This is a genomic window from Dictyobacter sp. Z7_2, from assembly GCF_057551105.1.
Genome location: NZ_BAAJPE010000002.1, coordinates 5,247,022 through 5,304,692 on the forward strand (window position 1 = coordinate 5,247,022; position 57,671 = coordinate 5,304,692).

The 57,671-nt window shown below is 50.3% G+C and carries 48 protein-coding genes (2 of these 48 only partly in view); 24 read left to right on the forward strand and 24 right to left on the reverse strand.

Features of this window, described 5'->3' with window-relative positions; translation table 11 throughout:
* Positions 1 to 902, forward strand: the 3' portion of a protein-coding gene (locus AC27N8_RS35470) for an NAD(P)-dependent alcohol dehydrogenase (protein ID WP_487074506.1). 70 nt of this gene lie to the left of the window's left edge; only the last 902 of its 972 coding nucleotides appear in the window; its start codon lies beyond the left edge, outside the window; it ends in the stop codon at positions 900 to 902.
* Positions 903 to 1,297: 395 nt separating this feature from the next.
* Here the strand turns inward: AC27N8_RS35470 and AC27N8_RS35475 are convergent, their stop codons facing one another.
* The 8 genes from AC27N8_RS35475 to AC27N8_RS35510 all read right to left on the reverse strand — a co-directional run bounded on the left by AC27N8_RS35475 (position 1,298) and on the right by AC27N8_RS35510 (position 9,209).
* The gene (locus AC27N8_RS35475; RefSeq protein WP_487074508.1) at positions 1,298 to 2,605 is read right to left on the reverse strand and encodes an amidase; all 1,308 of its coding nucleotides are present in this window, start codon (positions 2,603 to 2,605) and stop codon (positions 1,298 to 1,300) included.
* Between the two features lie 312 nt (positions 2,606 to 2,917).
* Positions 2,918 to 3,253, reverse strand: a complete 336-nt coding sequence (locus AC27N8_RS35480) for a hypothetical protein (RefSeq protein WP_487074510.1) — start codon at positions 3,251 to 3,253, stop codon at positions 2,918 to 2,920.
* Positions 3,254 to 3,570: 317 nt separating this feature from the next.
* Complete coding sequence (locus AC27N8_RS35485; RefSeq protein WP_487074512.1) at positions 3,571 to 5,274, reverse strand: M28 family peptidase; 1,704 nt, start codon at positions 5,272 to 5,274, stop codon at positions 3,571 to 3,573.
* 234 nt (positions 5,275 to 5,508) lie between these two features.
* Positions 5,509 to 6,372, reverse strand: coding sequence for a pentapeptide repeat-containing protein (locus AC27N8_RS35490; protein WP_487074514.1), 864 nt, complete (start codon positions 6,370 to 6,372; stop codon positions 5,509 to 5,511).
* A gap of 82 nt (positions 6,373 to 6,454) precedes the next feature.
* Entirely contained in the window at positions 6,455 to 7,222 is a 768-nt protein-coding gene (locus AC27N8_RS35495; protein WP_487074516.1) for an ABC transporter permease, read from the reverse strand.
* A complete protein-coding gene (locus tag AC27N8_RS35500; RefSeq protein WP_487074518.1) occupies positions 7,223 to 7,984 on the reverse strand; it encodes an ABC transporter ATP-binding protein in 762 nt (253 codons plus the stop codon).
* Positions 7,985 to 7,994: 10 nt separating this feature from the next.
* On the reverse strand, positions 7,995 to 8,864 hold the full coding sequence (locus AC27N8_RS35505; protein WP_487074520.1) for a pentapeptide repeat-containing protein: 870 nt from the start codon (positions 8,862 to 8,864) through the stop codon (positions 7,995 to 7,997).
* Between the two features lie 15 nt (positions 8,865 to 8,879).
* Positions 8,880 to 9,209, reverse strand: coding sequence for a PadR family transcriptional regulator (locus AC27N8_RS35510; RefSeq protein WP_487074522.1), 330 nt, complete (start codon positions 9,207 to 9,209; stop codon positions 8,880 to 8,882).
* 349 nt (positions 9,210 to 9,558) lie between these two features.
* Here AC27N8_RS35510 and AC27N8_RS35515 point away from each other — a divergent pair, with 349 nt between their 5' ends.
* From AC27N8_RS35515 to AC27N8_RS35530, 4 genes are all read left to right on the forward strand, one after another.
* Positions 9,559 to 9,777 carry a hypothetical protein gene (locus AC27N8_RS35515; RefSeq protein ID WP_487074524.1) on the forward strand — a complete coding sequence of 73 codons (219 nt, stop codon included), beginning with the start codon at positions 9,559 to 9,561 and terminating at the stop codon, positions 9,775 to 9,777.
* 180 nt (positions 9,778 to 9,957) lie between these two features.
* Positions 9,958 to 10,350 carry an NUDIX hydrolase gene (locus AC27N8_RS35520; protein WP_487074820.1) on the forward strand — a complete coding sequence of 131 codons (393 nt, stop codon included), beginning with the start codon at positions 9,958 to 9,960 and terminating at the stop codon, positions 10,348 to 10,350.
* 18 nt (positions 10,351 to 10,368) lie between these two features.
* Positions 10,369 to 11,196, forward strand: coding sequence for an MOSC domain-containing protein (locus AC27N8_RS35525; protein WP_487074526.1), 828 nt, complete (start codon positions 10,369 to 10,371; stop codon positions 11,194 to 11,196).
* Positions 11,197 to 11,418: 222 nt separating this feature from the next.
* Positions 11,419 to 11,829, forward strand: a complete 411-nt coding sequence (locus tag AC27N8_RS35530) for a nitroreductase family deazaflavin-dependent oxidoreductase (protein WP_487074528.1) — start codon at positions 11,419 to 11,421, stop codon at positions 11,827 to 11,829.
* Between the two features lie 19 nt (positions 11,830 to 11,848).
* Here AC27N8_RS35530 and AC27N8_RS35535 read toward each other — a convergent pair whose 3' ends face one another.
* Positions 11,849 to 12,505 carry a TetR/AcrR family transcriptional regulator gene (locus tag AC27N8_RS35535; RefSeq protein WP_487074530.1) on the reverse strand — a complete coding sequence of 219 codons (657 nt, stop codon included), beginning with the start codon at positions 12,503 to 12,505 and terminating at the stop codon, positions 11,849 to 11,851.
* A 150-nt stretch (positions 12,506 to 12,655) separates the two neighbouring features.
* On the opposite strand from AC27N8_RS35535, the gene AC27N8_RS35540 reads away from it, so the two are divergent.
* Positions 12,656 to 13,462: an alpha/beta fold hydrolase gene (locus AC27N8_RS35540; RefSeq protein WP_487074532.1), complete on the forward strand. Its 807-nt coding sequence runs from the start codon at positions 12,656 to 12,658 to the stop codon at positions 13,460 to 13,462.
* 213 nt (positions 13,463 to 13,675) lie between these two features.
* Here the strand turns inward: AC27N8_RS35540 and AC27N8_RS35545 are convergent, their stop codons facing one another.
* The 6 genes from AC27N8_RS35545 to AC27N8_RS35570 all read right to left on the reverse strand — a co-directional run bounded on the left by AC27N8_RS35545 (position 13,676) and on the right by AC27N8_RS35570 (position 23,438).
* Positions 13,676 to 14,701 carry a Gfo/Idh/MocA family protein gene (locus AC27N8_RS35545; RefSeq protein ID WP_487074534.1) on the reverse strand — a complete coding sequence of 342 codons (1,026 nt, stop codon included), beginning with the start codon at positions 14,699 to 14,701 and terminating at the stop codon, positions 13,676 to 13,678.
* 133 nt (positions 14,702 to 14,834) lie between these two features.
* Positions 14,835 to 15,026, reverse strand: a complete 192-nt coding sequence (locus AC27N8_RS35550) for a hypothetical protein (protein WP_487074536.1) — start codon at positions 15,024 to 15,026, stop codon at positions 14,835 to 14,837.
* Between the two features lie 49 nt (positions 15,027 to 15,075).
* Positions 15,076 to 16,299 (reverse strand): sensor histidine kinase, encoded by a 1,224-nt coding sequence (locus AC27N8_RS35555; protein ID WP_487074538.1) that lies wholly within the window; start codon positions 16,297 to 16,299, stop codon positions 15,076 to 15,078.
* A 100-nt stretch (positions 16,300 to 16,399) separates the two neighbouring features.
* Positions 16,400 to 19,726 (reverse strand): sbcc family protein, encoded by a 3,327-nt coding sequence (locus AC27N8_RS35560; protein WP_487074540.1) that lies wholly within the window; start codon positions 19,724 to 19,726, stop codon positions 16,400 to 16,402.
* A 278-nt stretch (positions 19,727 to 20,004) separates the two neighbouring features.
* Positions 20,005 to 20,478, reverse strand: a complete 474-nt coding sequence (locus tag AC27N8_RS35565) for a hypothetical protein (RefSeq protein WP_487074542.1) — start codon at positions 20,476 to 20,478, stop codon at positions 20,005 to 20,007.
* A 32-nt stretch (positions 20,479 to 20,510) separates the two neighbouring features.
* Positions 20,511 to 23,438 (reverse strand): hypothetical protein, encoded by a 2,928-nt coding sequence (locus AC27N8_RS35570; protein WP_487074544.1) that lies wholly within the window; start codon positions 23,436 to 23,438, stop codon positions 20,511 to 20,513.
* Between the two features lie 114 nt (positions 23,439 to 23,552).
* On the opposite strand from AC27N8_RS35570, the gene AC27N8_RS35575 reads away from it, so the two are divergent.
* From AC27N8_RS35575 to AC27N8_RS35595, 5 genes are all read left to right on the forward strand, one after another.
* The gene (locus tag AC27N8_RS35575) at positions 23,553 to 23,909 is read left to right on the forward strand and encodes a hypothetical protein (RefSeq protein WP_487074546.1); all 357 of its coding nucleotides are present in this window, start codon (positions 23,553 to 23,555) and stop codon (positions 23,907 to 23,909) included.
* Between the two features lie 539 nt (positions 23,910 to 24,448).
* A complete protein-coding gene (locus AC27N8_RS35580; RefSeq protein WP_487074822.1) occupies positions 24,449 to 26,026 on the forward strand; it encodes an amino acid permease in 1,578 nt (525 codons plus the stop codon).
* A 349-nt stretch (positions 26,027 to 26,375) separates the two neighbouring features.
* Complete coding sequence (locus tag AC27N8_RS35585; protein WP_487074548.1) at positions 26,376 to 27,140, forward strand: SDR family NAD(P)-dependent oxidoreductase; 765 nt, start codon at positions 26,376 to 26,378, stop codon at positions 27,138 to 27,140.
* Between the two features lie 42 nt (positions 27,141 to 27,182).
* A complete protein-coding gene (locus AC27N8_RS35590; RefSeq protein ID WP_487074550.1) occupies positions 27,183 to 28,568 on the forward strand; it encodes a glutamine synthetase family protein in 1,386 nt (461 codons plus the stop codon).
* Positions 28,569 to 28,835: 267 nt separating this feature from the next.
* Positions 28,836 to 30,356: a cellulase family glycosylhydrolase gene (locus AC27N8_RS35595; protein ID WP_487074824.1), complete on the forward strand. Its 1,521-nt coding sequence runs from the start codon at positions 28,836 to 28,838 to the stop codon at positions 30,354 to 30,356.
* Positions 30,357 to 30,421: 65 nt separating this feature from the next.
* Here the strand turns inward: AC27N8_RS35595 and AC27N8_RS35600 are convergent, their stop codons facing one another.
* Together AC27N8_RS35600 and AC27N8_RS35605 are read right to left on the reverse strand one after the other, a co-directional pair.
* Positions 30,422 to 31,444, reverse strand: coding sequence for a phosphotransferase enzyme family protein (locus AC27N8_RS35600; RefSeq protein WP_487074552.1), 1,023 nt, complete (start codon positions 31,442 to 31,444; stop codon positions 30,422 to 30,424).
* Positions 31,445 to 31,554: 110 nt separating this feature from the next.
* Positions 31,555 to 32,547 carry an aldo/keto reductase gene (locus AC27N8_RS35605; RefSeq protein WP_487074554.1) on the reverse strand — a complete coding sequence of 331 codons (993 nt, stop codon included), beginning with the start codon at positions 32,545 to 32,547 and terminating at the stop codon, positions 31,555 to 31,557.
* A 591-nt stretch (positions 32,548 to 33,138) separates the two neighbouring features.
* Here AC27N8_RS35605 and AC27N8_RS35610 point away from each other — a divergent pair.
* Entirely contained in the window at positions 33,139 to 33,636 is a 498-nt protein-coding gene (locus tag AC27N8_RS35610) for a GyrI-like domain-containing protein (RefSeq protein ID WP_487074556.1), read from the forward strand.
* A 59-nt stretch (positions 33,637 to 33,695) separates the two neighbouring features.
* Here the strand turns inward: AC27N8_RS35610 and AC27N8_RS35615 are convergent, their stop codons facing one another.
* Entirely contained in the window at positions 33,696 to 34,199 is a 504-nt protein-coding gene (locus tag AC27N8_RS35615) for a hypothetical protein (protein WP_487074558.1), read from the reverse strand.
* A gap of 516 nt (positions 34,200 to 34,715) precedes the next feature.
* On the opposite strand from AC27N8_RS35615, the gene AC27N8_RS35620 reads away from it, so the two are divergent.
* Both AC27N8_RS35620 and AC27N8_RS35625 read left to right on the forward strand, forming a co-directional pair.
* The gene (locus tag AC27N8_RS35620; protein ID WP_487074560.1) at positions 34,716 to 36,776 is read left to right on the forward strand and encodes a molybdopterin-containing oxidoreductase family protein; all 2,061 of its coding nucleotides are present in this window, start codon (positions 34,716 to 34,718) and stop codon (positions 36,774 to 36,776) included.
* On the forward strand, positions 36,763 to 36,894 hold the full coding sequence (locus AC27N8_RS35625; protein WP_487074562.1) for a hypothetical protein: 132 nt from the start codon (positions 36,763 to 36,765) through the stop codon (positions 36,892 to 36,894). Before AC27N8_RS35620 ends, AC27N8_RS35625 begins: the two co-directional genes overlap by 14 nt.
* A 5-nt stretch (positions 36,895 to 36,899) precedes the next feature.
* On the opposite strand, the gene AC27N8_RS35630 is transcribed toward AC27N8_RS35625, so the two are convergent.
* Both AC27N8_RS35630 and AC27N8_RS35635 read right to left on the reverse strand, forming a co-directional pair.
* Positions 36,900 to 37,886: a trypsin-like serine peptidase gene (locus tag AC27N8_RS35630; protein WP_487074564.1), complete on the reverse strand. Its 987-nt coding sequence runs from the start codon at positions 37,884 to 37,886 to the stop codon at positions 36,900 to 36,902.
* A 40-nt stretch (positions 37,887 to 37,926) separates the two neighbouring features.
* A complete protein-coding gene (locus tag AC27N8_RS35635) occupies positions 37,927 to 38,172 on the reverse strand; it encodes a hypothetical protein (protein ID WP_487074566.1) in 246 nt (81 codons plus the stop codon).
* Between the two features lie 291 nt (positions 38,173 to 38,463).
* Here AC27N8_RS35635 and AC27N8_RS35640 point away from each other — a divergent pair, with 291 nt between their 5' ends.
* Positions 38,464 to 38,880 carry a pyridoxamine 5'-phosphate oxidase family protein gene (locus AC27N8_RS35640; protein WP_487074568.1) on the forward strand — a complete coding sequence of 139 codons (417 nt, stop codon included), beginning with the start codon at positions 38,464 to 38,466 and terminating at the stop codon, positions 38,878 to 38,880.
* A 1,266-nt stretch (positions 38,881 to 40,146) separates the two neighbouring features.
* Here the strand turns inward: AC27N8_RS35640 and AC27N8_RS35645 are convergent.
* Entirely contained in the window at positions 40,147 to 40,395 is a 249-nt protein-coding gene (locus AC27N8_RS35645) for a DUF3375 family protein (protein ID WP_487074570.1), read from the reverse strand.
* A gap of 314 nt (positions 40,396 to 40,709) precedes the next feature.
* On the opposite strand from AC27N8_RS35645, the gene AC27N8_RS35650 reads away from it, so the two are divergent.
* The 3 genes from AC27N8_RS35650 (at position 40,710) to AC27N8_RS35660 (ending at position 46,741) form a co-directional block, all read left to right on the forward strand.
* Positions 40,710 to 41,453, forward strand: a complete 744-nt coding sequence (locus AC27N8_RS35650) for a TetR/AcrR family transcriptional regulator (protein ID WP_487074572.1) — start codon at positions 40,710 to 40,712, stop codon at positions 41,451 to 41,453.
* Positions 41,450 to 44,098 carry a PEP/pyruvate-binding domain-containing protein gene (locus tag AC27N8_RS35655; RefSeq protein ID WP_487074574.1) on the forward strand — a complete coding sequence of 883 codons (2,649 nt, stop codon included), beginning with the start codon at positions 41,450 to 41,452 and terminating at the stop codon, positions 44,096 to 44,098. The genes AC27N8_RS35650 and AC27N8_RS35655 overlap by 4 nt, the downstream gene beginning before the upstream one ends.
* Positions 44,099 to 44,209: 111 nt before the next feature.
* Positions 44,210 to 46,741, forward strand: a complete 2,532-nt coding sequence (locus tag AC27N8_RS35660) for a serine/threonine protein kinase (RefSeq protein WP_487074576.1) — start codon at positions 44,210 to 44,212, stop codon at positions 46,739 to 46,741.
* A gap of 93 nt (positions 46,742 to 46,834) precedes the next feature.
* Here AC27N8_RS35660 and AC27N8_RS35665 read toward each other — a convergent pair whose 3' ends face one another.
* Complete coding sequence (locus tag AC27N8_RS35665) at positions 46,835 to 47,932, reverse strand: collagen-like protein (protein ID WP_487074578.1); 1,098 nt, start codon at positions 47,930 to 47,932, stop codon at positions 46,835 to 46,837.
* A gap of 777 nt (positions 47,933 to 48,709) precedes the next feature.
* Between AC27N8_RS35665 and AC27N8_RS35670 the strand changes: the two genes are divergently transcribed.
* The 4 genes from AC27N8_RS35670 (at position 48,710) to AC27N8_RS35685 (ending at position 53,414) form a co-directional block, all read left to right on the forward strand.
* Entirely contained in the window at positions 48,710 to 49,483 is a 774-nt protein-coding gene (locus tag AC27N8_RS35670; RefSeq protein WP_487074580.1) for an ice-binding family protein, read from the forward strand.
* Between the two features lie 344 nt (positions 49,484 to 49,827).
* Positions 49,828 to 51,279 (forward strand): hypothetical protein, encoded by a 1,452-nt coding sequence (locus tag AC27N8_RS35675; protein ID WP_487074582.1) that lies wholly within the window; start codon positions 49,828 to 49,830, stop codon positions 51,277 to 51,279.
* Between the two features lie 91 nt (positions 51,280 to 51,370).
* Entirely contained in the window at positions 51,371 to 53,008 is a 1,638-nt protein-coding gene (locus AC27N8_RS35680) for a hypothetical protein (protein ID WP_487074584.1), read from the forward strand.
* Between the two features lie 115 nt (positions 53,009 to 53,123).
* On the forward strand, positions 53,124 to 53,414 hold the full coding sequence (locus AC27N8_RS35685) for a hypothetical protein (protein ID WP_487063544.1): 291 nt from the start codon (positions 53,124 to 53,126) through the stop codon (positions 53,412 to 53,414).
* 19 nt (positions 53,415 to 53,433) lie between these two features.
* On the opposite strand, the gene AC27N8_RS35690 is transcribed toward AC27N8_RS35685, so the two are convergent.
* The gene (locus AC27N8_RS35690) at positions 53,434 to 54,081 is read right to left on the reverse strand and encodes an ABC transporter permease (RefSeq protein WP_487074586.1); all 648 of its coding nucleotides are present in this window, start codon (positions 54,079 to 54,081) and stop codon (positions 53,434 to 53,436) included.
* A gap of 105 nt (positions 54,082 to 54,186) precedes the next feature.
* A complete protein-coding gene (locus tag AC27N8_RS35695) occupies positions 54,187 to 55,113 on the reverse strand; it encodes an ABC transporter ATP-binding protein (RefSeq protein ID WP_487074588.1) in 927 nt (308 codons plus the stop codon).
* 259 nt (positions 55,114 to 55,372) lie between these two features.
* On the opposite strand from AC27N8_RS35695, the gene AC27N8_RS35700 reads away from it, so the two are divergent.
* On the forward strand, positions 55,373 to 57,145 hold the full coding sequence (locus AC27N8_RS35700) for a sensor histidine kinase (RefSeq protein ID WP_487074590.1): 1,773 nt from the start codon (positions 55,373 to 55,375) through the stop codon (positions 57,143 to 57,145).
* 1 nt (position 57,146) lies between these two features.
* Positions 57,147 to 57,671 carry the 5' portion of a response regulator gene (locus AC27N8_RS35705; RefSeq protein WP_487074592.1) on the forward strand. The gene runs 144 nt beyond the window's last position, so 525 of the gene's 669 nt are visible here — the first part of the coding sequence; the start codon lies at positions 57,147 to 57,149; its stop codon lies beyond the right edge, outside the window.

Sequence of the window (57,671 nt, forward strand, 5' to 3'; positions counted from 1 at the left end):
TCCCCAGGGACAATGAAATCCTGGTGAAAGTCTCTGCGACCACCATCACCGCAGGGGAAGCCAGAGTGCGAAGTTTCACGGTGCCTCTCTCTTACTGGCTCCCCGCTCGACTCCTGATTGGCCTGAGAAAACCCAAAAAAGCTATCCCGGGGATGGTCGTAGCCGGGGAAGTTGAAGCGGTAGGGAAAGAGGTCAAACGCTTTAAAAGTGGGGATCAGGTGTTTGCCTATGATATTGCCAGATTCAGTACGTATGCCGAGTATACCTGTCTGCCAGAAAACAGCGCGATAGCATTCAAACCATCGACTGTCACCTATGAGGAAGCCGCCGGCATTCCTTTTGGAGGCATCACAGCCTTGCACTTCCTCAAACAAGGGAAGATCCACAGCGGACAACAGGTGTTGATCTATGGCGCTTCTGGCAGCGTCGGAACGTGGGCCGTCCAGCTCGCAAAGCACTTTGGTGCTCTCGTTACCGGAGTGTGCAGTACGACGAATGTCGCATTGGTGAAATCGCTGGGGGCCGATCAGGTCATCGATTACACAAAAGAGGATTTCACCAGCAGTGGTGAGACTTATGATATGCTTTTTGACGCGGTAGGCAAGACTTCATTTCCAGGCTGTCTGAGATTACTCAAGAAAGATGGAGTGTATCTGCAACCTGTTGCTCCGCCAGCACTCAGTCTTCGAATGCTCTGGGCGGGAGTGACAAGCAGCAGGACACTCATAGGCGGGGCGGCAACCCCAAAGACTGAGGATCTCATGTACCTCAAAGAACTCGTTGAAGCGGGCAAGATCAAACCTGTCATTGACAGATGCTATCCCTTGGAGCAGATCGTCGAGGCCCACAGGCACGTTGACCAGGGACACAAAAAGGGAGATGTCGTCATTACTGTGCAATAGAACAATCACACCTGACAACACTCGATGTGCCCAGGCCGTGAGCGCTGGTGTCGCCTTTACCGTCTATGCGGTCTCATAGATACCTCAATGCGGATCGAGAGAGAGCGGAGGGCAAACCAGCTTCGGCGCTGATTACCTTTCTCAAAAAAGAGCGCTTCCTGTGCTGAATTGAGACACCCGGGATATAAATTTGCTCGCTTCATGGGAGGAATTTCGCTCATTACGTGAGAGGTTCGGTCTCTTTGACACAGCGATACCACGTCGCACCGGCCCATGAAGCGAGTAAATTTATCTGTCTATTGGTTGCAGGTAGCTATTCTGGCAAAAATCGCACGGCTAATGCCGCAATGGGAAGGGGGATACGCCTCTTTTATTCTGGCAATCATCTCCTTTACTCAGGTGGATGTTGCTAGCGTATCAGCTATAGGTTTGGCCCATCTCAGGAGTTGTTCATCGACCATTGCAGGAGCTACGATTTGTAAACCCAGAGGTAATCCATTTTTGGCTTGCCCTGCTGGCAGCGTCAGGGCAGGCATGCCTGCATATGACCAGGGAACGTTCATCACTGGATCGCCGGTTGTCTTGATACCTTTCGGAGCAGGTCCGCTGGCGGCTGGACAGATCCAGAGATCAATACCTTCTTGCTTCATTAACGTTTCTAGCGCAATACGAACGATCTCACGGTCAGCATGAGCTTGCATCACCAACTCGGTGGGTATCTGCTGTCCAGCATGGATTCTCTCTGCGGTGCGCGGGCGATAGAGCTCTGCATAGTCGGCAAACCAGTTGGTATGTGCTTGAGCCATCTCTGCCATGCTCAAATGTCGATGTTTTGTGTTGATGTCCTGAATATCGTTGAGGGCTGCTACACGTTTGATTGTATATCCAGCCTTTTCTAATTGTCTTAGATTTTTTTCGAAGCACACTAACGCTTCAGGTGACGCTTGCGTAAGATAGGGGCCAGTGGGGATGGCCAGTACGGGCATCTTTGTCGTAGATATTTCTGTCCAGTTACGGCAGAGCAAGGAGGCGGCTGTGGTTATGCCTGCGATATCCTGAGTGAACAAGCCGATGGTGTCCACTGAGACCGAATGAGGAATCACACCATCTATGGCGATACGTTTGTAGGTTGGCTTAAAACCAATAATGCCACAGAATGCGGCTGGCCGGATGATTGATCCTGCGGTCTGTGTGCCGATCGCTAACGTGCAGATCCCTGCGGCGATGGCTGCGGCCGATCCACTACTTGATCCTCCTGGTGTATGCTCAAGGTTGTGTGGGTTGCGGGTTGGTCCTGGCTCGTCGGATGCAAACTCTGCCGTCACTGTTTTGGCAAATATTAATGCTCCCGCTTCATGTAGCCTGGTGACACAGCTTGCCTCTGGACCTGCAAATAAGGATACTGGTAGTTGTGATCCTGCCTGTGTTGGAAAGCTATCCGTTCGACATATATCTTTGACGCCCAAGAGAGCACCATATAAAAGTGGGCGATGCTCTGGATCTGGGAAACGTTGCTGTAAGCTGGCCGCTTCCGCAAGCAGACGTGAGCGTCGTCCCGGCTCCGGCAAAAACGCCTGGATGTGGGGCTCTATCTCATCGGCACGATCACAGATTGTGTGGATGAAGGCTAGCAGATCACGTCGACCCGAGCGTAACTCGGCTACTGTAGTCTCCAGTGGGAGCGGGGCGGTGAATGATAACATTGTTTATGGCCTACCTTTTGTATCTACATATGGCGAGCAAAGTACAAGGCTGAAGAGCCTGGTGGATGGAGTCGCTTACTGGATATTGTAATAGCATAGCATATGTGGCTGACAACCCCTCGCGCAGAGCTCGTGGCGCACAACGTAGAAGCTACTCCTCGGGGCCGGGTGCTTTGGCTCCCCATCGAGCGAACCTACCCACTTGACGAGATTTCGGAAGCACATTGCGATGACCTTTGACGGACAAAAAGGATGATCTGTTGCAATTCGCTTGATCGCGACGTACCTCCGTGCTGTCTGTGACTCGTACGGTCACGCTCCCCATGAGGTTCCATTGTGATATCTTCCCACTTTGGATTGCCTCGTCGGCGTTGCTTCCATCAGCACGTGGAACCGTGTCGTGCGTCCAGTGACAGCACGGCGGAGCCGCGCCGCTACTACTCTGTCAAAGGTCATCGCGCCGATGTCGCATTGAAAACGCGATCCCAATGAGGTGAGAGGCTCGCCGACGTAGCGCCGTGGTCTTGTAATTCGCTTGATCGCGACGTACCCGGCGGCCAGTTCACGTGCGAAACTGCTGAATATCAGCCCCCACATGCACAATTGCATTTCTTTTCGAGCAAGAATAACAGGCAGAACGATCTTCATCGCATGATTTTTCTCTTCTTTCACTATTGAGTGACAAAATTGAACAGTACGTACGTCACGAGGCCGCCGGGTACGTCGCGATCAAGCGAATTACAAGACCACGGCGCTACGTCGGCAAACGTGGATGCCTCGTTCAAGGGATCATCCCAGTCGCTTCGACGACGTTGCTATGACTTTTGACCGTGTACTACGTCGTTGAGCGTTTCACCCTATCGCCTTTCGGACCTGTTTTGGAGACACGTCTCCCATACGGTGAAGACGCGATGACCTTTGACAGAGCAATATCGAGACAGTGTGATCTGCTGCCTTTCTCATCATCATGGATTGTGACCTGGGAAGTGATCGCTACTGGTCAAGCCGTCACCATTTTGAGTGATTGGAGGAAGCACGAAATCTGATCCAGGGGAGTAATCACCCATAGCCAGTACCGGGTCATAGCGATGGATGGAGAGCAAAATATTTGGATAAATCAATGCAGTGGGTGTTACGACCAGCTTTTTGCTCACCTGGCGGCTCCCATTTGCATCCTGGATCGTCAGGGTAAGGGGATAGGTTCCGCCTTGAGAATAGGTGTGTTGAATGGAGAGACCATCCGCCTGGACATTATCACCAAAATCCCAATGAGCCTTCAATTTGCTCTGTGGGTCGCGAGGGTCAAAGGAGGCCAGGGCGTTTAGCTTGAGAGGGACTCCTGGCTGTAAGATACCCACACTGCTGATGGCGGCAAGAGGGCCAGGAGCAAGATGATCAATGTCGATATGGCCAAGCATGGCTGGCTGATCGATCATCCAGGCAGCGAGCATGGTCTGAAAATCAAGGGACAGCGTCAAGGCCTGGGATTTGCGGGTCTCGCCGTTGGCATAGCCATTCATGAGTTGAATGGTGTCATAGTGAGAATCATAAGGGTATCTTTGATTGGCAGGAACACTGCCACCTTCAAAGCGTCCGGTCTGAGGATTAAAGAGACCGTCATCACCTGCGATGAAGGTCAGGGCGGATACATTGGCCTGATCGAATGCTGCATCGTCGCTACCACCCAGAGGATCCCCTGTAACCAGAATATGTGAAATCTGGTCATCGGTGAAGATGGGCTGCTGAACATCTTTCCCCTGATTATCATGGTACAGAGCAGACGTGTAACCCATCATGCGCATTTCGCTGGCGACCGCCGGCAGAGCGGAGCGAATCAGATCGGCAAAGTAGGTCTGTGAAGTAGTATTCTTATTCCAGATATGCAACGGGATGAATGGATTGCTGGCTTTGCCCTGGAAGCGTACCGGATAGGAGAAGCCCGATTGCTCCTCGTTGATCATCGCAACAATATTGGCGGTATCACCATTGACGGTGCTATTTACATAGTCGTAGGAACCAAGTACACCTTCTTCTTCGGCATCAAAGATCACAAAGCGTAGCGTACGAGCGGGATAGAGATGATGGTCCCGCCAGTAGTCGGCGAGAGCTTTGGCCTGTCCTAACATGATCGCACAGCCGCTGGTATCATCGAAAGCTGAGCCTTGCGAGACATGCATGCCATCGTAGTGGCTGCCTACGACTACAACCTGTTCGGGATGGACCGCTCCGGGGATGGTTACTTCGACATTGTAGCCGGACGAGTCTCCAGGGCGACTGATCCAACCTGCTTTAAAATAATTGTAGGTGACCTGAGGCGCAAATCCCTGGAAATTTTGCTGCATTACTTGCGCCCAGTACTGCGCAAACGCTTTATGTCCATTGTGCTCGGCAGAGAGATCGAAGCCTGACTCGCGCTGCTGAAATGTGGTTGACATGTAATAAAGCTGATCATAAACATAATTTGCATCCAGTGCGGGGAATGCATAGGTAGCCGCTTCAGGAGTTTTTGTGGTCGCTATGGACGGCGTACCGGTCTTGCTATTTTGCTGTGGAGCGGTTGTGCAAGCAGCCAGTACAACAAGGAAGACAAAGAGACAAGTGCGAGGTATTGGTTGGATGTGCGTTAGCCACTTATAAGAATGCACTCTTTGTTTATTTAATCTAAACATAGTGTAATCACCTTCTCCTCTTTCTTTTTGTGCTTTCCGCATACAATGTGCGTTATAAAGCACAAGTTATCTAGTACTTCGTCAGAAAGAAGGCAACTGTCACATTTTATAGGTCTGGGTAGGAGAACTACCCGCACGCACTTACGTACATCCTGTTGGCTTAATGTCATAAGGATGTACGTAAGTGCTAATAGAGCGCAATGATGTTGTGAGCACCTTTGCTCGGATATTGTTCTATGAGAGAACCGTGACTTTCGAGATATCAGCTCCCAGACCTTTGAGTGCGGCATAGGTAAGCTTATCCATCATCGCACCCTCAAAGTTCATGGATTGGATGGCACGCTTCAGAGACCAGATCCCCACCGGACGGAACGACACGTTTTTGAGGGTCGCGCCCTGAAACGATACATCCTTGAGTCCTGGTAGGTCAAATGTGACGCCGATGAAGGTCTGTCCATCCAAGCGCAGCCCGTACAGATCGGAATAGTGGAAGCCCACACCGAGAAAGGTACAGTTTTCAAAGGTGGTTTTGCGCAGGTCAGTGTATTTGAAGTTGACATCGGTGAACCTGACGCCGATGAATTGTGCTCCGGCCAGCGCCGACTTGTTGAAGTTAGTGCGTACCAGGATGGCTTCACGGAAGTTTGCATCCGCCAGGTCCAGGGTGGAGAAGTCGCAATCGGTCAGATTGGCGCTCGTAAAGTTGGCTTCACGGACATCGCTATTTCGAAACGAGCTGCCGGTCAAGTCTGCACCCGTAAAGTCAGAGCCGCGCAATGCACTCGCGTGAAAATTCCCTTGATGTGCGATCACGCCTGCAAAGTCGCTCTGCACTAGATTGCTCGCACTGAGATTGATGGCCACCTGTCGCTCCAGCGAGCGGGAGAGTGCAGCAACCTCCAGGACGGTTTGCTCAATGTCGCCAACACTATCAATGGTCATGTTGAAAGCTGTTTCATCATCCTTGCCCTCGGCTTTCAGTTCACGGAAGCGCTCCTGCAAATCGGAGAGCAGATCGGCCTTTAATTCAGTGATGCTTTTTCCCTCTTCGTAGGGAGCAAACACGCCGTTGATATAGTTGGTTAATTTCTCGTTCATAACATCATCTTTCCTTTACAATAGGCTTATAATAAGTTATCCAGTACGTGCTTCATTCATATCCTTAGATGCTGCCATCTTGTCACGCGTGCTTTTTGTATGCCCTCATGGCGAAGATGTAGGCTACAACCAGAATGCCGACGCACCATGCAAGAGCAACCCATATATCATGAGACACTGGCTGTCCAGACAGTAGCGCACGGATGGTTTCTACGATCGCGGTCACTGGCTGGTTTTCGGCAAAGATCCTGACTACCAGGGGCATCGATCTGGTGGGCACAAATGCCGAGCTGACAAACGGTAGGAAGATAATTGGATAAGAAAATGTGGTTGCGCCGTCTGTCGTTTTTGCGGTCAGTCCGGGAATCACGGCAACCCAGGTTAATGCTAACGTGAACAGTGCGAGTATGCCGGCGACGGCCAGCCATGATAGGATGCCTGCCGATGAACGAAAACCCATAATCAATGCGACGAGAATGATCACAACAACCGAAATTGCGTTGGATACCAGCGAGGTCAGGACGTGTCCCCACAGCATAGTCGAAGGTGCAATCGGCATGGAGCGAAAGCGCTCAAATATGCCCTGTTGCACATCGGTAAACAAACGGAAAGCTGTATAGGATATCCCGCTCGCAATAGCAATCAGTAAGATACCAGGTAACAGGTAATTGACATAATTAGCCGTCCCGGTTTGAATGGCGCCGCCGAATACGTATACGAATATCAACATGAACATGATAGGCATGATGGTGACCGTGATGATGGTGTCCATGCTGCGGAAAATATGGCGCATGGAGCGACCGAGCATCACGCTCATATCGATGAAAAAGTGTTTCTGTAGCGTCTCCATTTACTCTTTCTCCTTTTTACCTATGATGGCAAGGAAGATTTCCTCTAATGTCGGTTGTTTTTCAACATACTCTACCTGAGCAGGCGGGAACAGCTTTTTGAGCTCTGGGAGTGTGCCGCTGGCGATAATCTTTCCCTCATGGAGAATGGCAATGTGATCAGCAAGCTGTTCAGCCTCATCAAGGTACTGCGTGGTCAGGAAGACGGTTATACCGCCATCGGCAAGCTCCTTCACGATTTTCCATACCTCGATGCGCGCCTCGGGGTCAAGTCCAGTGGTCGGCTCGTCGAGGAAAATGATCTGCGGCTTCCCTATCAGACTCATGGCGAGGTCAAGCTTGCGGCGCATACCGCCTGAATAGGTAGATACTCTGCGGTTGGCGGCTTCGGTTAAACCGAAGCGCGTCAGCAGATCGTCGGCAACCTGGCGCGGATTTTTGAGGTGTCGGAGCCGGGCGATCATGATAAGATTTTCTTGTCCGGTCAAAATCTCATCCACGGCGGCGAATTGTCCGGTCAGACTGATTGATTGCCGTACGTAGTCTGGCTTTGATGCTACATCAAAGCCGTTAACGATGGCGGTTCCCCCGTCCTGTTTGAGCAGCGTAGTGAGAATTTTGATGATCGTTGTCTTGCCTGCGCCGTTAGAGCCAAGCAGGGCGAAAATGCTGCCATGTTCCACTGTGAAATGGACGTTTTTTAAGACATTGAGCTTCTTATATGATTTCTGCAGATCTTCTACTTGAATTGATATATTTGGCATGATATTTTCCTCATGATAGAACAATCACCTTCGATAGATCGGTTTCCATGCCTTTGAGCGCGGCATAGGTGAGCTTATCCATCATTGCACCCTCAAAGTTCATGGATTTAATAGCACGGTAGTATTTCTTAGATAAGGCGTATGCCGAGACGAATGATACATTTTTGAGTGTTGCGCCCTGAAACGAAACTCCATTCAGTGCTGCCTTGTCAAATGCGACGCCGATGAAGGTCTGCCCATCAAATCGCAGGCCGCGCAGATCCGCATATTTGAAGTCCACGCCGATGAAGATACAGCTTTCAAAGGTCGTTTTTCTCAGGTCGGTCTGAGCTAAATTGACATCGGTCAGTTTGACACCGATGAACTGTGCTCCGGCGACTCCCGACGTGCTGAAGTTGGTGCGAACAAGGATTGATGCACGGAAGCTCGCGTTTGCGAGATCAAGGGCGGATAAGTTGCAATCGGTCAGATTCGCGCCATCAAAAATGGCTTCACGGACGTCGCTCCCTCGAAACGAACTTCCGGTCAGGTCTGCGCCCGTAAAGTTAGAGCCGCGTAACGCACTTCCTTTGAAATTTCCTTGATGCGCGGTCACACCCGCAAAGTCGCTCTGTGGCAGGTTGCTCGCACTAAAGTTTATTAACACCTGTCGCTCCAGCGCGTGGGAGAGGGCGGCAACCTCCAGGACGGTTTGCTCAATGTCGCCGATACTATCAATGGTCATGGTAAAGGCTGTTTCATCATCTTTGCCCTCGGCTTTCAGTTCACGGAAGCGCTCCTGCAAATCGGAGAGCAGATCGGCCTTTAGTTCGGTCGCGCTTTTTACTCCATCGTAGGGAGCAAACACTCCATTGAGATAGTTTGTCAATTGCTCAGTCATAACACAACATTTCCTTTATAACAGGCTATCTAGCACGCGCTTGGCGTACTCCCAGTTGCTTTTGTTGCGATCGTATGTCGCTTTCCCTTTTTCAGTAATCCTGAAGTATTTACGCCTTCCTCCCTGAGATTCATCGCCCCAATACCATTCGATATCACCGTCTACCTCAAGCCGTCGGACGCTGGAATACATCGTAGCTTCCTTTAATTCATAATCACCGCCGGAACGCTCAGCAATCAGCTTGACAATCTCATAGCCGTAACGGTCAGCTTCCGATAAGAGCCGTAAAATCATCGTATCGGTATGTCCGCGTAGCAGGTCGGAAGTAAGTTTGTTTTCACTCATATCAATCACCTCACATGCATGATTATACATCATACTACTGTGGCTGTCAAGGTAGTATGATGATTTTAATACCTTGTTTGATAAACATGATGTTTTCATAACAGTAGCTGGCGGGTCTGATCGTACGTCGAGTGGGACATCGTGCCCGAGGGCACGACGCTACGATGTCTTCGCTTCGCTCGACATGAGACGTTATCCACAGAGCGATTGAGATCTCCACAAGTTCTCCACGATATTGCCTCGGCAGATGGTGGATAACTCACTTCTCTGTCTGGCAGAAAAGCACTACACTTGAAGCAGAGAAGATCAGTCATGTTTCGTATCCTCCCACAAGAAGGAGCTCAGTCAGATGAATATGCCATGCAGCACCATCAGATATCGTCCCATCTATGCGACCCGACAAGTAGCTCCGGTGATGCTGCGCTCCTCGAAGCAGCAGGACAAGCGCAAAGGCCGCAGCCTGAAAATGTTGGTTCCGACAGATACGGTCACTGTGTCCTGGCACATTTCATTCTGCGCAGGAATGGCACTGGCACTCATCTTTCTCCTCTGCGGCCGCATGCTCTAATTGATGGGCTCTCCTTCTGGCTGTAGCAGAGCATAGTTGATGGGCAGTTCTTCCAAAAAAAGTTTGCGTGCCCCGGTCCAATTTGATACACTGGCTCTGTATAAAGCGCAATGGATGTCTCTTTTGGGGGAGGGCGTACCGTACAACCTCCCGAAAGATTTTTGGTAGAAGGAAAGCTGCATAATCGATAAACTGGCCTGGATTTATCTGGAGAATAAGCGTGTGCTTGGTACGCGCTCACAAGGGAAGGATACGTACTATCTGCCCGGGGGCAAGCGTGAGCCGGGTGAGACGGATCAGGAGGCGTTAATAAGGGAAATTAAAGAAGAGCTGACGGTTGACCTGCTTCCGGAGACAATCACGTTTTTTGGGCAGTTTGAGGCTCAGGCCCATGGGAAGCCGGAAGGTGTGCTGGTCAGGATGCTTTGTTATACCGCAGCGTTTTCGGGAGAGATCCAGGCGGCCTCTGAGATTGAAGAGGTGGCCTGGCTGCACTACTCAGATGGAGAGCGTTGCTCACTGGTGGATCGTCTCATCTTTGAAGATTTGAAGCAGAAAGACCTGCTTGTATAGGATAAGGGAGCGGGATGTATGTCTGATATCTTGCTGAGCCGCATTCGTCTCTATCCTATCAAGGGATGCTCGGGTACGGATGTCCAGATGGCTCGGATGGATGCTCGTGGCTTGCGCTATGATCGGCGCTGGATGCTTGTCAATGAGTTTGGTCTGGGACTGCAACAGCTCGATTATCCAGTGCTCGCTCGTATCATCGCTGGTGTCGAGGACGATCATTTATGTGTCGAGGCACCGGGCATGCCACCGTTGCGCATCCCGGTGCAATCTCAGCTTGAGCAGGCCAACGTTGTGCGCTGGTACAATGGACGCTGTGAGGCGCTGTCTGTCAGTGAGCAGGCCGATGCCTGGTTTCAACGCTTTCTCCACGTCTGGTGTCGTCTGGTCTTTATGCCTGAGAGTACACCACGCTTTATGGATGCGGACTATGCGATCAATCATGAACTGGCAGCTTTTACCAGCTTTCAATATCATCTGCTGGGAGAGCGCTCGTTGGAGGATCTGAATCGACGCCTGGATACGCCCGTTCCCATGGAGCGCTTTCGACCGAATCTCGTGATCTCCGGCGCTCCTGCCTTTGCCGAAGATGGCTGGCGGACCATTCAGATCCAACAGTCCGTCTTTCATGTAGTCAAACCATGTAATCGTTGCGCTATTATCATGGTCGACGCGTCTACGGGGAAGCCAGCTGGCAAGGAGCCTCTGGCAACCCTGGCCCGTTATCGTACAGTGCAGCAGAAAGTGCTCTTCGGCCAATATCTTCTCTCAAGCGGGGAGGAGATGCTGCGTGTGGGTGATCCTATCCAGGTTTTAGAGCAGCAAGAACCTGTGAGCTTTGAGTCTTGAGGCTCTACTTTGTAGAGTGTTCTCAGCGCGTAGAGCTCCTATTTGAATGTGTATATAGCCTGGTCGGATCAGTTTGTGGGTGTGGTCTGTTAGACTGAATATGGCTGGAATATTTTTCTGGCATCCAGGTGTTGTTTAAGTAGGTGATAATTGTAAGTTCCCCCCGTGCTGTTTCTCGTCGAAATGGGGGAAGTTGTAGCTTTTACGAAAGAGGTTTTCTCTATGAATCCTTGGGAAGAGCGTAATAAAGGTGTGATTGAGGAGTTTCGCGCAAATGGAGGCCAGGTGGGAGGTTGGGGGCCATTGATGCTCCTAACAACTACCGGTGCCAAATCTGGAAAGCCCCGTATCGCTCCTTTGATGCTGGTTGAAGAGGGAGAGCGCGTGATTGCGGTCGCATCGAAGGGCGGAGCTCCGAAGCATCCTGAGTGGTATCTCAACCTGGTCGCCAATCCTCATGTGACCGTTGAGGTGCGAGATGAGAAGTTTGAAACAACTGCGAAGGTTCTTTCAGGTGCAGAACGGGAAAAAGCATTTAAGAAAGCTATTGAGGTTTTTCCTAATTATGCTGAGTACCAAAAAAAGACGGAACGTGAAATTCCTGTGATTGCTCTCGAACGGCCTGCGAAGTAGCTGATAGCTATTCCGGTTGTTATGCCTCTGGTGCCGGGGGGCTTGCTCCTTGCGTGATCACAAGGAAGATTGCATGAGCTATCTGCTCCCGCGCAATGGTTATTTCCTCCTGGCTCCACTGTATCGCGGTTCCAAAGATGGTCCAGCTGGCAACGTGAGCGGTTGTTTCTAATAATGCAATCTTTTTCCTCTTCCCATCCTCTGTCTGCTTAAGCAAAGTGAAGAGTATGTTTGTCAATTCGTCGCGCATGGCCTTTTCAAGCAGCGGCGCGAGAATGTGCGCGGTTGGCTGCTGATGATGATATTTTTCCTCCAGGTTTAGCAGGACGACCTGAATCAGGCACAGCAAGGTTGTTTGATCCCAGCGTGGCGTGGGTGGAAGCTTGCTGCAGAGTGCCAGGCGAACCTGCTCACGGATCACTGTATCGATGAGCATGTATTTATCGGTGAAGTGAAGATAAAATGTGCCGCGATTGACGTTAGCCCGCTCTGTGATGTCCTGAATGCTTGTCGTGAGAAAGCTTTTTTCAATCTCACGGATACTTACTGTGGCTGTTGTATGTTTCTCCTGCACTACATCCTTGAATGCTTGCTGCAATACCTGACGCGTGCGTTGAATGCGTCGATCGACGCTGCGCGTTGAGGTCATCATCGGTCCTTGTTTCTCGGTACTCAACAAAATCCTCCATCTGTTCAATTCTCAACAGATGCTCACGCTTGCTGATTGTTTATCGGAGCATTGAGCTTTAGTATGGTCTTTGACGCTTGCGATGTCAAGTGTCCTGTGAGTATATGTTCTGCCAGTTGAAAGAAAGAAGAAATTTGTATGAGTAACCTACCACCTCTGAGCACTCGAAGAGTGTCTTTTGCTGACGGCTTAACGATACGCGTTGATGAGCGAGGTAGTGGCCGCCCTGTCCTTATCTTGCATGGAGGCGGTGGTCCACAGCCTGTGGCTGGCATCGCTGCGGGACTGTCCAATGCTCACGTGCTGGTACCGACGCATCCAGGTTTTGATGGAGAACCTCGTCCGGAGTGGTTTAACAGTATTGATGATCTTGCCTATGCCTACCTTGATCTGCTTGAACAGCTTGAGCTACGCGACGTCCTGGTGATTGGCTATTCGATGGGTGGCTGGATCGCCTCGACCATGGTCTTACGCGATACTTCGCAGCTGGTGAGTAGTCTCGTGCTGATCAACGCTGCGGGAATTCAGGTTGAGGGACATCCCGTGGCTGATATCTCTAATCTAACGCCTGATGAGATCTCGGCGCTCATCTTCCATAATCCGGCAGCCTTCCGCGTCGATCCGGCGATCGTAACTCCGAAGCAGGTCGATGTTAGCCAGGCCAACGCTCGGGTGGGGGCGATCTATGATCAGGGGCTGATGAGCGCAGATTCGAAGCTGAAACGACGGCTCAGTCACGTGCATATCCCGGTCCTGGTAGCGTGGGGAGAGAGCGATCGCATATTAGATCTGGAGTATGGCCGTGCCTATGCCCAGGCGTTCCCGAATGCTCGTTTTGAGCTCATTCCGGAAGCCAGCCACATGTCGCCAGTTGAGCAGCCTGAGCGCTTGCTTCTCCTTATACAGAGGTTCGCGGTCAGCACTCATGTGGCGTCGGATGTTTGATCGTCTGAGTTGGATTTAATGATTCCTGGATAGGATGCTACTAACAACTACCGGTGCCAAATCTGGCAAGCCCCGTATCGCTCCTTTTGTTATGCCTCTGGTGCCAGGGGGCTTGTTGTGGTTTGACACCCGGATCTACACAATTATGTGTCAAACCACGCTTCGCTCCTTGCGTGATCACAAATAAGGTTGCATGAGCCATCTACTCTCGTGCTATTGTTGTTTTGCCTCTGATGAGGGCTGGGGACTATCTTCTGCACTCGTGCGCGGCTGCAATCCAGCCTTATGATATATCGCGTCGATTACCCGCATATTGGCAATCGCGTCGTTGGCGTTGGTCAGCACTGGTGTACCTTCGTTGATGGCGCTGGCAAAGGCGCGCAGTTGATACGTATAGCTCGCGTCTCCTCGCACATGTTCTGTTCGCTGCTCTCTGGTGGTCTTCACGGTCAGGCGGTGATAGGCTTGTGGTGCAAGGTAGTTCAGTACGCTCATGTGGCCCTGATCACCGATGATGCGTGTACTGATGCGCAAGAGATCGCTGGAAAAAAGAGAGGCTCTGATACGGCCTGTGATCCCGCTGGGGAAACGTAGATCGGCATCCATGCGGCGATCAACGCCCGGCGAATCCAGTATGGCCGTTGCCTGCATAACTTCTGGCTCCTCCCCGCTTAAGAAGCGTAAGAGGTTAATAGTATAGGAACCTGTGTCCATAGTGGCTCCGCCTCCTAGAGCAAGCTTATAGCGAATATCGTTGCGAAAAAACAGGGGGACGCAAAGCGATGCGTCAATGTGACGAAGAGTGCCTAGCTCACCACTGCTGACGATCTCTTTCATACGAGCTGCGAGTGGGTGATAACGGTAATGGAAAGCTTCCATCAAGACCAGACCGCTCTGCTGTCCAGCTTGCGCCATACGTTCAGCTTCTACGGCGTTTGAGGCAAAGGGTTTTTCACAGAGTACATGTTTACCAGCCTCCAGTGCACGTAGCGTCCAGCGTCCATGCAGGCTATTAGGAAGTGGAATATAGACAGCATCGATGGCGGGATCGTGCAACAGCTCATCATAGTTGGCAAAGACGTGCGGGATCTGATGCTTTTTGGCGAATGCCTGCGCACGTGTGATGTCACGTGCAGCGATCGCTGTCACTGTGACTCCAGTGATCTGCTGAGCTGGCTTAATCAGCGCCATTGAAACAATTTTCGCCGCGCCGAGAATACCGATGCGCACAGTCTCCATAGGTGTCTCTCCTGTTCTGGCTTGTACCTGACAGATGTTTTTTTGTTTTCTGATAGGTAAAAAGCAAATAAGTGGTGTGAGTTATTATTGACATCATTAGTATATAATATGATGTAATTAGTGTCAATAACTGTTATGAGAGGATTTTGAGTATGAGATGAATTGAATGCTGTAGCAGCAACCATTCTCCAGGAGTGCCGTGAACTCCTGGAGCAACGGCAGGCGGTAATTGTCGCGAACGCAGAACTGCAATAACGCGAGTCACTGAAGTTGTTGTTTCTACCATGAGCAACACAGGCAACTCGAAAGAGAGCTTTATTGCCATTTACAACTTCCTCCGCATGAGTTGGATGCACTGGTCCCTGGATAGGATGCTACTGGGAAGGTGGGAGGTCTATGATAAAGCGACTGCCTTCGCCGGGGCGTCCTGTGCTCTCGACCCAGATGTGTCCGTTCATGGCTTCGATCAGGTATTTGCAGATGTAGAGGCCCAGGCCGGTGCCGCGTATCGTGCCGGCCAGGTCGCGTTTGAGGCGGGTCAGTTTCTCAAAAAGGGATGGGAGTTCCTCCGGGGGGATGCCTGGGCCGGCGTCCTGTACGCAGAGATAAACGGGGGCGTTGGGGGCCAGATGGATGGCTTCGATCAGGACGGTTGTCTGCTTCGGTACGTATTTGACGACGTTGCTGAGCAGGTTTTGCAGGATGCGGTAGAGGTAGTTTGGATCTGCCCAGACGCTGACATGTTCGGCTATCTGGATGTTGATGGTGTAGGCTTGCATGTCTTGAGGATTCAGGTTTGCGAGCGCTTTCTGGACTATTTGTCTGACGTTGACGTCTTCACGCTGTGGAAGAGGAAAGGCTCCGGTGGTTGCAATGGCATCTAGTGTGCCATCGACGAGGCTGACGAGTTCTTCATAACTGTTGATGGCGTGCGTTAATAATTGATGACGCTCCTCGGGCTCTAAATTTTCGAAGAAGTCTTTAAATATCTCCAGGAAACTTCCCACTACCGTCAGCGGCGTACGCAGTTCGTGGCTGATGTGGATGAGAAATTGATTTTTGAGCTCATTGATATTTCTCTGCTGCTCGTAGGCGAGCTTGACACGTTGCTCGGCTTGTAAGGCGAGTTGGCGCTCTTGCTCCGCTTGTAGTGTACGCTGACGCGCAGCCTGAACCATATCAACCGCGGTACGCAGCCAGCAGATGACGATGCCCAGGCCAAACGAGGTCCCAAAGCCAATCACGCCACCCTCCAGGAATTCTTGATCGGGCAGCATCCCGTGAAGCAGCAGGGCATAGACAACCTGGAAGGCGATCCCGCTGAGGATCAGGCTGACAAGCAGGCCACGATAGCGAAAGAGCCAGCAGGCCGCAATAATCGGTAGGTACATCGTGGCACCGTTGTGCGTGAGAGGAAAAAGGATCCAGAGTCCGGCGACTCCCAGGACGTAGGAGATCGTTACAATGAGCAGGCGTTTGTTGCGCGAGAGGAGTAGCCAGGAGATTGGGAGTGTATGGATGTGTTGCAGGAAGATGAGGGCGCTTCCTAGTTGCTTGACCCATAATTTCTCCTTAAAAAAACGAGATGCACCTGCCAAAAGTGAATCCTCCTTTGCTTGTTATAAAGGAGTATAACAGATGAATACACTAATGTATATGATACGTAGCAGGTAGTCGATAGCCTATCTAAGATACCTGTCACATCCTGGATAAGATAGGATAGGCAATGTTTGGGGTGTCAGGATATTGTGTGAGGACTTCATCAATGTGATCTAAGCGGACGGCAAAAGCTTTAGGTAAAAGAGGATCCCGCAGAATTGCATACTGCTGATTATTGATTTGGACAAAGTTATCACAGACAATCGCATGCCCGGTATAGTTTGGCTTTTCTCTTTTCCGTATAGAGAGGATTGAAGATGCAGCTTGTCCATATTCATTCACCCCTATCTTATCGACTATATCATGCATTGAAGCTATTTTCTCTGCCTGGTAAGACACAGGAAATTTTAGTTTTCTAAAAGCTTCAGGTGCATCACGAAGGTGGGCTGCTCCATCTGCACTTGGGTTAAAGGCTTCAGTGATTTCTTGAGCTTTAAAAGCGAATTCAGGATTTTGATCACTACAGATCATTCTTGCAACTGTTGGAAGACACATTGAATCAGGCGCTGTCGTAAAAATATGCGAACCAGAGGGGGGCGCGATGTCAAACTTGCTTAATAGCTCGATGGGAATCATATGTTCATTCAGGAAATAAGGATGTTTGTTCTCGCCCTTTCTTTCTTCAATGTCTTTTAAACGTTCATGTGTCGCCCGAATTTCCTGGTTGAGAGCATTGATTTTATGTCGTACCTGTTCCTTTACCTCCGTAAGAGGTTGCTCTGGTTTGATCAGGTTCGGCTGTCTGATTGACTCTGGTTGACGTTTGTTTGAGGTTTGGGCGGCCTGTTTGTGTGTGGATGTATCACTGGCTAAGGGAGGCGTAGATCTCTGGGCGTACAGGCGTAATGATTTTTCAATTTTTGCAGAGAGCTCTCGCAGGTGATTGCGTTGTTCATCTAATTTGTTGGCATATAAACGCTCCTGTGTTTGTTGTGTTGTTAGTCTGTTTAGCTTATCATCGTTGTTTACCAACTGCATATCATTTTCAAGCTGCTCGATGGTCAGTAATCTGCGTTCAAGTCGCTGAAGACTTGCTGCTCCTCCTGCTTTAGAGGCATCTTCTTTTGCTTTTTGTACATCCTCTTTGGATTGTTTTTTGTACGCTTCCCATATATAAAATGACGGTGATTCCTTTGATTGCATTGAATTAGAGATAGAATGATTCAATAATTCATCATTACATGTATATAGGAGCGATATCTTAAAACGTAAAGCATCTCGTTCGGTCTCTCTAGAGGCTATCTTTTGAGGCAGCAGAGTATTTTGTTCATGTAAATGCTGGAGATTGAGATCAACCAGTTCTCGTTGTTTGTCCAGTGCAACATGGGGTTGCATATGCTCGCTCGGAATACTTTTGATCTTGTGACGAATGGCATCCATCTCTTGGTGCATTTTTGGCAAGGTTTCTTGAATTGCATGACGATCTTCCTGGAGTCGAGCAATAAGCGTATCAAGGGATTTTAGTTTGTTGGAACGATAACTTGCGACTGTTGTCTGTGCTTCATATGCAGAGGGGCCTCCACGCCTGAGGCTCTGCAAGTGTGCCTGTTCAATCTTTATCTGGGCGTTGATTGCATTGATCGCTTTTTGCTCCTCTTCAAGGCGCGTAGATTGTGCATGGAGATCGTTTGTGACAAGTGTATCCAGGGCCGCTTTTTTCTCGTGAGATGCTGTTTGTAATTGTCTGATATGACTGATCTGCGCACTGATTTTGTTTGTGGCAATTGTCCCTGCCTGTTGTGCTTCGAGCTTTTGCTGGTACCTTTCTAAGATTGCAGACTGAGTTGGATCATGCTCGTAAAAACGTTGGAGATTCTGAACTCTTGCAATTTGCTCATTAATCGGGCGGCTGACAGCCATCTTAGCAATATCACCTTTTCTATGTTGATCTAAAAAGGCTTGATGCTTGTTGGCTATGGATAATTCGTCCTGCAGCCGTCCCAGTTGGACTGTCAGGTGGGTTTCCTGTGCCTGGAGGCTCCTTGTTTTCTCGCTGGTATCAATCGTGCTATTGCTGCTCCGCTCAACTTTTAATTGAGCCTGAATGTCTGTTAAAGCTGTTTCTGTGTGATCAATTATTTCTACTGTTTGTGCTATATGGTGTCTGTTCGTCTTTTCCAGAGAATCTATTGGCCTCTTCATACTAGTCTTTTGTGCCAGTTGATCTAGCTCTTGCTGTGTATAAATTCCTCTCTGTAGGTTCTCTGCATGCGCATCAGGAGAGCCTGGGATATATTGAAGACTCTTAAAATCCGCTTCTATCGATTGGATATAATGTGTCTTCCTCTGTATGGAATTATGATGAGTTGTGATCTGCTCTTCGATTTTTTGTACACCATCTGTATCGCCATGGCTTTGTAGCTTTTTCTGTTCTTGTTGTAAAGATATAATTTTCTCTTCGTAGAATGCTATATCAACCAGTGCTACTCGTACCTCTTCGCGCATGTCGTGCTCTACAAGGAGTTCTTGTTTCGAGCGTTTCTCTCTCTCTGCATCCAGGCCCTGCAGGTGTTTTTGCTCGGAGGTAAGCTGTTTTTTGAGGTCTGCAAGATGTCTATCCAGACTTGCTATTTCACTGGTCACATGGCTATGATCTTCTTGCACGCCTTGCAGTGTACCCTCATGCGCTTGAATTTGCTGTCTGCTTTGTTGCTGGTGTTGAATTTCTGCTTCCAGATACTTGAGATTGTCTTTGACCATCGTGACATGTTCGGTGAAAGGTTGCGTGACATGGGGAGGCATGGCATCATTTCTCCGCAAGGTATCACGGTCGTTTTCGGCTTTAGCTATTTTTTTGTTCACCGCTTCAAGGTCTGTACCTGCTTTTGTGATCATTGCTTCTACGAAGGTAAGCTGTCTGTTAAGGTTGAAGAGGGAATCTCCTTGTTGTTCGCCCTCGAGTGCTTGTTTGTATATTTCGAGCTCGGTGGTTCTTTTTTGTTGTGCTGATAGTCGCTCGTGCAGTTGTTTGAGCTCGGCCCTGACCTCTTGAAAACGTTTCTCTTGGATGGCTGCTTCGCTCTTGTTCTCTTGAGTAAGGAAATGACTATTCACCCTCACGCGTTGCATTGCCTCAGCAACTTCGCCACCTGGCTGTTGTGGCCTCGTTGCGATGAGGTCCTCGATTTTCGCTGATATTTCGGTCAGTTCCTGGCGATATGCCTGTGTCTCCTGAGCAATTTTTTCTTGCTGTCTGGTAGTATCGCGTAGAGTGGGCACATCCTGGCGGGGACGTTCGAGGAATCTGGCGCTTGGAGAAGCACGTTGATATTCGTAGGAGTGAAGACGATGTTGCTCTTTGAGTATGTCGAGCATTCCTGGGGATTGAGTGCTGGAGCTGTCAAATCTTTCAAGGTGGTGTGACATACTCTACCTTCACTAATCTTCTCGTCGGATTGCAGAGTGGTATCAATCGGTCGAAAAGAGCCATCGCTAAATTGTCAACGCCGTGCTCATCTGGCTCGTTGTGCCGCTACAACTCATCGATGAGAAACCGATCAGTAGATGAGAAACGTCTGAGCTACCGAGCGGCTTTTTGTGCAGATGATTGAAGGGCAAATAACATGGATAGTATTGGTATAGCAAGTATTATACCATGTTTGCATGCGTTTGAGATGGGGAAAGGTGGGAAGAGAGGAAACCTGTCAGGCGAATTCATCAGCTTGCCAGATGTGTCCATCGAGCTTATCGATGTCAACGAAGATGCCACCGGGAATGTGTCCTTCGGCTATGAGTTGATCGGAGGCAGCAAAAAAGGTCCATGTCATAGCCTTCTCGCTATGAAATGCCATCGGATGAAAGGCGTAGGAGGAGAAATGGGCGTCGCGTAGATCGTAGATAGCGTCGAGTGCCAGTTCGGCAGCCTCTAACTGCGAAACCAGCGGCTGGCGGTAGTCCATGTCTATGATGAGTGCCGCACCATTAGCGTCCTGGATACGTTGTAAAAGCGTCTCAGCCTGCTTTATTGGTAGATTGAGGCCGAGAAAACCACGTGTCTCAGCGGTAAAGGTGAGCAGACGCTGCGACCAATCCGGCTGGCTGATTTGAGGAATCGACCGGGCAAGGTCAGCCAGTTGAGGCGGCGTCGAACACTCCCAGGTAAGATAGAGGTCATACATATGCTTGATTGATTTTCACTTTCCTGATCGATTTAAGAAATTGATTGCGCTTTGGGTAAGATAGGATAGGCGATATTTGGGTAGTTAGGGGACTGCGTCAGTATTTCATCGATATGATCTAAGCGGACGGCAAAGGCTTTGGGCAAAAGGGGATCTCGCAGCATTGCATACTGCTGATTATTGATTTGGATAAAGTTATCGCATACAATAACATGTCCCGAATAATCTGGCTGGCTAAATTTCCGTATGGAGAGGATTGAAGAGTTGGCTTGTCCATATGTATTGAAACCTATCTTATTAGCTATAGTATGCATTGAAGTTATTTGTTCAGCCTGGTATCTGATCGGAAATTTTAGTGTTTGCAACGCTTCAGGCATATTATGAAGATAAGCTCCTCCGCTTCCTAACGGATTAAATGCGTCGGCGATTTCTTTGGCCTTCGTGGCAAATTCAGGACTATGATCACTACAGATCATTCTGGTAGCTGTTGGGAGACACATTGAATCGTTCGTTGATGTGAAAATATGTGAGCCAGAGGGTGGAGCAATACCCAAATTGCTTAATGACTCAATAGGAATCATATGTTCATTGAGAAAATAAAAATGTTTACTTTCTCCCTTTTTCTCCTCGATACTTTTTAAGCGTTGATGGGCAGATTGAAGTTCTTCTTTTACCCGCTGAAGCTGAGCACGTAGCTCTGTTTGCATGGTTTCAAAATGTATTATGGTTTTTTTATTCTCTTTTGTTTTTGATTGGTGTCGATCCATGATTTGGGCGCGTCTTTGCTGATATCTTCTTAAAGAAGTTTCGATTTTATGACTGATTTTCCTCAACTGGTCGCGATGCTCGTCCAATTTATGAGCATATGACCACTCACGCGCTTGTTGAGCCTGTAAGCTTTCCGGACCCAGACCTTTCATGTGCCGCATCTCTGTTTCAAGTTGTTCAGCTGCCTGTAACCTCTTTTCGTAGTGAAGAAGGCTTGCCTTACCTTCGTCAGATGAATCCTGTCGTAACTGTTGTATTTCATTGCGCAAGAATTCTTTGTGCTGTGCCCATGAAGCGGATTGCCTCAAACCTGATTGTTCCAAGTTGTTCGCTAAAGAATAATCGATTAAGTTATCATTGCAGTCTAGCAGGTTCACTATTCTTTTGCTCAGAGTCTCTCGCTCTTGCACTTTTTGCGCAAGCTCCTGTGTTACTTGTGCATGCTTCTGATGCAGATGTTGAAGCGTATCACGCACCAATGCTTGTTGCTGATCCAGCTTAAGAGGAATTGGTTTGTGCTCACTGGATGCATCCTGAATCTGCTTTTGAAGGTGATCTCTTGTCTGATAAGCTTCTTGTGCCTCTTTTTGCCTGGCATCGCGTTGGGTCTGTAAATCCTTGATCGTGGTATCGAGTGCGGCGATTTTTCTTTGCCCGTCTGTTGTGATCAGCTCCTGTTGCATCTTTAGATTGAGCAGATCTGCGCGTTTGAGGACTTGCATGTGTGCTTCGGCTGCTTGAAGCTGAGATTTGATAGTTTCGCGCTCATTGATAAGGGTGGTTGATTGCTTCTGAAGAGCTTCTAGTTTATTGGTGAATTCGTTGCTATGGGGACCATGGCGATTTGCCAGGAGGTCCTGCGCTTCTGCCGCTATCTTAGCGAGCGTTACTTGGCTGGCTCTGAAGTCGATCTGCAACTGCTTGAGTTGCTCTTGCTGCTGGACGATTTTTTTTGCTGGTGTCTCTATCGTTGGCTCCAACGCTTTTTGCATGGTTTTAAGGCTTTTTGTGCGTTCAGTATTTGGTTCATACTGTGTATGGAAATGTTGTAGATTCTGGATCATCCTGAGCTGTTCATGAATCGGCCGGCTGACTATGTGCCACTGGGCCATACTTTCTCTTTGCTGTGCTAAATTTGTTTGATGCTTTTGTGCTGCTTGCAGATCTGTGTGAAGTTGCTGTAGCTGCTTTTCTAACTGTGTCGCCTGTGCTTGTAGGGGATGTGGGGTTTTATCCCTGTCTTCAATTAGCCTTTCTAAGGCGTTCTCAGTCTTTATTTGTGTCGTTAATTCAGTTAAAGTATGTTGAGTTTGTTGTATCGTGTCTTCTATTATTTCTCTATGTGTTTGGATGCTGAATTGCACGCGATTTATTCTCATGACAGTATTTGGCTGGTCCCGGAAATCCCTCTCAGTGTTTTGACAGTATTCCTCTGCATCCCGGATAAAATTGTTATTCTCTGTAATCTTATGTTCAACAGCTTTTATGCTATTCGTATCTCCTTTGGTCTGCAATTTTTGTTTTTCTTGCTGTAAAAAGGTATTTTGCATTTTTTTTAACGCAATATTCGCCTGCTTTACGCGTAATTCTTCCTGGAGGGGGTGTGGTATTAAGATCTTTTCATCATTCAGGCTTTGTGCATACGTTTTCTCAGCGGCAAGGTCTTTATGTAAGGTGGCAAGCTCTTTGTTCAAGTGTGCTATTGTTCTGTCCAGATCGCTTGTATCTTGCCGGGCCATCTGTGGACTGGCTCGATGATCGATAAGTTGTTCTTTGCTGCGTTGTTTGCTTTGTATTTCTAATTCAAGATACTTGATATGATTTTGTACCATCGATGTTTGTTCGGAGAGGGTTTGCGTGCTGGATTGTGCTCCTATCTCTTTGCGTAATAATTCCGCCCGCTTTTTTTCTGCGTCCGTCAGTTGTTGCTTTACTTCGTTGGATTTATCCTCTGCCTGTTTGATCGCTGCTTCCGCCGAGGTGAGCTGTTCGTTAAGGGCTGGCAGCTGAGCATCTCCTGAGGCGTAGGATGCTTTGAGCTTTTCGAGTGCGGTCTTTTGCTTCGCTAATTCTGTGAGTTTCTGTTGGTGTTGTTGTACTTCCTGCGCTTTCGAGGGATCGCCTTGTTTTTGTGCGATTTCTTCGTGCAGAGAGGCCATGGCGGTATCCAGCAGTGCCAGTTGTTTTCCCAATGGATGGGTTGTCAGGTTGGAGGTAGCTGCTTCTGGCGGCTTTCGCTCAAGTGATTGCTGATAGCTCTCCAGCTCTGCAATGCTTTTTTGTTGAACCGACTGTTTTTCTTGTAGTTGTTTGGCCGCGTTTCTGGCGTCCTGGAAGCGCGTTTCATTGCTGGCCGCTTCGCGATTGTTATCCTGGATAATCTGATGACTCTGTGTATCAATGCGCTCCATGACTTCAGTGATTGTATCAGTGGCTTTTTTGGGGGCGCTGTCTACTATTTCCCTGGTTTTTTGTATGGCCTCGGTAAGTTCTTGTTGATGCTCCTGTCTCTCTTGTGTGATTGCCTGATCAAGTTCAGCAATACGGGTAGAGGCTGGTACCTCCGGGCGGATGCGTTCAAGCAACTTGTTGCTGGGAGAAGCACGCTGATCCTCGTAGGGGCGGGGGCGTTTTTGCTCTTTGAGTACATCGAGCGTCTTTGAGGATTGAGTGATCTGGGTATTAAAATTTTCAACACGTTGTGCCATGCTCCACCTTCACTCTTCGTTCGTTGGATTGCCGGTTGATTGGTATATACAAGTTATTATACCATGGTTGTCTGGCGTTGGAGATGGGGAAAGGGGGAAAGATTCATGCAGGCCTATTGACGAGTAGCTCTGGTATTCTACATAATTAGAGATATACAGCACGCTTCCCACTCACTGACACTCAATGTGTCAAGTACCCTGGCACGAGAACGCTCACATCACCTGGTCAGGCGGGGTAGCGATAGTGCCTGAGCGCTATGACTTTTGGTAAGCATGCAGAAAGGAGTCTTCTTCAGGAGATCGTATGCAGGTTAAACTCTGTATAGACCGTTGCTCGCTGCTGGCATTTTCTCGCAATGACGCTGGACCATACAATTATCCCCTGTGTGTGTCTTTGTATGTTGTCACCCCCTGACAGGAGGTACATCGTGTCATCAACTCAGCGCTCTGCTAAAGAAGAACTTATCGCGCAAGATCTGAAGCGTCTCCACGGCATGGGTTATGCGCAAGAACTCTTTCGTACGATGGGCGGATTTTCTAATTTCGCCATCTCCTTCACCATTATCTCTGTCCTCAGTGGTTGTTTGACTCTTTTCTATACCGGTATCACGACATCGGGCTTCGCATCGGGCGCGATCGGTTGGCCGCTCGTGACTATCTTCGTGCTGATCGTTGCTCTCGGGATGGCCGAGTTGGCTTCCGCTTATCCAACAGCTGGAGGCCTGTATTATTGGGCCTCAAAGTTGGGCGGTCCTGCCTGGGGCTGGTTTACGGGCTGGTTTAATCTGATCGGACAGGTCGCGGTGACCGCTGGCATCGATTATGGCCTGGCCGTTTCGATTGATGTGCTCCTCAATGCCTGGTTTCCGGCGTTTCCAGCGACGCTGGGGACGGTGGCGGCGATTGATCCTGCCACACAGTGGGCCACGCTGGGCATCTATGCGGTAGTGTTGACCCTGCATGCGATGCTTAATATCTTTGGCGTGCGGATTGTCGCTCTGCTCAATGATGTAAGCGTCTGGTGGCATATCGTCGGCGTGCTCTTGATTGGTGGCGGCGTGGTGGTGGCGACTCTGCTTGGACAACAATTTGGTGGTGCAGATTTTACGACGCATGTGAGCTCTGGTGCTCTTAACTCTGCTGGCACCTTATTTCATGTCGATCCCAAATATAATGCAACTGGCTTCCCTACCTGGTACGCTTTCTTGCTGGGATTGCTCCTGGCACAGTATACCTATACCGGTTATGATGCCTCGGCTCATATGACTGAAGAGACGGTCGGTGCGTCAACCAGGGCTCCCTGGGGAATTGTCATGTCGGTGGTTGTCTCTGCGGTGGCTGGCTATATCGTCTTGATGGGCCTGCTGGCGGCCGCCCCCGATCTATCCAAGGCGGCTGGCTTTATTAATCCTGTACTCTACATCCTCGAGAGTCGCCTGGGATATATTCTGGGGACGCTGTTCTTCGCCGTGGCTGTCGGCGCCCAGTTTTTCTGTGGCATGTCTTCGATTACGACGAATTCCAGGATGATTTATGCCTTCTCACGCGATGATGCTTTGCCTTTCTCTCGCCTCTGGCATCGTCTGGACGCTGGACGAACTCCTCGCAATGCGATCATCTTTTCCGCCGTCGGCGCGTTTATCCTGGCCATTCCAACTGTTTTTAACTTTGCGGCCTATGTGGCGATCACATCGATAGCCGTCATCGGCCTGTACATCTCCTACGTCCTGCCTATCCTGCTGCGCCTGCTGATCAAGAATTTTGAGCCGGGACCATGGCATCTGGGACGCTGGAGCAAATTGATCGGTATCATAGCTGTTGTCTGGGTTGTCTTTATCTCGGTACTGTTTATGTTGCCCGCTGCATATCCCATCACCTGGGTAACGTTCAATTATACTCCTGTAGTGGTACTGGGCACCTTAATTATCCTGATTATCTGGTGGACTGTCAGTGTACGTCATTGGTTTACTGGCCCCAAAATTCAGGGCTCCGATGCCGAGTTGGTAGAAAGAGAGAAAGAGTCGGGCGAGGTTGCTAGCACCGGTACCGAAGGGACGGTTGAGAATGCCTAGAAAAACGAGCATCTTGTGCCCGTAAAATAAAAAATGTAGCACAGGGGTTTTACGCCCCTGTGAGGTGCCATTGCATCAAAGAAACCCTATTGATCATGTTGCTAGGAAGGCTCTGTAAGCTGAATATGATACATAAGGGGCATGGGAACATCACAGGAGTTTTACACACCTGTGGTCTCCCATGGTGTAAAAGCCGACTGATAAGCATATTATCAAGGAGGCTCTGGGAGTCAAGATGGAGCATGAGTGGCGTGGGTGCCTCACAGGGGCGTAAAACCCCTGTGCTACATTAAAATGTTTTTAATGAGATAGATGTATTTGTGGATTGTGCGATTGAAGGAGAATTTTTATGCGATTGGCGAACAAGGTGGCGATTATTACGGGGTCTGCGAGTGGTATGGGTCAGGCGGCCGCTCTGTTGTTTGCAAGCGAGGGGGCGCGTGTGGTGGTGACCGATATTAATGAAAACGCCGGTGCGGAGACTGTCCAGACGATTCGCGATGCAGGTGGGACGGCGATCTTTGTGAAGGCGGATGTGACGAGCGAGGATGAGGTGAAGGCTCTGGTGGCAACGGCTGTGGAGTCCTTTGGACAGGTTGATGTGCTTTATAATAATGCCGGGGTGATGCTGCCAGAGGATCAGGGGGTGGTGGAGAATACTGAGGCGATCTGGGATAAGGTGTTGGATATCAATCTCAAAAGCGTCTTTCTGTGCTCGAAGTATACGATTCCACATATGGTGAAGCAGGGCGGGGGATCGATTATCAATATCGCGTCGTTTGTGGCTTTGATGGGCTGTACGGTTCCTCAGGATGCTTATACGGCTTCGAAGGGCGGTATGCTCTCTTTGACGAAGTCGCTGGCGGTTCAGTATGGTCATGATGGTATTCGCTGCAACGCGATCTGTCCAGGGCCGATTGAGACTCCGCTGATGAAGTATCTGTGGACCAGCGAGGAGGCTCGCAATAAGCGCTTGCATCGTATTCCGCTCGGTCGCTTTGGCGAGACCAGGGATATCGTCTATATGGCACTCTATCTGGCATCCGATGAGTCGGCCTGGACAACTGGATCATGGCTCGTCGTCGATGGAGGGATATCCTCGAATTATTTCTAGCGTGTTCGTGCGTTGCTTGCAGGGAAAGGATGGTCCACACCTATGGACGTGACTGCTATCCAGCAACTCATCAAAGAGGGCAAAGTTGAGTATATTAAGGTCGGCTCTCCCGATATCGAAGGGGTGTATCGCGGTAAGCGCGTGGCCGCACGCTTCTTTTTAGATGCTCTGGCCGATGGCTTCGCTCAATGCGATGTGCTCTTTGGTTGGGATATCGCGGAAAATGTGCTCCCAAATCTGAAGTTTAGCAATTGGACGCATGGCTTCTCCGATATCGTAATGAAGCCCGATCTGACTACGTTCGCGACGGTTCCCTGGGAGGAAAATGTCGCTTCCTGCATCTGCGATCTGTGGACGGAGCAGGGAACTCCAGTGGCGATCTCACCACGCTATGTCCTCACGAGGCTGGTTGAGCGGGCTCGCTCGCTGGGCTTTGAGCCGATGGCCGCTTCTGAACTGGAGTTTCGCTTCTTTCGCGAGAATCAGGTCTCGTTGCGTGAGAAGGATTTTGGTCCAAATTTGACGCCTCTCAATCCCGGTATGAATTGCTATGTGATCAGTCAGGCAAGCGCGGATGATCAATTGTTGGGCCGCATCGCTCGCATGATGCGCGATTATGGCATCGAGATTGAGGGCTATAACCGCGAGCATGGACCCGGTATGTATGAGATGAATATCCATTATAGCGATGTTCTGGCGGCGGCAGATAAGGCGTTGCTCTTTAAAACAGGCGTCAAAGAGATCTGCCATCAGATGGGGCTGAGCGCGACCTTTATGGCAAAATGGTCCGATCAGGAGGATGGCAGTAGCGGACATTCTCATTTGAGCTTGTGGGATAGCAATCTGGAACGCAATCTCTTCTGGGATGATCTGGAGGAGACGCGTATGTCGGCTACGATGCGCCATTTTCTGGCCGGCGTGCTGCAAAAGCTGCCGGAGTTTATGGTGCTCTATGCTCCTGTGATCAATTCGTATAAGCGCTATATTGAGGGAACCTGGGCTCCTCTTAATACGACCTGGGGTATGGATAATCGGACGTGCGCCGTGCGGATTATTAATAATGGACAGAATGCGATTCGCATCGAGAATCGCGTGCCAGGATCGGATGCGAACTTCTATCTTGTCTTCTCGGCCATGCTTGCCAGCGGACTCTATGGCATCGAGCAGAAATTGGAGCTTCCCGAGCGTCTGTCCGGGAATGCCTATGATCCGAGCGTGCTCGCCAAAGCGCTGGCTGAAGGAAGTATCCAGCCGTTGGCGCGTAATTTGACCGATGCGACGCGCCTGTTTGAAAGGAGCGAACTGGCGAAGGAGTTCCTGGGAACGAATTTTGTGGAGCATTTTGTGGCGACGCGTCTCTGGGAGGTGCAAGAGTATGAGAAGGCGGTGACAAATTGGGATCGTCGTCGCTACTTCGAACTTATTTAGAGTGTAGAGTAGAGTAGTTCTACTCAAGAACTACTCTGTTTCTATTCACTCAAAGATTTCTATTGCGCATTTCCTTTCTCTAGATGTATAAATAGTTCAGGATCATCGATGTCGTGGGCTATATGGCCTCCGTTGTCCGTAGGCACACATCGATGATAGTTGCTTTCGGCGGACAATACAAAAGGAAAATGCAAGATGATTTCTTTGGTGTCGAGAAATGATGTATGGAGACAAAGGCGCACATATGTCTCGATCTGCATCGGCGTGATGTTGCTGATAAGCCTGGCGCTTACGCAACTTCATCCCAGGCAGGCGTACGCGGCGGTGGGCGATGGCTATTGGCATACGAATGGAAGCCAGATCCTCGATAGCTCGAACAATTCTGTGCGTATTACGGGCATTAATTGGTTTGGCTTTGAGACGGCAAATTATAGCGTTCATGGCTTGTGGACGCGCAACTATCAGGATATGCTTAATCAGATTAAAGGTCTGGGCTATAATGTCGTTCGCTTGCCGTACTCGAATCAGCTGTTTGATGCCTCTAGCGCAGCGAATAGCATCGATTATAACAAGAATCCTGATCTTGTCGGCTTGAATGGTCTGGCCCTAATGGATAAGATCATTGGCTATGGAACCTCGATCGGCCTGCGCTTTATCCTTGACCAGCATCGTCCCGACTCGGGAGCACAATCGGCTCTCTGGTATAGCGCGCAGTATCCAGAGTCGCGCTGGATCTCCGATTGGGTGATGCTTGCTAAACATTATGCCGGTAATCCGCTGGTGATCGGTGCCGATCTGCACAATGAACCTCATAGTCCTGCAACCTGGGGCGATGGTAGTCTGACAACCGATTGGCGTCTGGCCGCCGAGCGGGCCGGAAATGCTGTCCTGGCAGCCAATCCCAACTGGCTCATCTTCGTTGAGGGCATCGACTGCTATAGCGGCGATTGCTATTGGTGGGGCGGCAATCTGGAGGGCGTGGCGAAATATCCAGTGCAACTGAATGTCGCCAATCGGCTTGTCTACTCCGCTCATGATTATCCCACCGATGTTGCCTCTCAACCCTGGTTTAGCGATCCCAACTATCCTAATAACCTGCCGGGGATCTGGGATAAGTATTGGGGCTATATCGCCAAGCAGGGCATCGCTCCTGTCTGGCTCGGCGAGTTCGGAACTACTCTGGCGACGACTTCGGATCAGCAGTGGCTCTCGACGCTTACCAGCTATCTGGGTAAGGGGGCGAGCGGCATCAGTTGGACCTATTGGTGCTTGAATCCCGATTCGGGCGATACTGGCGGTATCCTCAATGATGACTGGACAACGGTCAATCAGGCGAAACAGGCCTATCTGACTCCGATCGAGTTCGCTCTGGGCGGTGGCAATAGTGGCGGCGGAAGTACTCCAACTCCTGGCACGACCCCCACGCCGGGAAGCACTCCAACCCCCACGCCGACGACGACTCCTTCGGGTAGTTGCAAGGTGAACTATGCGGTCCAGAATCAGTGGCCTGGAGGCTTCTCGACGAATATTACTCTAACGAATACTGGTACTACCGCGATTAATAGTTGGACGTTGATCTTTACTTTCCCGGGCAATCAGCAGGTGACGCAGGGCTGGAGCGGGACGTTTACTCAACAGGGCAACAAGGTGACAGTGACGAGTCTGAGCTATAACGGGACGATCGCTGCGGCTGGCTCGACTTCGCTTGGCTTTAATGGCTCCTGGAGCGGCAGCAATCCCGCGCCGACCTCGTTTACTCTTAATGGGGCGACGTGTAGTGTTGCATAGGTGCTGATCATTAGTGTTCTAATTGGTATATGCAAGGGAGCCATCTTCTCTGGCTCTCTCGCATGTCAAGTGAGGTCGGATGGGAGGTGGGCCGCCGCTGTGTGGGCGGCATCGACTTCACCACCGGCAGTTAAGATTTCTTGAAAGAGCTCGACGGCCTCGATGCGGGTTTCCTCTGTCAAATCATCCCTGACAAAGACGTCCTGAGCACAAACGATCAGATCATCAAGCACGCGCTCGTAGCGATAGTAGGCGAGAGTGCTCCAATTGACATCTGTCTGTCCGTATCCCTGAAAAAATGGAGAGGATGGGATTTGAGAAGAGCCATCTGCTGGCTCTCCAGTAAAGATAAAGTCGCGCTCTTTAGGCGCTAACATGACTTCATCCCAGTCGATGACGAATACGCGTCCGGCTTGATCCCGTAACAGGTTGCCTGGATGCAGATCGGCGTGGCAGATGACATAGGGGATGGCTTGTGCTTGATGTATCTTTGCCAGTTTTCTCATTGTGGCGAGTAACGTGTGGATTGTGGACTGATGCTCCAGCCACGCTGTGTGCAGAGCGCTCCTGGCGCTGTTTTCTTGATACTGTATATGTAGATATTGAGCCTCAATGGTCGCTATCCAATCAGCATACCTCGTTGGATCAAAGGTCTCCTGGCGTAGCACTCCAATGCCGTGCGTTGGGAGCGCTACTTGATGAATCCGCTTGAAAATAGCTCCTGTTTCATGCCAATGCTTCTCTGTGATCCCAGTCCAACTTGTATCTCCGGCGATAAATGGATAGAGAGCCACGATCCACTTGTCCACCTGTGTCCACAATGTGCCCTTGTTGGTGGCAAGGGGCGCGACAACTGATGCAATCCCTTGATCGTTGAGGTAACGCGGAACCAGATATCCTGGTGTATATAATGATCTCGCTGAGACTTTCAGCAAATATGTGATGCCGTGCTCACCTGTTACACGGTACACTCCGGCTCTGGTATCGAGTCCTACCGGCAGAAAATCAAGCGTGACGGATAGTAGATCATGGTCTTCCCGCAAGCAGACTTGGAGGAGCTCCTTTGGGATGCTCAGTTCTTCGCGCATGGAAATGTCTCCTGTTCGACTTCCACCGAGGTTTTAAGGTATGGGATAGATATAGTTTTTGTAGAAACGCATCTTCCCGTACTTTATCACAACTTTTGCATCTTTGTGGATCAGAGGCCTGTCATACGTTCGATCTGTTCGGGATAGCGATCTCCCTGTACGGTGATATTTGAAATGGCGCTTTTGATAGCTTGCAAATCGTCGGGCGAGAGGTTGACGGCAAGCGTGCCGATATTCTCGTTCAGGCGCTCAAGCTTGCGGGAACCTGGTATAGGAACGATCCACGGTTTCTGCGCGAGCAGCCAGGCGAGTGCGATCTGCGCCGGTGTGGCTCCTTTTTGTGCTCCGATGCTGGCTAGCAGGTCAATGACGGCCCGGTTGGCTTTCCTCGCCTCTGGCGTGTAGCGAGGGAGGCGGCTGCGGATATCCACGCTGGCGAAGGTCGTGTTTTCGTCGATCTTTCCCGTGAGATAGCCTCTGCCCAGGGGGCTGTAGGGAACGAAGCCGATACCGAGTTCCTCGCATGTCGGTAAGACTTCCTGCTCAACGGTTCTCCACCAGAGCGAGTATTCGCTCTGAACTGCGGTGACTGGCTGCACTGCGTGAGCACGACGGATCGTTCGCGCCCCGGCTTCAGAAAGGCCGAAATGTTTGACTTTCCCTTCCTGGATCAGATCTTTCACGGCGCCTGCTACATCTTCTATCGGCACGCTCGGATCGACGCGGTGTTGATAGAAGAGATCGATCACGTCGGTCCTCAGACGCTTGAGCGCTGCCTCGGCAACCTGCTTGATATGTGCGGGTTGGCTGTTTGGACCCCCGCTTTGTCCTGTCTCGGCATCAATGTCATAGCCGAACTTGGTGGCGATTACTACCTGCTCGCGGACAGGAGCCAGCGCTTCTCCGACAAGCGCTTCATTGGTAAATGGACCATAGATCTCGGCGGTGTCGAAGAAGGTGACGCCGCGCTCGACTGCCGACCGGATCAGGGCGATCATCTCCTGCTTGTTGGGAAGCGGGCTTTCGTCATGACTCATTCTCATGCAACCAAGCCCGATGGCTGAGACTTCCAGGTTCAGGTTTCCAAGTGTGCGCTTCTGCATGTGCTGAGCTCCTTTTTGGCCTTGTTTGCTCCCCTGGTATTCCCAGGCGGAACATTCTTCCTCTACTCTGCTACCAGAGCAGAGAGAGAGATTCTCTGTTTGATAGCAATTATAGCTCTTTGAAACGCAGGGCGGTAGAATAATTTGCGCAAATGATTGTCTGATTCTGCACGCCTTTCGGGCGAGTGTTCTTTAATCTAGCTCTACTCAAGATAGCAAGGAAGTTCAAGCCATGAAACAAGGTGCAAAAATTCAAGTGAAAGATCTTTTAGATAAGATCAAGGAATGGGAACGTGGCACCGGCGATTAATCCCCAAATTACATCTGACATGGCAAGAAAAGCACGATTGAAGAAGTTTTTTTGAATTCACATCTTATACTTCTTTATGAATGTACCTCCACGCGCTCTGTGACCAGACGACTAACGCTCTGGAACTGTGGAACGTCTGATCAAGCGGTTACAGCGCATAACTGCTGGAGCAGATTGGGAAGAAAGCCAGCACCCCACTTAAAAAAAGCAGCTTATATAGCAAGCAGAAGCAAGGCTGTTGATTGTGACAAGAGTGTCTAGAAAAAAGGAGGAGTACCAAGTTGACGACGGTTAGTGAGCCCATAATCGATGATCGCCCGGCAAAACCCTATCTGGGCATACGAGCGCAAGTTCCGATGAAAGGGATGTTTAGCATTGCAGACAATCTGCGCAAAGAACTCTCCGTTTGGTTGAAACAACACAATCTGGTACCTGCCGGGCCACCCTTCTTGCGTTATCACATTATCGATATGATGGGGATAATGCATATTGAAGTAGGAATTCCAGTGCTCACCTCATTACCAGGTGATGCACGGGTGCTCCCCGGTGTGCTTCCGGCAGGTCGCTACGCGAGCCTCGTCTATGTTGGTCATGGCCTGACCGGCAATAAAGCGCTTCTTGGATGGGGTCAGGCCAACGGCGTCGTCTGGGATCGATGGGACGATGAGAGAGGTAATGCGTTTCGGGCGCGGTGTGAAACCTATCTCACTGATCCCAAGGTACAACCACTCAAAACAAAGTGGGAAATCGAAGTGGCCATTAAGCTAGCGGATAGTTGATCAGAGAGTGGACTTTTCCAGAGGAAATGCTACACCCGAAATTTACATACATTGTTCCTTCACTGCTGAGCAACGACGGCAGTAGAGCGTCCTATGAAGAAACGCATCAGAAGCAAGTAGCCGATGGAGGTAAGCGCGAAACCTACGATTCCAAGCACACTTGCAAATGCCGTTGGACCATTGACGTCATCGGGAAAAATTATGCCATAAACAAACAACATCACGCTGTATAGCCAGAGTGCGTAAAAAGGGAGACCTCCCAGGATGGCCATGCGTCTTTGGACACGTAGTTCTTTTGATGCAAAGGTACCACGAAGCAGGCGGGTGGCGATGTAGGTAAAGGCGATGCCAAACATGATGTAGAAGATGAGGAGTGATAGCCATAGGATAAGTAAATTCCATCCATTTTGCATAAAATTTGGAGCGTTTTGATCAAGTAGCTGCAAAAGCTGGCCAAAAGCTAGAAAAATGCCTGTACAGACCGCAACGAATATGGCGGTAGGCAAACAAAGACGTAAAAGTAGTCGTGCGAATGAAAAAATCTGTGCTTTATTAATCTCCATAACAAAATCTTTCTTTCTTTTTTATGTCATCATAAGCGAGATCAGTAGCTCCGCACTCATTGATGTGCACCTACTGAGTAACTTGATTGACTGGTATAACTGGAGTATACATTCAGGGCGGGCGTGTAAACAATGCCGCGGGTGCGCATTTGAGTGTACTTATAACCTCATGTTTTGTTTCTCGATGCAGTATAAACAGACGCATTTGTGGGTCCGAAAAGCCTGCGTGTGCATTTGGGCTGCAATGGATACAATGTCCCAGGAGTTCGTACGAGGTAGCAGCATCCCGGTACACCACGCTGGCAGGCCTGATCATATGTCGAGTGGGACATCGCACGCGAGCGTGCGACGCTACACGGTCTTCGCTTCGCTCGACACGGATGCTGGGAATCCTGTATCTCGAAGCGTTTTAATGGCCATTCCCCGATACAATGTGTCTTCTGGCTAAAGGCGTTTTCATCTGTTATTCTAGAGATAGTTGCGAAAAGCTAGCAATGCAGGAGGGAGAATGAAGCTATGGCTGGAAAACGTCAGATTACAACCATGTGTCCGATGAATTGTCTGCCGACGCAGTGCGGGATGAAGGTCGAGGTTGAGGATAATAAGCTGGTGTCGCTCAAGGGCGATCAACAGAATCCGGATAGCCGGGGTTTTCTGTGTATCAGGGGGCGGGCGACAGATGAGATTTTTGAGAATCCGAAGCGCTTACTGCATCCTCTGCGTCGCGTGGGCGAGCGCGGCGAGAATCGCTGGGAGGCGTGCTCGTGGGACGATGCCTTTGCGATGATGGTTGAGGCGATTCAACAGACGCGTCCGGAGCGCGTGGGGCTCTGGCGTGGACACGGTCTGGGGACGTCGGGGCCGATGGGAGGCTCGCTGCTCAGTCGTTTCGCTTCGCTGGGTGGTTTTCAGCAGTGGATACCTGCGATTGTCTGCTGGGCGATGGGTGGGTATGGGTTGGGTCTGACTGGCACTCTGAAGACAAATACGAAAGAGGATATGGCGTCTCATGCGCAGACGATCCTACTCTGGGGAGCGACTCTGGCGAGCCAACCTGATCTTGCTCCTCATCTGGTCGCGGCACGTAAGCGCGGTGCCTATGTGATCCATATCGATACACGTCGTACCGAGGCTTCACGGCACGCCGATGAGGTGTTTCTTCTGCCTCCTGGCACCGATGCCGCTCTGGCTCTGGCTATAGCTCAGACGATCGTGCAGGAAGGACTGTTCGATCAGACGTTTATCGACAACTATACGCTCGGATTTCCACAGTTCGTGACCCATCTTCAGCCGTATACGCCGGAATGGGCATCCACAATTACGGGCATTGAGCCGGAGCGTATCCGCAATCTGGCACGACGCTACGCGACTCAGTCTCCTGCGATGATTGTGCTTGGTGGCAGCTCGATGTTTAAGCATCAGCATGGCTGGGAGCCCGCTCGTGCTATCTCCTGTCTGCCCGCGTTGACTGGACAATTGGGGATCGCTGGCGGTGGTATGGGGCCGCGTCATGGCGCCTCGCCGGAGAGCGTGGGATTCGCCGATGTGTTATCCGATGTCAAACTGAAAATGCCACATGAGGATGCTATCCCCAGTCATATGACGACGATCACTGAGGCTTTGATCAACGGGCAGCTCGATGTGCTGCTGGTGCTTGGGAGCAATCTTCTCTCAGCGTTTTCCGATGCAAATGAACTCGCTCGCGGCCTGGCTCAGGTCAAGCTGATTGTTTCCTATGATCTCTTTATGAATGCCACTTCCCGACGCTTCGCCGATCTGGTCCTGCCGGGCACGGCCTGGTTAGAGACGATTGGACTAAAGCAGACGGCAACCCATATCTATTTGATGGAACAAGCACTCAGGCCAGAGGGCGAAGCACGCTCCAGCATCAGTCTCCTGAGCGAACTGGCACAGAGGCTCAATCTTGATAACGTCTTTCCCTGGCAGGATGAGGAAGATTATGTCAATGCTTTCTTGAGCGCGCAAAAAACGGAGACTGGTGCTCCTCTAAATGTAGAAGTGTTGCGCCAGCATGGAGGATATTGGCTGAAGAATAATCTCTCTCATATCGCCTATCAGGAGCATCGCTTTGCGACTCCTTCCGGGAAAATCGAGTTCTGGAGCGAGCGTGCTCGGTTGGCCGGGCTTTCTCCCCTACCATCCTACACCGTACCGGCGGGCGATGAGTATCCGCTGCGCTTCTGTCAGGGACGCTCTCTGACGGCTTTCCATTCCTTCTTCGATGAGGGACAGGCTCTCCCGACTCTGGCAAAAGCGAATGCTGGCCCGCAACTCTGGATACATCCACAGGACGCGCAGCAGCGCCATCTCGCCAGTGGGACTCCGATCGTGATCGCTAATAAACGTGGTCAATTTGAGGCCGATGCCTATGTCACTGAGGATATCTTGCCCGGCACCGTCTGGATGCGCGATGGCTGGGCCGGGGTCAATCGCGTTACCAGTGGAACTCCCATTGTCTCTCTGAGAGCTAATGATATCGTACCCGGTATCCCCGGCGGGCAAGCGTCCTATGATGCGTGGGTCGAGGTAAGTGCGATGTCCCATGACCACGTATGATCAGGCATCCGACGTATTTCGCCGTAGTCCTGCAGGCTCGTACGAGAAACTGGGACATCGCACGCGAGCGTGCGACGCTACGGTGTCCTTGCTGCGCTCGACACTGATTACATTGTGATGATCTCAGGCGTGCTGAGCTTTGTCATACATTGCGTACCAGGTATCGTCGTAGTAGGGCGAGAACATGTGATCGGGGTGCGACCAGTTGATGAAGTCGTTGTGTCCGTTGAGATACCAGGTGTTGCCGATTTTGATAAACCAGGGGCCACCACTGGAGCCGCCGGTCATGTCGCACGAGATGGCGATGGCGATGCCTCCACCGTGTTGCCAGATGGTGCCAGATGAGTCCTGGCAGGATTTTCTGGTCTGGCCGTCGAAGTGACCGGCGGCTGGATAACCATAGGCGTAGTATGGTTGGTCGACTGATTGATTGTAAGCCCATCCTACCCCACCGACAATGTTGGTGAGGAGTCCCTGGCCGTTGGCGGCGACGATGGCTATGCCGAAGTCGTGATGATAGTCGTTGGGTGGAGCATTAATCCAGTCTGATGGGACCTCGAGGTCGCGGGCCGCCCAGCAGCCGTAGGGAATGTTGCCGTTGTCGTAGAGGGGACAGAAGATGATGTTCTGCATCCATTCGCCCCGGTGGTAGAGACAGTGTCCCGCAGTGTCAACAACGCTGCTGTTGGCGCTGAAAACGGCTGTGCCTGAGCAGGTCATATTTTGTCCGGCCTTGTTGCTGAAGAAAAGTTTTCCTACGGTTGAGAGGGGAAACGTCTGGCTTTCTTGACGCGATGTTTTTCCCGCTTGCCTGGTCGCTTTTCCTTTGCTGATGTCTGCATCTGAGCTCTTTTGAACAAGATTCGAGGTGATTGTATCCTGCTCGTCGAAGACAGTTGCATTGGTCATGTTGTCAGTTGTCCAGTAGGCAACAGAGCTATTTGCGGAAGCGTCAATGGCGTGCTCGGTGATAGCATTGGCGGGCGTGAAGACGCCGGGTAGGAGAAAACGTCCAATCATGAGCAGATATAGCACGTAGGAGCAAGCGAGCACGCTCAGAAAGATTCTATCCGCTCGGATAGCAGGGAGGTGTCCGGGCTGTCGTGGCATAGTGACTCTCTCTTTCATCAAGCCTCATGTGAAGCGGCGGCTACGCTTTTCCTTGCTGGTGTATATCAGCGTGTGGTAAGTCGACGGGTTTGGCCTGACGCATCTTTTCGGCGGTCCAGTACTTGAGCGCGCCGTCCGGCGTGGTCTCAGGCTTGTACTGTTTGATGCCCTTGCCCGCCTTTGATTTTGCCGAGCGTCTGGTGAGCAGCAGGTAGATACTGGCAAGTAGGCCAAGGAGTGCCGCTCCAATCTTAAACGCTTTGATTTGTTTCTGTGCTTGTGACATAATTTTCCCCTTATATATGGAGATCAGGTTTACATGTATCTATATAGAATAAGATAGTGCTCTTACAAAACAGCTTTTCCGAAGTGAGATGTTTTTGGGATGAAGAATCGCACTTCTTTCGCTAATTATAGCAGCATTTGTGGCTTTTTAGAAGGTCATATGTCACATCACAGGACTTTCTAATTTGTGAGTAACATGGCGTATCGACAGGAATAAGTTCTGGATGATGATATGTTAGAACTTATATTGATAAATTATTTGTCGTTGTTTAGAGAACAGGAGTGGCGATTTATGGCTTTTCTCGATTTGACGAAGGAGCGTGATGCTCATATTAATGAGCGCTTATATAAGGATGAGACTATTTATTTGAATACGGTACGTCCCAATGGGAACCCTTCGGCGGTGACGGTGTGGTTCTTGTGGGATGGCGAGAGTATTTTGATTTTTAGCAAAGTGAAGAATCAGAAAGTACGCAATATTCAGCACAATCCGAATGTCTTATTGGCGATCGACAATACGCATGATGGAGATGATCCGATTACGATCGAAGGAACAGCTGAGTTGCTGGCTCCTGGTATCGTCGATAGCACTTTACCTGTCTATGTGGCGAAATATGGTGAGGGCATAAAGGGGATTGGGTCGACACCAGAGCAGATGGCTCAGGAATATAGTCAGGCTATTCGTATTACGCCCGTTCGCGCTCTGTAAGTTTGCTTTGGATGGCCGAGTATAGATTACGGGACCATTGAATCCGACTCATTCCTTCCAGCGTGTTTCATCTGGTGACTGAAGTGGCCTGACGTGGAAACCATGCGCCATGGAAGGGTAGTGGACGCGATCGAAAAACTGTCTTTTACCCACATCTTTCTCGGGCAGCAGAACAGAAATACAAGCGATGGAATAATGATTTTTTGCATCTTTCATATGAATATATCGCAAATGTAGCACAGGGGTTTTACGCCCCTGTGAGGTGCCCATGCCACTCATGTACCATGTTCAGCTCCCAGCGCCTCCCTGGCAATATGATTAATAGAGAATCTTTGACGCTATGGGACCTCACAGGGGCGTAAAACCCCTGTGCTACATTTGCGGTATATCAAGACAGAAGTGCAATTCATGCACGCAATTTTTGAAGAAAAGATCGTGATCGCTTACGTTCGCACCCTATGGGTTTTACGCCCCTGTGAGGTGCCCATGCCACTCATGTACCATGTTCAGCTCCCAGCGCCTCCCTGGCAATATGATTAATAGAGAATCTTTGACGCTATGGGACCTCACAGGGGCGTAAAACCCCTGTGCTACATTTGCGGTATATCAAGACAGAAGTGCAATTCATGCACGCAATTTTTGAAGAAAAGATCGTGATCGCTTACGTTCGCACCCTATGGGTTTTACGCCCCTGTGAGGTGCCCATGCCACTCATGTACCATGTTCAGCTCCCAGTGCCTTCCTGGCAATATGATCAATAGAGAATCTTTGATGCTATGGGACCTCACAGGGGCGTAAAACCCCTGTGCTACATTTAAGAACTTTACAGGCAAAAAGAGAGGAATTGACACTCTCTGGCTCTCACAAGAAAGATGTGGGTAAAAGACAGATCGAAAAACTGGTCCTTGCCCCTTCACGCCATAAATGTTGTTTTAGAATCTTTGTCTCTCCCCTTCTTCTTTTTAAATGTACATGCACGTCATAACCTGACACATTAGCATTTCTCTCAAAGAAAAAGAAACCGCCAAGCGACGGAGCGGCAAAATACTTCCTTCTCGTCATACATGCCGAGAAGAGGCAGGAACCAGTTTTTCGATTCTGACCCATTGGTAGAATCCTGCAATTAGATAAGTCCTGGTGGACTATTTTTGCTTCTCTTTTGCATGATCTGTATGTGCTGAAGAGCATAGGTATGATGAATGCGCTCCTGCTCCAGTCGAATAGTGTTCTGAGCGAGGTGTAGAAAGAGTTCATGTTCCTGTAGAGTTAGATAAGGTAAGTGTCGTACAGGGGTGCACGGGGATAGCTCCCGGGCTTCTGCTCGTGAAGGTATTCCAGGTAACCTTCAAGATGCTCGATGATTTCGGTGTAGGGGACGGAGACACGTTGCGCCCGCTTAAACTCTCGATGCAAGAAGCTGATGATCAGTGCTGCCGAGTCGGCTTTCAATAATTTGATGCTGGATGCGTGCTCAAGATCGAATGTTAGTTGCTCTTCGCTCATGTCGATGGGCATCGGTCACACCTCTGCTTTCCCTTACCATTAGTTTGCCTCTTGAACACCAATTACACGATAACGTCTTAAGTTAGATCGTAGATTATCACATTGGCGTGCGCAAAAGCAAGAGATAGAGCTCACGGGACGTACGATTGTGCTGTCTCGTACGGCGAGTGGGACATCGCACGCGAGCGTGCGACGCTACGAGGTCTTCGCTTTGCTCGACCTCTTTCTGCTTGACTTTTTCTCTGTCTCAGAGTATCTTTGTGGTAGGTAATGGTATGACTGAATAAGTTGATTTGGTCATGAAATTGAAAGAAGGAGATCTCTAGTTGGCAACGCGGAGCGATGCAGAGTCTGCCAGGGAGCTTGAGGTTTCTCGGCGGCAGGAGCGGGCGTTGCGCATCCTGGATGCGGCGGCCGAGTTGATTCTGCGCTGGGGCTTTCAGAAGATGACGCTCGATGATGTTTCCAGGCAGGCGGGGGTGGCGAAGGGGACGATGTATCTGCACTGGAAGACGCGTGAAGAGTTGTTTAATGCTCTCATACGGCGCGAGAAGTTGGCGCTGGCGCTGGATCTCAGACGGCATCTCGATGTTGACTCTGGTGCGGGTGTCATGTTGCGGGAGATACTCAGGTATCTGGCGCTGGCGCTGATGCAGCGTCCTTTGTTGAAGGCGGTCCTGCTCAGCGATATCGATGTGTTGGGGAAACTGGCTCAGCGTGAGCGCAATAGCGTTGCTTCCGCGGAGAAGTTGATGGCTTTCCAGATCTATCTGGAGCTGCTGCGCGATGCCGGTCTGTTGCGCAGCGATCTGAGTATGCGGGCGCAGATGTATACGTTTAGCGCTATTTTTATGGGCTTTTTCTTGATTGCTCCACTGATGCCGGACGCGTTTACGCTCTCGGATGAGGAGCTGGCTGATCTGCTGGCCGAGACGGTCCATTGTACGCTTGAGGTGGGCGGTCCGGCTCAAGCGGCTGAGTTACAGGCCGTTTCTCTCTCTTTTCGAAAGTATTTGGATCAGGCGATAGAAATTGCACAGGAGCAGTTTCAGAAGGAAATTACGTCATGAGTCTTCAGAAGGGTTCATCTTTGAGGGATGAACAGGATGCCGCTCTCGTTTTGGCGCTCGATGATGTCCTGGCTGCGTTGTCACAGGTTGGGGGAAAGGGCGCTTCCCTGGCAAAGATGGCCATAGCTGGTTTGCCTGTGCCTCCGGGGTTTTATGTCACGACAGCTGCCTATCGCCTCTTTGTGGAAGAGAATGGGTTACAAGCACAGATCCTGGCGACTATCTCTGCGACTGATCTGCAAGATACAGCCGCGCTTGGTGAGGCGTCAAAGCAGATCGGTCAGCTTTTTGCGCATGGGCGTATGCCCGAGCAGATTGAGTCGGCTATCCGTCGGGCGTACACTGATCTCGGTGGGGACGATCTGGCGGTGGCAGTGCGCTCTTCGGCGACGGCCGAGGATCTGCCCGAGCTGTCTTTTGCCGGTCAACAGGATAGCTATCTGAATATTGCTGGGTCGGCTCGGGTGCTGGATGCGGTGCAGCGGTGCTGGGCGTCGCTCTGGACTGCACGCGCTATTGATTATCGAGCACGCCATGATATCGCTCCTGACGATGTGCGTCTGGCTGTAGTGGTGCAAGCATTGGTATCCGCCGATGCAGCAGGGATTCTCTTTACGGCTCATCCGCTGACGGGCTCTCGCGAGCAGATGATGATTAATGCAGCCTGGGGATTGGGTGAGGCGATCGTGAGTGGTCAGGTTACTCCCGATACCGTTGTGGTTGAGAAGGCGAGTGGAGTCATCTCCAGTCAGGCGATTGCGCAGAAGGATGTGATGACGGTGCGGAGCGCTACTGGCACGCATGAAGAACCTGTCCCTGCGGATCGGCGTGGCGTGGCGGTACTCTCGGCTGCACAGGTGGCTGAGCTGGTACGGCTCGGTACGCGGATCGAGGCGCTGTATGATCAGCCGATGGATATCGAGTGGGCGATGCAGGATGCGCGATTTTTTATCGTGCAGGCTCGCCCAATTACGACTTTGCAAGGCAATGATGTCGCGACCGAGGTGTGGAATGATAGTCTGACAAGCGACTCTTTGTGGACAAATGGAAATCTGGGCGAGGCTGTACCCGATGTGATGACTCCGTGTACCTGGTCGCTGATCCAGATATTTATGTCTGAGGCGACTTCGCCGATGTTCGCACAAGGGATCATTGAGTATCGTCCAATCGGCAATATTGGCGGACACTTTTACCTGAATCTCAGTTTAACCTCGACGATTGCGGCTGCGTTTGGTGTGGGCAAAAAACGGCTTACGGCAACGGTCGAAGAGACTTTTGGGAAGGTGCCTGCTGGCCTGGAGATCCCATTGATGCCGATAGCACGTCTCCACTTGTTGCGGGCTATCCTGTCGATCTTGCCGCGCCTCTCCAAACGGGTGAGCGCGAACTTGAAGGGGCTTCCTGCTTTTCTGGTAGCATCGCCCGCTCGCTGCGAGGAGCTGAAGACCCGTATTCAAGCTATATCAGGCATCGATGCATTGGTCGCTTTGTGGCAGAACGAGTTGGGGCCTTTTTTTCGTCAGGCGAGCGCGATGCTGGAGGCCGCGACGAGGAAAGATCGCAACTCTCTTTTGACAGCACGTAGCAATCTACGCAAGTTGGTGGGCGAGACCGATGCGAATGCGTTACTTTCAGGGCTCAGCGTCGGAGGCAATCCTCTGGCAAGCCTGGGGCTGCTAATAGGCCTCTCTCAGGTGGAGCGCGGCGAGATCGATCGCGCAACGTTTGTACGGCAATATGGTCATCGCGGTCCACATGAGTTTGAGGTCTCACTTCCTCGCGTTGCTGAAGATCCTGCGTGGATAGAGCAGCAACTTGCTGGCTTACGCGAGGCTCCGATTGATGTTCATGCGCTGCTCGGCCGTCAGAAGGATGAGCAGGCTGAGGCATGGACGCGCTTTAAGCAACGCTATCCACGTAAGGTGGCCGGGATGCAGCGGCGGATTGAAAAGGCGACGGCGGTTTTCTATCAACGCGAGGCGGCTCGCTCGGAGGTGATGCGCGCCTTTTGGGTGCTGCGCGTGTTTGTGCTGCGGGCCGGTACACTGACCGGGCTGGATGATACGCTGTTCTTTTTGTCGATTGATGAACTGCTTGCGGTCTTGCGCGGCGATCAGGCGCCGCTGGCGCATGTTCCAGCGCGACGCCTGACCTATGAACGCTATCGTGCTCTTCCGGCATATCCTACGTTGATCCGCGGGCATTTTGATCCCTTTGCCTGGGCCGCAGACCCGTTGCGGCACAGCGATGTGTTTGATGAGCAGAGTGATCTACATCGGTCCGTAAGTACAACGGTGACTGGCTTTCCCGGGGTGGCTGGCGTTGTCGAGGGGCGGGCACGTGTGCTCACAACGGTCGAGGAGGGGAACCTGTTGCAGCCCGGCGAGATTCTAGTCACGACGGTGACAAATGTCGGCTGGACTCCACTGTTTCCTCGGGCGGCGGCTGTGGTGACCGATGTCGGTGCACCACTCTCGCATGCCGCGATTGTCGCCCGCGAACTGGGTATCCCGGCGGTGGTTGGCTGTGGCGATGCTACGATGCGTTTGCATAGCGGTGATTTTATCCGCGTCGATGGAGGGCAGGGCAGCGTTGTGGTGCTCAAGGCGGCAGGTAGCCATGAAGGAGAAGAAAGCCAAAAGTAGCGTTGGGTACCTGTTTACAATAACCGAGAAAAATACTATAGTAGCACGTATATATCCATGTATGCATGCTACTATAGTATTTTCCCATGTAACTGTAGAAAAGGATTTTCAGTGCAGCAAGACCTGAACGGGCAGATGATAGGGCATTATCAGATCATCCGTCCTATCGAGCAAGGAGGGATGGCTACCGTCTATCTGGCGAAAGATATTCACTTACAACGTCAGGTGGCGATCAAAGTTTTTCAATTTGCGAAAGACCAGGGGCGTACCCACGAATTTTTCTATCGTTTTACGCGTGAAGCTCAGGTTGTGGCTCATCTGGATCATCCCAATATCGTGCTCGTGCACGATTATGGTGAGCAAGACAGCCTGGCTTATCTGGTGATGCCTTATTTTGCCAATGGATCGCTCAAACAGTTACTCCAGAAGCGTGGCTGTTTATCCATTTTTGAGGCGCTGCATTTTAGCTTCCAACTGCTCAATGCGCTCCAATATGCACATGAGCGAGGGCTGATCCATCGAGATATCAAGCCAGGCAATATTCTCTTTAAAGATGATCAGACGGCAGTACTGGCCGATTTTGGGCTTGTCAAAGAGCAGGTGACAGGTATGACTGGCGAGATGACTGCGATTGCGATTGGTTTACCCGGTGCATCACACCTGCCCCAGACAAATGGCGCTTTGATGGGAACTCCTTACTACATGGCTCCCGAGCAGATTGAGGGAAATGTTCAGCCTCAGAGCGATATCTATAGCCTCGGATTGGTGCTTTATGAAATGTTGACTGGCAGGCTGCCTTTTGTTTCAGGTCCATTGGACGGAGTGCTCAATATCCTTTTAAGGCAGACGAATGATATGCCTCTGCCGATCACGGAGGCGAATCCGAACATCTCTCCTCAGCTTGGGGCGGTGATTATGCGCGCGCTGGAAAAAGATATAGCAGCGCGTTATCAACGTCCAAGAGATTTTGCAGAGGCGTTACGCGCTGCGTCACGACAAGATATGGCAACTATCCAGGCACAGATAGAGAGACTTCCGGCATCTGCATCAGATCAGCAGAAGGATGATGGGGATCTCAATGCTACGGCTCCTGCGCCTACGCTGAGAGTGAGACCACACACGCCGCCGCTTGAGCAGAGAGCAGAGCTTCAAAGATCATCTTTTCCAGTAACTCATTCTACATCGGCGCAGAAGACATTTCAGCCGACTGTGCACAAAAAAAGGCTGCCGTGGCTGCTCTATAGCGTACTGGCGATCCTGGTATTGCTGGCACTCATCTTTTCAGGCCCATTTCTGCTCTCATTCGCCCACTTTCAATCGAATACGATCGTTCCTTCTGTGAAGCCTCCCACCGCGACCGCGATACAACGGGGTGCAATTACCTCTCCGATGCCTCCTACACAGACCAGTTGCCCGCCAGATGGTACAGCACGAGCGGCGGTGATGGCGTCCTATGCATCACAAGAAAATAGCGTTGTCGTCTATGCAGCCAATACATATACAACAACCGGGACAACGACTGCGACTGGAATGAATATAGGGAGAGAGACAGGCTCTCTGATGAGCTATAATCCTCTTACTGGCAAGACGAATTCGATTATTACGGTTCCTCATCTGCTCTCGAATGTGCAGTTATCAGGAGATGGGCAGTGGGTGATCTTTGATGCGTATGATGCGGCAGCCGGATCGAGGTCACTGCTCCAGATGGTGCGCATTGATGGGAAAGGCTTGCAAACGCTCTACTGTTCTACATCCTCTTTAAGTAATCTGATGGTTTCTTCAGAGTCGCATCAGCAGTCAGATGATTGGCCTCTGTTTTTTATGGAGAGTACTTTTAATAATACGACGACTCTGAATGTGCTAAATATTCCCAGTGGAAAAATCGAACTGCATGTGGGCACCTCTCATGTGTATAGCCCGATTATCTGGGCGGGTAATCAGGGACTCTATATGTTTGATCGTAGTATCACGACTGGAGCTTATGATCCTGCATCACAATCTCACATTGTCCAAATTTCATTTGATCCTACACAGTCGTCGGCAGAGCCCACGGTATGGAGTCAATTTGCCATACCTACGTATTGCTCTGATCTGAGTTTCAGTACAGATCAGAGTAAGATATTTACCAGTCAGTGCACAGGTATGGGCGGCGGCAGTGATGGTAGTAGCGAAGCCGCTGGAAGCTCCACTCAAGGCAAAAGCACGATTGAGGGTATGCAACATGATATTTCGACTGGTAAGTGGAATACAATAGGGGCGCTTTATAATAGCGAAACGCAAGCAATTACTAAGATACGGGCTGTTACTTCGACGAAATTGTTGTTTCTGGTGTCGAATGGGGATCAGTATCAGAACCAGAATGGCCTGTGGGAGATCAATACAGATGGCACGGGTCTACGACGCCTCTATACAGAAGCATCCAATTCCACCATGTTAAATAGCTCTTCGGAGTATCCCTGGGCCAATGTGTCACGCGATGGAAATGCCTATGCATTCAAAGTGGGGAGTTCTCAGGCCACGGGAAGCGACCAGCTCCTGGAGGGTTCATTGAGCGGCGGACAACCCAAGGTCATTGCAGCAGATGGCCTTGAGGGGATTGGCGCTCAGGCGCAACTCAATGTTGTTGGCTGGACCACTGTTTAAGTCGATAAATCTGTTTTCAGGTGTAGGGATCATGTCAGGATACGATGTTGATAAACTGACATGATCCTTAGCACGTGAACAGCATCCGTCCGTCTATCCGAGGCGTGTAATCGTCAAATTGGCTGAAACTGGCCTCGTGCCTCCTGCGAGGGGGGTGATGGTGAGCGCGGCCGCGTTGCCTGCCGGGTTTCTTATAGTTAATATTGAATTGATGGTGGTGGTTGTAACAAGAACCGCACCTACGATCTGAGAGGTGCCTGTTTCTCGTCCAACCACTGTGTAGGCCAGGTCAGCACCATTGAGCGTGACAAGTAGTTGGCCCGCTTCGCTGACACTTACCTGAAACATGACTTGATAGGTGCCGATCGTTGCTAAGTTAAAGGATGTAGGACCGCTACGCGCAATGGCAGTTCCACTCGTAGGACCATCTTGTGGAAAGCTGACATCCGTGCCTGGAGCGACCGTTGCGGCATTGTCAGGAGGCATCAGTGCAAAAAAATCGGCAAAATCAGCTATCGTTCCAGCAGGTCCAGTAGGTCCAGTAGCACCAGCAGTGCCGGTAGCGCCAGTGGGTCCGGTGGGTCCAATGGGTCCAGTGGGTCCGGTGGGTCCGGTGGGTCCGGTGGGTCCGGTGGGTCCGGTGGGTCCAGCAAATCCTCTGTTTCCATTGGCTCCTGGAGGACCAATAGGCCCAGCGGGTCCACTTCCCCCTGCAGGTCCATGAGGCCCTGGTAATCCCTGGGGAATGCCGGTTTGGCCTTGTAGGGCAGGCAAACCATTAGGATATTGTAAGGCAGGCAAACCATTGGGATATTGTAAGACAGTCAAACCATTGGGATATTGTAAGGCAGTCAGACCATTGGGATATTGTAAGGCAGTCAGACCATTAGGATATTGTAAGACAGTCAGACCATTGGGATATTGTAGGCCAGGGAAGCGGCCGTAACCTCGTAGTCCAGGGAAACCAGTGGGCCTCTGGATGCCAGGAAAACCTGTAGAACCTTGGATGCCAGGGAAGTCTATGGGTGATCTCGGATGTCTTTTTTTATGGCAATGATTGTGGCAACGATGAATTGAGTGCTGCTGACCTATAGAGTATTGAACGTGTGCGGAGGCCCCTCCTGTAAAGATAGAAAAACTTGTGAGTAGACAGAACATCAATGTAACGCACAGTTTGCTGAGTTTTCGCATCGCCGATATTCCTCCCCTTTATTAATAAGACAAAAAGTCTTCTGGAGCTCCTGATCTATTTATGGATAAATAGTATTATGTATTCCTTCAATTTTCTCCACAAAACGATAGATACTCTAGTAATATATTAATACAAGAAAAAAATCGTTCATTCCGATGTATATCTCCGTGTAATGCAGGTGGAAAAATGGAGAAGCTCTTCTATTGGCCTTTGTTTTCTTATCAAGAGCGCTACTAAAAATGGAGAACGTGTAGCAAGTGTCCTAAATTTTATAAAAATTTAAAGTTCTATGATTTTGTAGTATTTATACTTATGATGCTTTAAATTGATAATATAAGATTTTGCCCGAGTTATACTATTTATGAGTGGTCCTGAATTCGTTGTTAGGACAATACACGTCGCAAATGGGGGTATAATGCTGATCTCCATCGTCAGGGAGAGACACTTTCTTCCTTAGGAGAATGATAGAGATGAAACGAATTTCCAGGTTAACGAGATGCCTCACTCTGATAAGTAAGATGTTATTGCTACTCTTTTGTACACTTATTTTTTTACTTCCCATCCGCCTTCAGGCTCAAGCGCATCCCTATATGGTGAAAACTGCAGATCTGAAGGGAGAGACACATTTCTGTGACGTTAATGTAATGGGTCAGCGCTACCATATAAGAGCCACTCAAGCGATAAAAACTACTATAAAAAGTGAAAGACAAAATAAAAACACTCTATTAGAGAAGAATACAATGATCCAATCGCTCTGTTTAAAGAAGCATTCAGAGGTGTCAACGTCAGCGACTACCTGCACGATTAATGTCGCGTGTTTGATCGGAGCGATAAATGTGACGATTATTGGAACGATTATTGGAAGCGCTGGCAAGTTTGCCGTGCTTGGCGGTAGTACAGTTACGAATACGGGCTCGACGAGGCTGTCTGGTGAACTTGGAGTGAGTCCGGGGACGGCAATAACTGGTTTCCCGCCTGGCGTTAACGTTGGAACAAGGCATGCCTCAGATGCCGTAGCCGCGCAAGCACAGGATGATGCGACGGCTGCATATGCGAATGTCGCTGCTCGTACCTGTGACGTTGATTTGACAGGTCAGGATCTTGGCAGTCGGACTCTCGTACCTGGAGTGTACTGTTTCTCCTCTTCGGCTCAATTGACTGGACATCTTATCCTCGATGGTCAGAATAAGTCTACAAGCGCTTTTTACTTCCAGATAGGAAGCACTCTTACTACAGCGAGCAATGCTAGTGTGACACTGATTAATAATGCTCAAGCATGTAATACCTTCTGGCAAGTAGGCAGTTCTGCAACAGTGGGAACAAATACCCATTTTACTGGAAGTATCCTTGCACTTGCCTCGATTACCGTTACGACAGGAGCAGTATCGAATGGAAGTCTTTATGCTCGTAATGGAGCGATCACATTAGATACGAATATCATTGCCCGATCTCCATGTACAAATGGGCTCACAACAATATCGGCTTCAGATGTCAGCTGTATAGCGGGTCTTGCATGTTCGACTGGAGGTGTAAGTCTGATTATTGCGTAAAAAATATCCCTTGCATGGACATATTCTCAGGGGGCTATTCTATGACAATTTATATGTATGTGTCGTATTTTATTTTGAATAGTTTAAATGATATATTTGCGTCTATTTGTATATCTTTTCTTATACTTAATATGGTGTTATTGTATCCGCCCCATTCCTATTTGTGCGGTTCCTTACTGCCACAATAGAGCTATCAATCTTTTTCACTGTTTTAGATATTATTTCTCTTGGGTCGAGAAAGGATTTATCTGATGCCTCAATCTGTTTCTCATGGTGCCAGGTGGCGTGGAATACGATCAGTATCATTTGTGGGCACCCTCTTTCTTTGTATGGTATTTCAAAGCTTGTTATATACAACATCTCCTGGCGTTACAACTGGGCGCAGTTATGCGGTTGGGCGTGCCGATAAAAATATCAATGCGGGCCTGTTACGTCCAGATGGGCGCTCAATACGCTCTTCTCTCTCCGCGCTGACGCCACCAGATACGACGGCGTCATGGCGCAAAACGAATATCGATGATAGTTCTATCTGGCACGTGGGCGATAGGTTGACCTATTATGGAAAGGTGTGCGATGAAAGGACCGCAGAGCCTGTGGTGATACCTAATTCAATCACTGTGAGTATCAGTGTCCCTATGGGGTGGACCAATATTACTGCAAGCGGTGCGGATTGGACGATTGCTCCAATCACCAGTACGACCAGTCCTGTGGTGATAAAAGCAGCTTACATGGGCCTCTATCCTCTTTCCACCGGCCGGTGTCTGGACTCTGGTCTGCTTGTCAGTGGCGATTTGACCGCTGATGCGGCTCCAGACTTTACGACGAGTATCACGGTGAAAACTTTAGGGGATATAGATGCAGGCAATGACACATCGTTGGATACTGTGGAGGTGGATCTACCACCCACGCCGACGCCGACTCCCAGTCCGACACCCACAGCGACGCCGACTCCTACTCCAACACCGATGCCGACAGTTATCGCCACGGTACCAGCGGTTCTTGAACCAGTGCCAACGGCAACTCCACTGGCGATTCCTACGGTGCCAGCGATTGAGCCTACTGCAACGCCGAATGTTGTCATAGGGACAGCTACACCGTTATCTATACACGCCGTTCCACCAGTACCATCGCTGACACCGGCCGCCCTGGGGACACCATCCCCGGCTGCATCTTTGGATTTCGCGATTGCTTTGACTCATTATGCCAGCCCTGGTTTTCTGGTCGGTCAGCCAGTGACGTATAAGGCGGTTGTCACAGCTCTCAGTGGTTCCCTCGACTCATCTCATCAGCTAACGGTCAATATCGTGCTTCCTCTCGGCCTGACGCGCCTGACGTATCTTCCGTCCGCATATTGGACAGTACAAGGAAATGGGAATCCATTAGTTGGCCCGGCCTATTTGACTGCGACCTACATTGGACCGTATCCCATTAATGCTGGCAGTGTGTTGTCACCGATCATCTTTAGAGGTGTCCTGGCGGCGAGCGCGTATCCAACCGTGACCGTTGATGCGGTGGTGAATGCGTTCGGAGATGATAATTTTACGAACAATCAGGCACAGGATGCTATCCTGGTAGGAATGGAAAGTTCTGCGCATGGGCACGCTGGCTCGCACCATCATCATCATTGCGATGCACACCATGATCAGAACGATGATGATTGTCAAGATACCCATTATTCTGATCAGAACCACCATCATTCTGATCATGATGATAGTGCATCGCATCATCACTCGTCTTCGTCTCAAGGAAGCCACTATCCAGGGTTGCCTCTGACCGGTGGCAATCCAAACCTTTGACTCCAATGCCGGGCAGTACTCTATCGTGCCACGATGGAGTACTGTGCTTTATCCCTGTGATGAATTTTCTTTTTGAAAGTCGAGATTTATTATGATGCGTCAAATGTCTGCTCGCAATCAGCCTAATGGCAAAAGACTTTCTTTTGTGCAGCCTTTTTCGTTTGTACGTGCACTTTTTCTGTGCGCGCTTCTTCAGGGAAGTCTCTGGACCGTTTATGCCAGTGCGGCTGGGTCCCCGCGTGAAGCTACAAGCACTCATGCCTCTGTCTTTACAGGCACAGAGAAGCTTTCACATGCAAAGGCTGCGTTGAATGGTCCCGATACTACCATTTCGTGGAAACCTGTGGGGACAAGGGGGAGTCTGTTCAGTGTGGGCGATAGGTTAACCTATTCCGCTAATGTATGCAATACCAGGGTTGCTGATCCGGTGACAAGTCCAAATTCGATTGTCACGACTATTCATATCCCCATCGGATGGCAGAATATTACCGCAACAGGCACTGATTGGACGATTGCTCCAATTTCGAATACGACCAGTCCCGTAGAGATCACTGCAAACTATGTGGGGAGTTATCCTTTGCCTACGGGTAGGTGTCTGCCGTCAGCTTTGATTATAAGTGGTGAATTAAATATGTATGCGGCTCCGGATTTCACTACGAGCGCACATGTAACCACTGATGGCGACCAGAATGCGCAGAACGATACGTCAAATTATACGGTAGAAGTGGATCTACCGCCGACACCGACACCAACACCGACGCCGACACCAACACCGACGCCGACACCAACACCGACGCCGACACCAACACCGACGCCGACACCAACATCAACACCGACACCAGTGCCTCCATCGTTTGATACGTTGGTTACTTTGACTCATCAGGGGGGCGACACCGCTACCGTTGGTCAGGTATTGACGTATAAGGCTGTCGTCTGTAATGTTGGGGCTACCGCGATTACGACACCTGATTCTATCAATGTGAAAATTATTATTCCACTGGGCCTGACGAATATCAATGTGGCTGGCTCTGGCTGGTTGAGCGAGACGAGTGCTACGAGTAGCCCTACTGCTATCATTGCGAGGTATACTGGCCCGTATCCATTGGATGTAGATGAGAGTCTTCCTCCACTCACGATTACCGGTACCCTGGCCGATGGCGTTCCTGTGTTGACCAGTACGGCTACTGTGACCACTCTGGGCGATTTGAATCCAGATAATGATATGGCAATAGATTCAGTGAATATTACGGTGCCAACTCCTGATATGGGCGTGACTCTGACAAATGCTGGTGGGCCGCGCTTCTTTAATGATCAGTCGGTTACGTATGCGCTGGTGGCGATAAATAATCCGGGGGCCGCTCCAGTGACGAAGCCTTCTTCTGTTGCTCTGACCTATACTATTCCTGTCGGGCTGCGGGATGTTTATGTGCAGGCTGGTCCAGGATGGCGCTATTCTTTGACTTCAAAACAAGGACCAACTATCTTGCAGGCGATCTATGTGGGGGCGTATCCGATTGCACCAGGAGAGGAGCTTTCGACGATCTATATAATGGGACAGTTGACAAGTGATGCTCCGCCAGCTCTGATAACTCATGCTTCGATTGCTACCGTGGGAGATAAAAATGCGGCGAATGATGCGTCCGATGATGTCATTTTTGTGATTCCACATTATCAACAATGTCATCCGCAACCCTTTGTTCGTAATGCTGCGCTGGCGGCGCATTGTTGAACTGGTGACCCGTTTGTGTAGCGTCGCAGGCTGGCGTGCCTGATCGTACGTCGAGTGGGACATCGCACGCGAGCGTGCGACGCTACTGCTCTGTCAAAACACAGAGGGACGTTGCGTGGCAAAGGAGGATGGCCCCTTGAACCAGGCGCTCAGGCTCGCCGACGTAGCGGCGCGGCTCCGCCGTGCTGTCACTTCCCGCACGAACACGTCCCATGTGCATCTGAAAGCAACGCAGACGAGACGATCCACGGTGGGAAGATCCCGCAATGGAACCCCATGGGGAGCGTGGTCGGACGAGTCACAGACAGCACGGCGGAGCCGCGCCGCTACGTCGGTGAGCCTCTCACCCCATCGCCTTCTGGAGCTGTTTTGGACACACATCACCGATACCGCATCGGCGCGATGACTTTTGACAGAGTACTACTTTAGTCTAGGATGAGACGGGAGCGCTGGAAGCGTATGAGAATTACTATCATGAGAGCGATATCAACTATGATAATGCAGGGAGAGGCAAGGAAGAGTATTTCGACACCATTTAATCCCTGGAGCTGGTTCATAAAGGGAAGGTTGGAGATCTGGGTGAGGAGAAAACCTGCAATAACTCCTAATATGATGATGCCGTAGGCAAGCGTTTGCTGCGCCTGTCGCACTGTTTTTGCATGCAGGGATATTAAGATGCCTAACATGACGGCTAAGATGGAGATCGTCAGGCTCAGGAGCACGATCGCCAGCAAGTGATCGGGTGGATAAAAAGTCCAGGGATGGGCTCCTATGTAGATGTTGGTTGCGACGAAGCTGATGAGTATGCAGGCAAGAGTCGCTCCCCACGCGAGGGTTACGACTGCAGCTCCTTTCCCGGCTACAATGCTCCAGTTTGAGAGACGACTGGCCAGAAGGGTCTCTAATGTATGTCGTTCACGCTCTCCCGCAAAAACATCGGCGATGAAGGTCGGCACGATGAGGGCCGGAAGAAATGAGATGAGCATCATAAAGATGAATGACAGTTGTAACCATTGTGCCCCTGTTTGGATGGGGAACCAGATGCCGATGATGGCAATCGATACTAAGCGCATGAGGGTTTGTCTTTTTCCCTGTGAAAAAAGTTCTTTACATTCTTTCCAATAAACAGCCCAAACATCTAACATGATAAATCCTCCATTAGTGTTATAAAAATTCTTTTAAGCTTTCATTAGTGTCATAAAAACTTCTTCCAGGCTTCCATTCTCTCTATGCACTTCTTCAACAATGCCACCTTCTTGCACGATGAGGTTCACGAATGGCGCGACTTCATTGGTACCGTCGAGCTTGAGTAACAGGCGGTTCTCTTGCTGCTCTACTGCCGCGATGCCGTGCTGCTGGCGGAGTTTTTCGATCATACGGTCGTTGAACGATGAGCCCAAAATTTCTATCTGGGTGCCGCTGAGCTTGAGGCGTAATTCATCTGGGTTACCGGCCGCTCGCAATCTTCCCTTGTGGATAACTCCTACCTGATCGCAATACTTCTCAGCATCGGCAAGGTTATGCGTATTCAGGAAGACTGTCATGCCTTCTTGTTTGACAAGATTGAGAAGCTCTTTGTTTAAGGTCGCGGCTGCCAAAGGGTCCAGGCCAGCGGTGGGCTCATCAAGAAAGACGAGCGCCGGTCGATGGAGTAAGGTACGCGCCAGTGCGAGCTTTTGCTTCATGCCACGGCTCCAGGTGCCTACGATGTTGTGGCGGCGCTCCCAAAGATCCAGATTCGTGAGCAGTTCTTTGATGCGCGCCTGGCGCTCGTTGCGTGGCATGTGATTGATGCGTCCGTAGAAGGACAGATTATCTTCAGCATTCATACGTTCGTAGAGCCCGTTGAATTCAAGTAATGCACCGCTGCGTTCACGAATGGCGCTGGCCTGTGTCCTGATATCGAAACCAAGCACATGGGCGTCTCCGGCTGTAGGCTCCAGGAGTCCTAAGAGCATGTGAATCGTCGTTGTTTTGCCCGCTCCATTTGCTCCCAGAAAACCAAACACTGTGCCTGTGGGAATGTGTAGCGAGAGATCGTCGACGGCGGCGATGTCCTTGAAGGATCGCGAGAGATGTTCAGCCGCAATGGCGTACTCAGTCATAGGTTTTTTACCTCCTGAAAAAACTTTGGTATCGAATAGATGCGTCCATGTTGTGGAGCGCAGGTATGTTTCTCATTTGTATGGTGTAACTGTACCTGAAGATATGATTGCTGCCATCCCCCATTGCTTCCATCTTGTGTCACCCCAAATGTGGCAGGAGGAAATAACCCAAAAGAGGTATATTCTTTTTGCGTATATTCATGGTATGCTTGAAAAGATTAACAAGAGGTTGAATTCAAAGCGAAGGATGGGTGCGATTATGGCAGAGGGTACGATACGTCGAGAAATAGCGCAGGATGTAGAGGGGATGCCGATGACCCAGGGATTTGCGCTGCATGGAGTTCTGTGGCAGCTCTTTCTCACGCATGCTTTCACTGCGGGCATAGCGGTGATCCTTGTAGTTATCTTTCCTCTGTTGCGCTCCAATCCGCTGCTAACTGTAGCTGGAGCGGTTGTTATGGGCGGGGCTTTTGGTCTGCTCCTGACGGCGAACCTCTCCTATCAATTGCAGCGCGTCGCAGGCGCGGTAACAGAGATTATGCATGGGCAACGTGCGACGTTCCCTACGTTTCCCTGGCCTTTGACGCGGCTTTTTACCCAGCTGGATGAGCTGGATAGGCGTGTTCAGATATACCTTCAGGGAGCGCGAGAGGCGGCTGATATCCGCCGGCACTATCTAGAGCGAGCAAGTGAATCCGCGACGCTCACCGAGCGGCAACGTATCGCCCGTGATCTGCATGACTCGATCAAGCAGCAGCTCTTTAGTATTAGTATCAGCGCGGCTACGGCGAAAGCGTATTGGCAGAAAGATATCTCGCAGGCGTATAGCGCTATCTCGGATATTCAGCGCGTGGTCAAAGAAGCTCAAGTGGAGATGCAGGCGCTGTTGCAACAATTGAGCTCGGTGCCGCTGGAGAATACGAAGCTGGCAGATGCGATACGTGTCCAGGCTGAAGCGCTTCAGCATCGTAGTGGACTCGAGATGGATCTGGCGATTGGCGATATTTCGGCCGCTGAATTGCTTCCAGAGGGGACAGAAGAGACGATCTTTCGCCTTGTGCAGGAGGCTTTTTCTAATATTGCTCGACATGCACGTGCCAGGGCGGTCTCTGTGAAGCTGCAACAGACGGAGAGTACCCTATATCTGATCATCTCGGACAATGGAAAAGGCTTCGATAGCACGATGGTCCATGCCGGAATGGGATTAACAAATATGCGCGAACGTGTGGCGGCTCTCAATGGGACGATAGAGATGCGTAGCACTCCAGATCAGGGAACCGTGCTGCGCATCATGATACCGTTCAGGCAGACGCAGGCACAGCGTGAGGATGAGAGGCGTGTGCAGCAGGAACTCTCTCGTTCTTTCTCACGCGCGACAAAGAGTTTTCAGATGGGAAGCACGGTCCAAAATCTGGCGATTCTTTTTGTTTCGGTGAGTGAAATATGGATTCAGGTACCCGTAATTGTCATTGTGGCGTGTGTTCTGATATCATTGTATGGGCTGCTGCAAGGCCACGTTGATAAGAAGCGGCTGCTCGTGCAGCGAGGTAATGAGGATCGCGATGTGCTGACATTGCGGCAGAAGGAAGAGGATTTATGGGGGAAGTTGCTTCTCACATTGTTTATTGGCGGAACTGTCTATGTGCCTCTGTATACAGGCTGGTTGCTCGGATTTGAAATAGCTGGTTTCGTCCTGTTTTTTGTACTATTAATGGTGTATGTGTGGAGAAAATATGCGACATATGATCGTGTGTATAGCTTAATGACTCCCGATGAGGCCCGGAAAATAATCGTTACTCGGCGTCCGGTGAGCATATTATTTGTGGTGATGCTGGCTGTGGTGATGACGCTGAGGCCATTTTCTTCGCATCAACAAATCTCTACGGTCCTGTTGAAAGTATTACCTTTTGCTTTTGTTTTTATTTTCGTGGGTCTGGCAATTCTATTTAATGTCATATGGCTGCGACAACGGCGGAAAGAAGCAGCAGAACGGAAAAAAGTGTCGCCGGGTTCTACTTTGCCGGGAGAGTAAGATGGCGGAAAAAATTAGTATTGTATTGGTTGATGATCATAGTATCGTGCGTCGAGGTCTCGGCAGTTTTCTGGGAGCCTTCGATGATCTGGAGGTGATTGGCGATGCTGCCAGCGGCGAGGAGATGCTGACGTTGCTGGAGCAACAAGTGCCGGATATTGTGATTATGGATTTACATATGCCTGGCGGTATGGATGGCATTGAGGCTATTCGTCATGTCTGTTTGCTGGCACCGCAGGCCAATATTGTCGTCCTGACCAGTTATGCCAATGATGCACGGGTCGTCGCAGCCCTGCGAGCAGGAGCGATTGGCTATGTGCGCAAAGAGGCCGATCCGGAAATTCTGCTGGAAGCTATCCATGCAGCCGCACGCGGACAATCTCTGCTGGACTCCGAAATTGCACGGGTGATCTTGAGCGAACTTACTCATAGCGGCAAGCAAAATTCACAGCTCACGCAGCGCGAGCTGGAGGTTCTACATCAATTGGCGCAAGGTCGCACCAATCAGGAGATTGCACAGATCCTG

Excerpts from the sequence above, each read along its gene's own strand:
- AC27N8_RS35475 (WP_487074508.1), bottom strand. The coding sequence starts at position 2,605 with ATGTTATCATTCACCGCCCCGCTCCCACTGGAGACTACAGTAGCCGAG.
- AC27N8_RS35480 (WP_487074510.1), bottom strand. The coding sequence starts at position 3,253 with ATGAAGATCGTTCTGCCTGTTATTCTTGCTCGAAAAGAAATGCAATTG.
- AC27N8_RS35485 (WP_487074512.1), bottom strand. The coding sequence starts at position 5,274 with ATGTTTAGATTAAATAAACAAAGAGTGCATTCTTATAAGTGGCTAACG.
- AC27N8_RS35490 (WP_487074514.1), bottom strand. The coding sequence starts at position 6,372 with ATGAACGAGAAATTAACCAACTATATCAACGGCGTGTTTGCTCCCTAC.
- AC27N8_RS35495 (WP_487074516.1), bottom strand. The coding sequence starts at position 7,222 with ATGGAGACGCTACAGAAACACTTTTTCATCGATATGAGCGTGATGCTC.
- AC27N8_RS35500 (WP_487074518.1), bottom strand. The coding sequence starts at position 7,984 with ATGCCAAATATATCAATTCAAGTAGAAGATCTGCAGAAATCATATAAG.
- AC27N8_RS35505 (WP_487074520.1), bottom strand. The coding sequence starts at position 8,864 with ATGACTGAGCAATTGACAAACTATCTCAATGGAGTGTTTGCTCCCTAC.
- AC27N8_RS35510 (WP_487074522.1), bottom strand. The coding sequence starts at position 9,209 with ATGAGTGAAAACAAACTTACTTCCGACCTGCTACGCGGACATACCGAT.
- AC27N8_RS35515 (WP_487074524.1), top strand. The coding sequence starts at position 9,559 with ATGAATATGCCATGCAGCACCATCAGATATCGTCCCATCTATGCGACC.
- AC27N8_RS35525 (WP_487074526.1), top strand. The coding sequence starts at position 10,369 with ATGTCTGATATCTTGCTGAGCCGCATTCGTCTCTATCCTATCAAGGGA.
- AC27N8_RS35530 (WP_487074528.1), top strand. The coding sequence starts at position 11,419 with ATGAATCCTTGGGAAGAGCGTAATAAAGGTGTGATTGAGGAGTTTCGC.
- AC27N8_RS35540 (WP_487074532.1), top strand. The coding sequence starts at position 12,656 with ATGAGTAACCTACCACCTCTGAGCACTCGAAGAGTGTCTTTTGCTGAC.
- AC27N8_RS35545 (WP_487074534.1), bottom strand. The coding sequence starts at position 14,701 with ATGGAGACTGTGCGCATCGGTATTCTCGGCGCGGCGAAAATTGTTTCA.
- AC27N8_RS35550 (WP_487074536.1), bottom strand. The coding sequence starts at position 15,026 with ATGGCAATAAAGCTCTCTTTCGAGTTGCCTGTGTTGCTCATGGTAGAA.
- AC27N8_RS35560 (WP_487074540.1), bottom strand. The coding sequence starts at position 19,726 with ATGTCACACCACCTTGAAAGATTTGACAGCTCCAGCACTCAATCCCCA.
- AC27N8_RS35565 (WP_487074542.1), bottom strand. The coding sequence starts at position 20,478 with ATGTATGACCTCTATCTTACCTGGGAGTGTTCGACGCCGCCTCAACTG.
- AC27N8_RS35580 (WP_487074822.1), top strand. The coding sequence starts at position 24,449 with ATGGGTTATGCGCAAGAACTCTTTCGTACGATGGGCGGATTTTCTAAT.
- AC27N8_RS35585 (WP_487074548.1), top strand. The coding sequence starts at position 26,376 with ATGCGATTGGCGAACAAGGTGGCGATTATTACGGGGTCTGCGAGTGGT.
- AC27N8_RS35590 (WP_487074550.1), top strand. The coding sequence starts at position 27,183 with ATGGACGTGACTGCTATCCAGCAACTCATCAAAGAGGGCAAAGTTGAG.
- AC27N8_RS35595 (WP_487074824.1), top strand. The coding sequence starts at position 28,836 with ATGTTGCTGATAAGCCTGGCGCTTACGCAACTTCATCCCAGGCAGGCG.
- AC27N8_RS35600 (WP_487074552.1), bottom strand. The coding sequence starts at position 31,444 with ATGCGCGAAGAACTGAGCATCCCAAAGGAGCTCCTCCAAGTCTGCTTG.
- AC27N8_RS35605 (WP_487074554.1), bottom strand. The coding sequence starts at position 32,547 with ATGCAGAAGCGCACACTTGGAAACCTGAACCTGGAAGTCTCAGCCATC.
- AC27N8_RS35615 (WP_487074558.1), bottom strand. The coding sequence starts at position 34,199 with ATGGAGATTAATAAAGCACAGATTTTTTCATTCGCACGACTACTTTTA.
- AC27N8_RS35620 (WP_487074560.1), top strand. The coding sequence starts at position 34,716 with ATGGCTGGAAAACGTCAGATTACAACCATGTGTCCGATGAATTGTCTG.
- AC27N8_RS35625 (WP_487074562.1), top strand. The coding sequence starts at position 36,763 with ATGACCACGTATGATCAGGCATCCGACGTATTTCGCCGTAGTCCTGCA.
- AC27N8_RS35630 (WP_487074564.1), bottom strand. The coding sequence starts at position 37,886 with ATGCCACGACAGCCCGGACACCTCCCTGCTATCCGAGCGGATAGAATC.
- AC27N8_RS35635 (WP_487074566.1), bottom strand. The coding sequence starts at position 38,172 with ATGTCACAAGCACAGAAACAAATCAAAGCGTTTAAGATTGGAGCGGCA.
- AC27N8_RS35640 (WP_487074568.1), top strand. The coding sequence starts at position 38,464 with ATGGCTTTTCTCGATTTGACGAAGGAGCGTGATGCTCATATTAATGAG.
- AC27N8_RS35645 (WP_487074570.1), bottom strand. The coding sequence starts at position 40,395 with ATGCCCATCGACATGAGCGAAGAGCAACTAACATTCGATCTTGAGCAC.
- AC27N8_RS35655 (WP_487074574.1), top strand. The coding sequence starts at position 41,450 with ATGAGTCTTCAGAAGGGTTCATCTTTGAGGGATGAACAGGATGCCGCT.
- AC27N8_RS35665 (WP_487074578.1), bottom strand. The coding sequence starts at position 47,932 with ATGCGAAAACTCAGCAAACTGTGCGTTACATTGATGTTCTGTCTACTC.
- AC27N8_RS35680 (WP_487074584.1), top strand. The coding sequence starts at position 51,371 with ATGATGCGTCAAATGTCTGCTCGCAATCAGCCTAATGGCAAAAGACTT.
- AC27N8_RS35690 (WP_487074586.1), bottom strand. The coding sequence starts at position 54,081 with ATGCGCTTAGTATCGATTGCCATCATCGGCATCTGGTTCCCCATCCAA.
- AC27N8_RS35695 (WP_487074588.1), bottom strand. The coding sequence starts at position 55,113 with ATGACTGAGTACGCCATTGCGGCTGAACATCTCTCGCGATCCTTCAAG.
- AC27N8_RS35700 (WP_487074590.1), top strand. The coding sequence starts at position 55,373 with ATGGCAGAGGGTACGATACGTCGAGAAATAGCGCAGGATGTAGAGGGG.